The 54,168-nt window shown below is 69.2% G+C and carries 59 protein-coding genes (1 of these 59 only partly in view); 35 read left to right on the top strand and 24 right to left on the bottom strand.

Annotated features, from left to right (window positions below):
- The 4 genes from apbC to VFH59_RS15340 all read left to right on the top strand — a co-directional run.
- Positions 1-422, top strand: the final stretch of a protein-coding gene (apbC, locus tag VFH59_RS15355; protein ID WP_325165786.1) for an iron-sulfur cluster carrier protein ApbC. It extends 673 nt beyond the left edge of the window; only the last 422 of its 1,095 coding nucleotides appear in the window; its start codon lies off the left edge, out of view; it ends in the stop codon at positions 420-422.
- Positions 419-973: an NADPH-dependent FMN reductase gene (locus VFH59_RS15350; protein WP_325165785.1), complete on the top strand. Its 555-nt coding sequence runs from the start codon at positions 419-421 to the stop codon at positions 971-973. Before apbC ends, VFH59_RS15350 begins: the two co-directional genes overlap by 4 nt.
- Positions 974-1,093: 120 nt before the next feature.
- Positions 1,094-1,660, top strand: coding sequence for a dCTP deaminase (gene dcd / locus VFH59_RS15345; RefSeq protein WP_325165784.1), 567 nt, complete (start codon positions 1,094-1,096; stop codon positions 1,658-1,660).
- Positions 1,661-1,754: 94 nt separating this feature from the next.
- The gene (locus VFH59_RS15340; RefSeq protein WP_325165783.1) at positions 1,755-2,237 is read left to right on the top strand and encodes a hypothetical protein; all 483 of its coding nucleotides are present in this window, start codon (positions 1,755-1,757) and stop codon (positions 2,235-2,237) included.
- A 45-nt stretch (positions 2,238-2,282) separates the two neighbouring features.
- Here the strand turns inward: VFH59_RS15340 and VFH59_RS15335 are convergent, their stop codons facing one another.
- Positions 2,283-2,693 (bottom strand): HIT family protein, encoded by a 411-nt coding sequence (locus VFH59_RS15335; RefSeq protein WP_325165782.1) that lies wholly within the window; start codon positions 2,691-2,693, stop codon positions 2,283-2,285.
- Positions 2,690-3,358 carry a dienelactone hydrolase family protein gene (locus tag VFH59_RS15330; protein ID WP_325165781.1) on the bottom strand — a complete coding sequence of 223 codons (669 nt, stop codon included), beginning with the start codon at positions 3,356-3,358 and terminating at the stop codon, positions 2,690-2,692. The genes VFH59_RS15335 and VFH59_RS15330 overlap by 4 nt, the downstream gene beginning before the upstream one ends.
- Positions 3,359-3,500: 142 nt before the next feature.
- On the opposite strand from VFH59_RS15330, the gene rimO reads away from it, so the two are divergent.
- From rimO to VFH59_RS15315, 3 genes are read left to right on the top strand one after another with little or no spacing between them, the layout of a single operon-like run.
- On the top strand, positions 3,501-4,838 hold the full coding sequence (rimO, locus tag VFH59_RS15325) for a 30S ribosomal protein S12 methylthiotransferase RimO (RefSeq protein ID WP_325165780.1): 1,338 nt from the start codon (positions 3,501-3,503) through the stop codon (positions 4,836-4,838).
- Positions 4,839-4,844: 6 nt separating this feature from the next.
- Entirely contained in the window at positions 4,845-5,666 is an 822-nt protein-coding gene (locus VFH59_RS15320) for a DUF3025 domain-containing protein (protein WP_325165779.1), read from the top strand.
- Between the two features lie 59 nt (positions 5,667-5,725).
- Positions 5,726-6,130: a DUF202 domain-containing protein gene (locus VFH59_RS15315; protein ID WP_325165778.1), complete on the top strand. Its 405-nt coding sequence runs from the start codon at positions 5,726-5,728 to the stop codon at positions 6,128-6,130.
- On the opposite strand, the gene greB is transcribed toward VFH59_RS15315, so the two are convergent.
- Together greB and VFH59_RS15305 are read right to left on the bottom strand one after the other, a co-directional pair.
- Positions 6,115-6,621, bottom strand: a complete 507-nt coding sequence (gene greB, locus VFH59_RS15310; protein ID WP_325165777.1) for a transcription elongation factor GreB — start codon at positions 6,619-6,621, stop codon at positions 6,115-6,117. The two genes, VFH59_RS15315 and greB, sit on opposite strands and share 16 nt — an antisense overlap.
- Positions 6,622-6,734: 113 nt before the next feature.
- On the bottom strand, positions 6,735-8,231 hold the full coding sequence (locus VFH59_RS15305; RefSeq protein WP_325165776.1) for a helicase HerA-like domain-containing protein: 1,497 nt from the start codon (positions 8,229-8,231) through the stop codon (positions 6,735-6,737).
- Between the two features lie 140 nt (positions 8,232-8,371).
- Between VFH59_RS15305 and VFH59_RS15300 the strand changes: the two genes are divergently transcribed.
- A complete protein-coding gene (locus tag VFH59_RS15300; protein ID WP_325165775.1) occupies positions 8,372-9,853 on the top strand; it encodes a transglycosylase SLT domain-containing protein in 1,482 nt (493 codons plus the stop codon).
- 94 nt (positions 9,854-9,947) lie between these two features.
- On the opposite strand, the gene VFH59_RS15295 is transcribed toward VFH59_RS15300, so the two are convergent.
- The gene (locus tag VFH59_RS15295) at positions 9,948-10,400 is read right to left on the bottom strand and encodes a hypothetical protein (RefSeq protein ID WP_325165774.1); all 453 of its coding nucleotides are present in this window, start codon (positions 10,398-10,400) and stop codon (positions 9,948-9,950) included.
- A gap of 89 nt (positions 10,401-10,489) precedes the next feature.
- Positions 10,490-11,341: an archaetidylserine decarboxylase gene (gene asd, locus VFH59_RS15290; RefSeq protein ID WP_325165773.1), complete on the bottom strand. Its 852-nt coding sequence runs from the start codon at positions 11,339-11,341 to the stop codon at positions 10,490-10,492.
- A 93-nt stretch (positions 11,342-11,434) separates the two neighbouring features.
- On the opposite strand from asd, the gene prmB reads away from it, so the two are divergent.
- The 9 genes from prmB (at position 11,435) to VFH59_RS15245 (ending at position 20,494) form a co-directional block, all read left to right on the top strand.
- On the top strand, positions 11,435-12,355 hold the full coding sequence (gene prmB / locus VFH59_RS15285) for a 50S ribosomal protein L3 N(5)-glutamine methyltransferase (RefSeq protein ID WP_325165772.1): 921 nt from the start codon (positions 11,435-11,437) through the stop codon (positions 12,353-12,355).
- A gap of 20 nt (positions 12,356-12,375) precedes the next feature.
- The gene (locus VFH59_RS15280) at positions 12,376-12,918 is read left to right on the top strand and encodes a GNAT family protein (RefSeq protein WP_325165771.1); all 543 of its coding nucleotides are present in this window, start codon (positions 12,376-12,378) and stop codon (positions 12,916-12,918) included.
- A gap of 127 nt (positions 12,919-13,045) precedes the next feature.
- Positions 13,046-14,134, top strand: a complete 1,089-nt coding sequence (gene aroC / locus VFH59_RS15275) for a chorismate synthase (RefSeq protein WP_325165770.1) — start codon at positions 13,046-13,048, stop codon at positions 14,132-14,134.
- A gap of 22 nt (positions 14,135-14,156) precedes the next feature.
- Positions 14,157-15,164: a D-glycerate dehydrogenase gene (locus tag VFH59_RS15270; protein WP_325165769.1), complete on the top strand. Its 1,008-nt coding sequence runs from the start codon at positions 14,157-14,159 to the stop codon at positions 15,162-15,164.
- Positions 15,165-15,194: 30 nt separating this feature from the next.
- Positions 15,195-16,226 carry an aspartate-semialdehyde dehydrogenase gene (locus VFH59_RS15265; RefSeq protein ID WP_325165768.1) on the top strand — a complete coding sequence of 344 codons (1,032 nt, stop codon included), beginning with the start codon at positions 15,195-15,197 and terminating at the stop codon, positions 16,224-16,226.
- Positions 16,226-16,528 carry a hypothetical protein gene (locus tag VFH59_RS15260; RefSeq protein WP_325165767.1) on the top strand — a complete coding sequence of 101 codons (303 nt, stop codon included), beginning with the start codon at positions 16,226-16,228 and terminating at the stop codon, positions 16,526-16,528. The genes VFH59_RS15265 and VFH59_RS15260 overlap by 1 nt, the downstream gene beginning before the upstream one ends.
- A gap of 158 nt (positions 16,529-16,686) precedes the next feature.
- Positions 16,687-18,996, top strand: a complete 2,310-nt coding sequence (locus VFH59_RS15255; RefSeq protein WP_325165766.1) for a FimV/HubP family polar landmark protein — start codon at positions 16,687-16,689, stop codon at positions 18,994-18,996.
- A gap of 119 nt (positions 18,997-19,115) precedes the next feature.
- Complete coding sequence (truA, locus tag VFH59_RS15250) at positions 19,116-19,883, top strand: tRNA pseudouridine(38-40) synthase TruA (protein ID WP_325165765.1); 768 nt, start codon at positions 19,116-19,118, stop codon at positions 19,881-19,883.
- A complete protein-coding gene (locus tag VFH59_RS15245) occupies positions 19,880-20,494 on the top strand; it encodes a phosphoribosylanthranilate isomerase (protein WP_325165764.1) in 615 nt (204 codons plus the stop codon). Before truA ends, VFH59_RS15245 begins: the two co-directional genes overlap by 4 nt.
- A 21-nt stretch (positions 20,495-20,515) precedes the next feature.
- On the opposite strand, the gene VFH59_RS15240 is transcribed toward VFH59_RS15245, so the two are convergent.
- The gene (locus tag VFH59_RS15240) at positions 20,516-21,412 is read right to left on the bottom strand and encodes a LysR family transcriptional regulator (protein ID WP_325165763.1); all 897 of its coding nucleotides are present in this window, start codon (positions 21,410-21,412) and stop codon (positions 20,516-20,518) included.
- 126 nt (positions 21,413-21,538) lie between these two features.
- On the opposite strand from VFH59_RS15240, the gene trpB reads away from it, so the two are divergent.
- From trpB to VFH59_RS15185, 11 genes are all read left to right on the top strand, one after another.
- The gene (gene trpB, locus VFH59_RS15235; RefSeq protein WP_325165762.1) at positions 21,539-22,750 is read left to right on the top strand and encodes a tryptophan synthase subunit beta; all 1,212 of its coding nucleotides are present in this window, start codon (positions 21,539-21,541) and stop codon (positions 22,748-22,750) included.
- On the top strand, positions 22,747-23,547 hold the full coding sequence (gene trpA, locus VFH59_RS15230) for a tryptophan synthase subunit alpha (protein WP_325165761.1): 801 nt from the start codon (positions 22,747-22,749) through the stop codon (positions 23,545-23,547). Before trpB ends, trpA begins: the two co-directional genes overlap by 4 nt.
- 100 nt (positions 23,548-23,647) lie before the next feature.
- Positions 23,648-24,517: an acetyl-CoA carboxylase, carboxyltransferase subunit beta gene (gene accD / locus VFH59_RS15225; RefSeq protein WP_325165760.1), complete on the top strand. Its 870-nt coding sequence runs from the start codon at positions 23,648-23,650 to the stop codon at positions 24,515-24,517.
- A 403-nt stretch (positions 24,518-24,920) separates the two neighbouring features.
- A complete protein-coding gene (gltX, locus tag VFH59_RS15220) occupies positions 24,921-26,321 on the top strand; it encodes a glutamate--tRNA ligase (RefSeq protein WP_325165759.1) in 1,401 nt (466 codons plus the stop codon).
- 14 nt (positions 26,322-26,335) lie between these two features.
- On the top strand, positions 26,336-26,605 hold the full coding sequence (locus VFH59_RS15215; protein WP_325165758.1) for a hypothetical protein: 270 nt from the start codon (positions 26,336-26,338) through the stop codon (positions 26,603-26,605).
- A gap of 75 nt (positions 26,606-26,680) precedes the next feature.
- On the top strand, positions 26,681-27,148 hold the full coding sequence (locus VFH59_RS15210; protein ID WP_325165757.1) for a transcriptional repressor: 468 nt from the start codon (positions 26,681-26,683) through the stop codon (positions 27,146-27,148).
- Positions 27,149-27,388: 240 nt separating this feature from the next.
- Entirely contained in the window at positions 27,389-27,811 is a 423-nt protein-coding gene (locus VFH59_RS15205) for a MerC domain-containing protein (RefSeq protein ID WP_325165756.1), read from the top strand.
- A 43-nt stretch (positions 27,812-27,854) separates the two neighbouring features.
- Positions 27,855-28,802 (top strand): cation diffusion facilitator family transporter, encoded by a 948-nt coding sequence (locus VFH59_RS15200; RefSeq protein ID WP_325165755.1) that lies wholly within the window; start codon positions 27,855-27,857, stop codon positions 28,800-28,802.
- Positions 28,803-28,901: 99 nt separating this feature from the next.
- On the top strand, positions 28,902-29,063 hold the full coding sequence (locus VFH59_RS15195) for a 30S ribosomal protein THX (RefSeq protein ID WP_231351339.1): 162 nt from the start codon (positions 28,902-28,904) through the stop codon (positions 29,061-29,063).
- Positions 29,064-29,205: 142 nt separating this feature from the next.
- Complete coding sequence (locus tag VFH59_RS15190) at positions 29,206-29,673, top strand: hemerythrin domain-containing protein (protein WP_325165754.1); 468 nt, start codon at positions 29,206-29,208, stop codon at positions 29,671-29,673.
- 16 nt (positions 29,674-29,689) lie between these two features.
- Entirely contained in the window at positions 29,690-30,490 is an 801-nt protein-coding gene (locus tag VFH59_RS15185; RefSeq protein WP_325165753.1) for an isochorismatase family cysteine hydrolase, read from the top strand.
- A gap of 87 nt (positions 30,491-30,577) precedes the next feature.
- On the opposite strand, the gene hutI is transcribed toward VFH59_RS15185, so the two are convergent.
- The 3 genes from hutI to VFH59_RS15170 all read right to left on the bottom strand — a co-directional run bounded on the left by hutI (position 30,578) and on the right by VFH59_RS15170 (position 34,896).
- Positions 30,578-31,810, bottom strand: coding sequence for an imidazolonepropionase (hutI, locus tag VFH59_RS15180; RefSeq protein WP_325165752.1), 1,233 nt, complete (start codon positions 31,808-31,810; stop codon positions 30,578-30,580).
- Positions 31,807-33,234: a chloride channel protein gene (locus tag VFH59_RS15175; RefSeq protein WP_325165751.1), complete on the bottom strand. Its 1,428-nt coding sequence runs from the start codon at positions 33,232-33,234 to the stop codon at positions 31,807-31,809. The genes hutI and VFH59_RS15175 overlap by 4 nt, the downstream gene beginning before the upstream one ends.
- Positions 33,235-33,330: 96 nt before the next feature.
- Complete coding sequence (locus VFH59_RS15170) at positions 33,331-34,896, bottom strand: bifunctional GNAT family N-acetyltransferase/carbon-nitrogen hydrolase family protein (protein WP_325165750.1); 1,566 nt, start codon at positions 34,894-34,896, stop codon at positions 33,331-33,333.
- A 104-nt stretch (positions 34,897-35,000) separates the two neighbouring features.
- Between VFH59_RS15170 and VFH59_RS15165 the strand changes: the two genes are divergently transcribed.
- Both VFH59_RS15165 and VFH59_RS15160 read left to right on the top strand, forming a co-directional pair.
- Complete coding sequence (locus tag VFH59_RS15165) at positions 35,001-36,380, top strand: formimidoylglutamate deiminase (protein WP_325165749.1); 1,380 nt, start codon at positions 35,001-35,003, stop codon at positions 36,378-36,380.
- Between the two features lie 103 nt (positions 36,381-36,483).
- The gene (locus VFH59_RS15160) at positions 36,484-37,746 is read left to right on the top strand and encodes an MFS transporter (protein WP_325165748.1); all 1,263 of its coding nucleotides are present in this window, start codon (positions 36,484-36,486) and stop codon (positions 37,744-37,746) included.
- Between the two features lie 102 nt (positions 37,747-37,848).
- On the opposite strand, the gene VFH59_RS15155 is transcribed toward VFH59_RS15160, so the two are convergent.
- Positions 37,849-39,093 carry an ectonucleotide pyrophosphatase/phosphodiesterase gene (locus VFH59_RS15155; RefSeq protein WP_325165747.1) on the bottom strand — a complete coding sequence of 415 codons (1,245 nt, stop codon included), beginning with the start codon at positions 39,091-39,093 and terminating at the stop codon, positions 37,849-37,851.
- 46 nt (positions 39,094-39,139) lie between these two features.
- Here VFH59_RS15155 and VFH59_RS15150 point away from each other — a divergent pair, with 46 nt between their 5' ends.
- A complete protein-coding gene (locus VFH59_RS15150; protein ID WP_325165746.1) occupies positions 39,140-39,559 on the top strand; it encodes a hypothetical protein in 420 nt (139 codons plus the stop codon).
- A gap of 71 nt (positions 39,560-39,630) precedes the next feature.
- Here the strand turns inward: VFH59_RS15150 and VFH59_RS15145 are convergent, their stop codons facing one another.
- From VFH59_RS15145 to VFH59_RS15095, 11 genes are all read right to left on the bottom strand, one after another.
- A complete protein-coding gene (locus VFH59_RS15145) occupies positions 39,631-40,140 on the bottom strand; it encodes a methylated-DNA--[protein]-cysteine S-methyltransferase (protein WP_325165745.1) in 510 nt (169 codons plus the stop codon).
- Positions 40,141-40,219: 79 nt separating this feature from the next.
- Entirely contained in the window at positions 40,220-41,722 is a 1,503-nt protein-coding gene (locus VFH59_RS15140; RefSeq protein WP_325165744.1) for a DNA-3-methyladenine glycosylase 2 family protein, read from the bottom strand.
- A gap of 69 nt (positions 41,723-41,791) precedes the next feature.
- Complete coding sequence (locus VFH59_RS15135; RefSeq protein ID WP_325165743.1) at positions 41,792-42,211, bottom strand: DUF6326 family protein; 420 nt, start codon at positions 42,209-42,211, stop codon at positions 41,792-41,794.
- 9 nt (positions 42,212-42,220) lie between these two features.
- Positions 42,221-42,928 (bottom strand): DUF4386 domain-containing protein, encoded by a 708-nt coding sequence (locus tag VFH59_RS15130; RefSeq protein WP_325165742.1) that lies wholly within the window; start codon positions 42,926-42,928, stop codon positions 42,221-42,223.
- A gap of 42 nt (positions 42,929-42,970) precedes the next feature.
- The gene (locus VFH59_RS15125) at positions 42,971-43,510 is read right to left on the bottom strand and encodes a DUF2884 family protein (RefSeq protein WP_325165741.1); all 540 of its coding nucleotides are present in this window, start codon (positions 43,508-43,510) and stop codon (positions 42,971-42,973) included.
- Positions 43,511-43,530: 20 nt separating this feature from the next.
- Entirely contained in the window at positions 43,531-44,499 is a 969-nt protein-coding gene (locus tag VFH59_RS15120) for an ABC-2 transporter permease (RefSeq protein ID WP_325165740.1), read from the bottom strand.
- On the bottom strand, positions 44,496-45,353 hold the full coding sequence (locus VFH59_RS15115; protein WP_325165739.1) for an ABC transporter ATP-binding protein: 858 nt from the start codon (positions 45,351-45,353) through the stop codon (positions 44,496-44,498). Before VFH59_RS15115 ends, VFH59_RS15120 begins: the two co-directional genes overlap by 4 nt.
- Positions 45,350-45,724, bottom strand: coding sequence for a GntR family transcriptional regulator (locus VFH59_RS15110; RefSeq protein ID WP_325165738.1), 375 nt, complete (start codon positions 45,722-45,724; stop codon positions 45,350-45,352). The genes VFH59_RS15115 and VFH59_RS15110 overlap by 4 nt, the downstream gene beginning before the upstream one ends.
- A 3-nt stretch (positions 45,725-45,727) precedes the next feature.
- On the bottom strand, positions 45,728-46,051 hold the full coding sequence (locus VFH59_RS15105; protein WP_325165737.1) for a hypothetical protein: 324 nt from the start codon (positions 46,049-46,051) through the stop codon (positions 45,728-45,730).
- Between the two features lie 290 nt (positions 46,052-46,341).
- Entirely contained in the window at positions 46,342-48,009 is a 1,668-nt protein-coding gene (locus VFH59_RS15100) for an amidohydrolase (protein WP_325165736.1), read from the bottom strand.
- A gap of 204 nt (positions 48,010-48,213) precedes the next feature.
- Positions 48,214-48,798, bottom strand: a complete 585-nt coding sequence (locus VFH59_RS15095) for an FMN-dependent NADH-azoreductase (RefSeq protein ID WP_325165735.1) — start codon at positions 48,796-48,798, stop codon at positions 48,214-48,216.
- Positions 48,799-48,916: 118 nt separating this feature from the next.
- Between VFH59_RS15095 and VFH59_RS15090 the strand changes: the two genes are divergently transcribed.
- From VFH59_RS15090 to VFH59_RS15075, 4 genes are all read left to right on the top strand, one after another.
- The gene (locus VFH59_RS15090) at positions 48,917-49,894 is read left to right on the top strand and encodes a LysR substrate-binding domain-containing protein (protein ID WP_325165734.1); all 978 of its coding nucleotides are present in this window, start codon (positions 48,917-48,919) and stop codon (positions 49,892-49,894) included.
- 43 nt (positions 49,895-49,937) lie between these two features.
- Positions 49,938-51,083, top strand: coding sequence for a pyridoxal phosphate-dependent aminotransferase (locus VFH59_RS15085; protein ID WP_325165733.1), 1,146 nt, complete (start codon positions 49,938-49,940; stop codon positions 51,081-51,083).
- Positions 51,071-51,883: an amidohydrolase gene (locus VFH59_RS15080; RefSeq protein ID WP_325165732.1), complete on the top strand. Its 813-nt coding sequence runs from the start codon at positions 51,071-51,073 to the stop codon at positions 51,881-51,883. Before VFH59_RS15085 ends, VFH59_RS15080 begins: the two co-directional genes overlap by 13 nt.
- Positions 51,884-52,545: 662 nt before the next feature.
- Entirely contained in the window at positions 52,546-53,475 is a 930-nt protein-coding gene (locus VFH59_RS15075) for a peptidoglycan-binding protein (RefSeq protein ID WP_325165731.1), read from the top strand.
- A gap of 123 nt (positions 53,476-53,598) precedes the next feature.
- Here VFH59_RS15075 and arsC read toward each other — a convergent pair whose 3' ends face one another.
- Both arsC and VFH59_RS15065 read right to left on the bottom strand, forming a co-directional pair.
- The gene (arsC, locus tag VFH59_RS15070) at positions 53,599-53,949 is read right to left on the bottom strand and encodes an arsenate reductase (glutaredoxin) (protein ID WP_325165730.1); all 351 of its coding nucleotides are present in this window, start codon (positions 53,947-53,949) and stop codon (positions 53,599-53,601) included.
- Between the two features lie 9 nt (positions 53,950-53,958).
- Positions 53,959-54,168 (bottom strand): hypothetical protein (locus VFH59_RS15065; protein ID WP_325165729.1); only part of this gene is annotated, 210 nt, incomplete at its 5' end.

The raw sequence follows: 54,168 nt of genomic DNA, 5'->3' as shown, positions 1-54,168 counted from the left end.
AGAAGGTGCCGGTGGCCGGTGCGGTCATCGTCACCACGCCGCAGGACATCGCGCTGCTCGATGCGATCAAGGCACTGAAGATGTTCGAGAAGGTCGAGGTGCCGGTGCTTGGCCTGGTCGAGAACATGGCCACCCACGTGTGCTCGAACTGCGGCCACGAGGAACACGTATTCGGCAGTGGTGGGGGCGCACGCATGGCCGAGCAGTACGCGGTGCCCTATCTGGGCTCGCTGCCGCTGGACATCCGTATCCGCGAACAGGCCGACGGCGGCACGCCGACCGTCGCGGCGATGCCCGATTCGGACCTGGCCGCCCGCTACCGCGAGATCGCGCGCAACGCTGCCGGCCGGCTCTCGCGCCAGCCACGCAACAAGTCGCTCGGGCTGGGCAAGATCGTGGTGCAGAACGCGCCGCCGGCATGAGGACGGGGCGCAAGCGGGTCCTGTGCCTGTCGGGGAGTCTGCGTCGGCGATCGGCCAATACCGCGGCGCTGCAGGCGGCTCAGGCGCTCGCGCCTGCCGGGCTGGAGCTGGTGCTCTACGGCGGCCTCGACGCGCTGCCGCTATTCAATCCGGACGTGGAAGTCGAGGCGCTGCCGCCCGTGGCGACGGCCTTGCGCGAGGCGGTGGGGCAGGCCGACGCGCTGCTGATCGCCTGCCCCGAATACGCCCATGGCGTGCCGGGCGCCTTCAAGAACCTGCTCGACTGGCTGGTCGGCAGCCTGGAGTTCCCCGGCAAGCCGGTGGCGCTGCTCAATGCCTCCGGGCGCGGTTCGCACCATGCGCAGGACGCGCTGGTGGAGATTCTCCGGACCATGTCCGCACGTGTGCTGGGCGGGGCTTGCGGCACCGTGGCACTGCCGGGGGCCGGCTGCAGCCGCGAGGACATATTGGCCAGTCCCGAGCGCTGCGCCGAGCTGCGTGCGTTGCTGGCTGCGCTGGAGCGCGCGCTCGTCGCCGGAGTTTCCCTGTAGGGAGGAGCACTTTCGTGCGGCCGGTGCATGGCGGTCGCGCACCCGGCTGGCGCCGGCAGCGCCCGACCGTGTATTTTCCCCGCTTTGCGCCCGGCGACCGGGCCATCGATGGAGTGCCGCGTGAGCATCAAGTCCGACAAGTGGATCCGCCGCATGGCCGAAGGGCACGGCATGATCGAGCCGTTCGAGCCGGGCCAGGTGAAGGTGCGCGAAGGCAGCAAGCTGGTCTCCTACGGCACCTCCAGCTACGGCTACGACGTGCGCTGCGCGCGCGAGTTCAAGATCTTCACCAACATCAACTCCACCATCGTCGACCCCAAGGCGTTCGATCCGGAGAGCTTCGTCGACGTGCAGGCGGACGTGTGCATCATCCCGCCCAACTCGTTCGCGCTGGCGCGCACCGTCGAATACTTCCGCATCCCACGCAACGTGCTGACCATCTGCCTGGGCAAGAGCACCTACGCGCGCTGCGGCATCATCGTCAACGTGACGCCGCTGGAGCCCGAATGGGAAGGCCATGTGACGCTCGAGTTCTCCAACACCACGCCGCTGCCGGCCAAGATCTACGCCAACGAGGGCGTGGCGCAGATGCTGTTCCTGGAGTCGGACGAAGAGTGCGAGACCAGCTACAAGGACCGCGGCGGCAAGTACCAGGGCCAGCAGGGCGTGACCCTGCCGCGCACCTGATCGGCCGCCTGAATCGCGCCGCCCGCGAGCGGTCGTTGTACACCCCCCCGGCGCTACACTGCGCCTGTTCCCAGGTTCGACCCAGGAGATCCCCATGACCCGCTTCACGACCCTGTTCCACCGCGCAGGCGCCGCGCTCCTGCTGGGCAGCCTGCTGGCCCTCGGTGGCTGCCACCACGAGAGCGTCAAGGAGCAGGCCGCCATCGCCAAGGTGCAGAACGAATTCGACGCCACCATCAAGGCATACAAGAGCGGCCAGTTCCTGGTCGACGGCGCCGTGCTCTCGGCCCTGGATACCGGCAGCCACTTCGCCTACCTGAAGGATGTCGGCAAGCTGCCCAAGACCGTGCTGCTGCTGCCGAGCGACGAGTCCAGCGTCCGCAAGACCCACCTGCAGTTCATGGCGCGCATGCAGCTGGACTACGGCTTTACCGTCTACTACGACGACGACGGCACGCTCAAGAAGATCAACCCGGTGCAGACCAAGGCACGCGCGCTGGAGGACTACCACGCGCCGGTCAAGACGGACAATGAACTCGACGGCAAGGACGCCGTCGGTCGTACCCACCAGTACTGACCTCGAACCCGGCCGGCGCCTCCCTTTGGGGCGCCGGCGGGGCGATCACAATCTTTCGCGGAGGCGCTCGATCAACGCGTGCCGGGCGGCTTCGCCGTAGGGCGTCGCCCGACCGCTGCCCCACACCGGGCCGGGCCACGCGGCATCGCCCTCCTGCCGCGCCACCACGTGCACGTGCAGCTGGCGCACGATATTGCCCAGCGCGCCCAGGTTGAGCTTGTCGCACGGCGCCACTGCGCGCAGCGCGGCCCCGGCGCGGTCGACTTCGTGCCACAGCAGCGTGCGCTCCGAGGGCGTCAGGTCCGCGATCTCGACCAGCCCGGCGCGCTGCGGTACCAGCACCAGCCAGGCAAAGCGCGCGTCGTCCATCAGTCGCGCCTCGCAGAGGTCAAGCCGGGCCACCGGGAGGCTGTCGGCCGCCAGCCGCGGGTCGAGCATGAATCCCACGCTGCTCATGCGCCTGCCAGCTCCCTGTCGAAGAAGGCCAGCGTGCGCTGCCAGGCCAACCTGGCGCTGGCTTCGTCGTAGTGCGGGTCGTGGTCGCGGTTGAACGCATGCCCGGCCGGGTAGGTGAAGACGTCCATCTGCGGCAGCCGCTCGCGGTGTTTGGCCACGGCTTCGGGCGGAATGCTGCTGTCGTGTTCGCCGAAGTGGAACATCACCGGCGCCTTGGGCGTTTCGCCCAGGAAGGGGACGTTGCGCGCCCCGTAATAGCTCACCGAGGGCAGCCCCAGCCGGAGCGCGGCAAGCAGCGCGACCGTGCCACCCCAGCAGTAGCCGACCGCGCCGATCCGGCCCGCCGAGGCGATCGTCTCGGCGGCGCTGGCGACATCTTCCACCGCGCGTTCCAGCCCGAGTTCGGTGACCAGCTCCTTGCCGCGCGCCATGCCGTGCTCGTCGTAGGGAAGCTCCAGGCCGCTTTCCAGATGGTCGAAGAACGCCGGGGCGATCGCGGTATAGCCGGCCGCCGCGAAGCGGTCGGCCACGCTGCGGATGTGCGCGGTGACGCCGAAGATCTCCTGGATCACCACCACGCCGCCCTTGGGCCTGCCCTCTGCCCTGGCGAGGTAGCCGCCGATGCACTGCGTGCCGCTGGTGGGGATGTTGATCGACTGGCCCATGGCCTCCTCCTGCGTGTGTCCTGCGATTGTAAGTGGGGCAGGGAACAAGGAGCGGGGAACAGGGAGCGTGAAGGGGCGGCCGCGGGCGCCCGCATTCCCCGTATAATTGCCCGTTTATCCAGCACTTCCCCGGTATCCACCCATGTCGCAGGCTTCCCCCAAGATCGGTTTCGTCAGCCTCGGCTGCCCCAAGGCGATGGTCGACTCCGAGCGCATCCTCACCCAGCTCAAGGTCGAGGGCTACCAGATCGTCCCCAGCTACCAGGCGGCCGATGCGGTGGTGGTCAACACCTGCGGTTTCATCGACGCGGCCGTGCAGGAATCGCTGGACGCGATCGGCGAGGCGCTGCACGAGAACGGCAAGGTAATCGTCACCGGCTGCCTGGGCAAACGCTCCGAGCTGATCCGCGAGGCCTATCCGGAAGTGCTCTCCATCAGCGGCCCGCAGGACTACGCCAGCGTGATGAGCGCGGTGCACACGGCCCTGCCACCTCAGCGCAACCCGCTGCTGGACATCATCCCCGACACCGGCATCAAGCTGACGCCCAAGCACTACGCCTACCTGAAGATCTCCGAAGGCTGCAATCACCGTTGCAGCTTCTGCATCATTCCCTCGATGCGCGGCGACCTGGTCTCGCGCCCGGTCGACCAGGTGCTGGTCGAGGCCGAGAAGCTGGTCAAGGGCGGCGTCAAGGAACTGCTGGTGATCTCGCAGGACACCAGCGCCTACGGCGTGGACCTCAAGTACGCCGAGCGCGAGTGGCGCGGCAAGGCGTACCGCACGCGCATGACCGAGCTGTGCCAGGGGCTATCGGAACTGGGGGTGTGGACCCGCCTGCATTACGTCTACCCGTACCCGCACGTGGACGAGGTGATGCCATTGATGGCCGAGGGGAAGATCCTTCCCTATCTGGACATCCCGTTCCAGCACGCCAGCCCGCGCATCCTCAAGCTGATGAAGCGGCCGGGCAACATCGACCGGACGCTCGAGCGCATCCGCAACTGGCGCGCGGCGGTGCCGGACATCACGTTGCGCAGCACCTTCATCGTCGGCTTCCCCGGTGAAACTGACGCCGAGTTCGAGGAGCTGCTCGACTTCCTGCGCGAGGCGGAACTGGACCGCGTCGGGGCCTTCGCCTACTCGCCGGTGGAGGGCGCCAAGGCGAACGGGCTGCCCGATCCGGTGTCCGAGGAGCTCAAGGAGGACCGCCTGGAACGCTTCATGGCGGTGCAGGCGGAGATTTCCGCGGCCAAGCTGCAGCGCAAGCTCGGGCGTACGCTCACCGTGCTGGTCGACGAGGCCGGGGCCGGAGGAGCGGTGGCACGTTCGGCCGCCGATGCGCCGGAGATCGACGGCGTCGTGCACATCGCCGATGGCCAGGCCCTCAAGCCGGGCCAGTTCGTGCAGGTGGTGGTCGAGGGCGCCGATGAGCACGACCTGCACGCACGCCTGGCGCAACCGCTGCTGAAGGTCGTCTAGGCCTCCATGCGCTACGTCGCGCCGGCGCGCGAGGCGGTCGATCCGGCCGTGTTCGGGCGACCGCCGCTGGCTGGCTGGGGCGAGTTCGCCGACTTGCTGCAAGGGCCTGAATGGCCCTCGCTCGATGCGCTCAATGCGCGCTGGCCCGCCGGAGCCCGCGAGCGCTTCGTGGCACAGACGCCCGAGCTGCTGGCCGATGGCCGCCACTACGAACAACGCATTGCCCACAGCGGCGCCATCGCCACCCGCGAGCGCAACTGGCACGACCTGTTCAATGCGCTGGTGTGGCTGCGCCATGCGCCCCTCAAGCATGCACTCAACGCGCAGCAGGTACTGGAAGTGGCCCGGGTCGGCCCCCGGCAACGCTCACGCCCGCAGTGTGCGCTGACCCATTTTGACGAAGGCGGTGTCATCCTCCGGGTGTGCGATGAGCGCCTGCTCGCCTTGTGGGATGCGCACGACTGGCACGGTCTTTTCTGGCGCGAGCGCGCCGCCTGGACCGATGGCCGGCTGGCGCTGGTGGTCTTCGGCCATGCCTTGCTGGAACATGGGCTCACGCCGGACAAGCTGCTGGTCGGCAAGGCGCTGGCCCTGCTGGGCGACGACGAAACCCCGGCCTGCGGGCTGGTCGCCCGGGCCATCGAGGACGGTCGCGTGCTGCGCGATCCGCAGGAACTGCGCCCGCTGCCGCTCTCGGGTGTGCCGGGCTGGCACCCGGATGGCGACCGCGAGGCCTTTCATCATCACGCCCCGTGCTATCGCCCGTTGCGTCCGGGTCGCCGCTACCCTGCGCCCCTGGCGCTGCCTCGTGCGCGGGGGCGAGGCTGACGGCGCCTTGACGCAGCGGGCGCAACGCTGGGCACCCGCCTAGAGACGAGCAACGCAGCGTGATCCCGCGTTTCAACGACCACGCGGCCAACGAACGCACCTACCTGGCCTGGGTGCGCACCGCGATCGCGGTGATGGCATTCGGCTTCCTGGTCGAACGCTTCGACCTGTTCCTCACCTATGCCTCGTCGAGCGCCTCGCACGCGGCGCGCAAGCTGCACCTGCACCTGCGTTTGACTGAATGGGTCGGTCTGCTGCTGATCGTGTTCGGCGCGCTGATCATCCTGCTCGCGTCGGCACGCTTCCTGCGCAACCGCCGCGACATCGCGCAGGAGCGCATGGAGGCCTACGCCGGACCGGTCGGCGAGAAGCTGCTGGCGGCGATTTTGGTGCTGCTGGGTCTGTTTTTGGTGGTGTATGTGGGCCAGGAACTGGCGGCGCTGGGCAGTCAGCCGGACGTGTAGTCGACCGCGACGATGGCGAAGCGGGTCGGGCCGCCCGGCAGTTCCACCTCGAACTCGTCGTCCAGCCGTTTCTTGAGCAGCGCGCGTGCCATCGGCGAGTCGATGCTGATCCAGCCGCGCCGCGCGTCGGTCTCGTCCGGCCCGACGATGCGGTAGCGCACCGTTTCGCCGCTGTGGGCGTTCTCCAGCTCCACGCTGGCGCCGAAGAACACCGTCCCGCGGTCGGCCGGCATGCCCTCGGCCACCTTGAGCAGGGGGATGCGCTTGCTGAGGTAGCGCACGCGGCGGTCGATTTCCCCCAGCTGTTTCTTGCGGTAGGTGTACTCGGCGTTCTCCGAGCGGTCGCCCTCGGCGGCGGCCGCGGCGAGCGCCTTGACCACCTCCGGGCGCAACGTGTGCCAGAGATGGTCGAGTTCGGCCTTCAGTTTCTCGAAGCCCTCCCGCGTCACGATCGCGGTCGAGGAAGGGGCGGGCGGGCGCCAGCGGCTCATGCGGTGCCCGCCGGTCGGCACGGCGGCGCGGCCGCCACTTCGGCAAGCGCCGATGCCTCATCCGGCGGGCCCAGGGCAGCGGGCAGCCCCGTGTCGGTGGTGACCGGGGCCATTCAACGCCTCCCGCCGAAGATGCCACCCAGCACGCCGCGCAGGACCTGCCGGCCCAGCTGGCTGCCCATGGTGCGCACGGCCTGCTTGCCCATGGTTTCGAGCAGACCCTGGCGACGCCTGGTGCCGAACAGCGCGTCGTGCACGGCGCCGCTCCAGGCGCCGGTGTCCGATGCGGGCGCGGGCGGCTCGGCGGCGGTCGTCGCCGAGGCCGTCCGGGCGTCGGTGCGACGGGCAAGCATCTCGGCCGCCGAGTCGCGGTTGAGCGGCGTGTCGTACTTGCCGCCGACCGGCGAGCGCTGGCGCACCGTCGTGCGCTCGGCCTCGCTGATGGCGCCGATGCGGCAGCGTGGCGTGGCCACCATCACGCGCTCGACCGGACTGGGCACGCCGCCCTCGCGCAGGGTCGAGGCGAGCGCCTCGCCGACGCCGAGCTGGCCGATCGCCTCGGCCACGTCGAGCTTCGGGTTGGGGGCGAAGGTCTCGGCGGCCGCGCGCACCGCCTTCTGGTCGCGCGGGGTGAACGCACGCAGGGCGTGCTGGATGCGGTTGCCGAGCTGGCCCAGGATCTCTTCGGGCACGTCGTCCGGGTTCTGCGAGCAGAAGTACACGCCCACGCCCTTGGAGCGGATCAGCCGCACCACCTGCTCCACGCGCTGGCGCAATGCGGGCGGGCAGTCGTCGAACAGCAGGTGCGCCTCGTCGAAGAAGAACACCAGCTTGGGCCGGTCCAGGTCGCCCACTTCCGGCAACTGCTCGAACAGCTCGGACAGCAGCCACAGCAGGAAGGTCGCGTAGAGGCGCGGCTTGAGGATCAGCTGATCGGCGGCGAGCACGTTGACCACGCCGCGGCCGCTCATGTCCTGGCGCATCAGGTCGGAGAGTTCGAGCGCAGGCTCGCCGAAGAAGTTCTCTCCGCCGGCCTGTTCGAGCGCCAGCAGCGCGCGCTGGATGGCGGCGATGCTGGTCTTGCCGATCAGGCCGTACTGGGCGGAGATGTCCTTGGCGTTTTCCGCGGCGAAGGCGAGCAGGGCGCGCAGGTCGGCCAGGTCCAGCAGCAGCCAGCCCTGGTCGTCGGCCAGCTTGAACACGATTTCCAGCACGCCCTGCTGGATGTCGTTGAGTTCCAGCACGCGGCCGAGCAGGGTGGGGCCCATTTCGCTGACGGTGGTGCGCAGCGGATGGCCGTGCTTGCCGTAGAGGTCCCAGAAGATCACCGGGTTGGCCTGCGGCTGCCAGTCGGCGAGGCGGAGTTTCGACAGGCGCGCCTGGATCCTGTCGTCGGGCTCGCTTGCCGGCACGGCCAGGCCGGCCAGGTCCCCCTTCACGTCGGCCAGCACGCAGGGCACGCCCAGGCGGGAGAAGCCTTCGGCCAGCACCATCAGCGAGACCGATTTGCCGGTGCCGGTGGCGCCGGCCACCATGCCGTGGCGGTTGCCGTAGCGCGGTTCCAGCATCACCTCGGCGGTGTCATTGCGGCCAACCAGGATCTCGGACATGCAGGCGCTCCGTGCGTGGGATGGGCGATTGTAGCCAGGCGGATGCAGGTCGCAGTTCAGAGATTCTGGCGGGCGCCGCGGTTTTGGCATCGGGGGTGCATGCGCTAAGGTGAATGTATTCCTGCCGTCAAGCTTTCGTCATGCCGCTGTCTACCCTTGCCCACCGTTTCCGCCTGGCGCCGCTGGCTGCCGGGCTCGTCCTGCTTACCGCCTGTGCCAGCGGAGGCGGCAGTCGCGCGCCTGATGGCGTGAACGCGCTGTATACGCAGCTCGACCAGGCCAGCAAGGGCTACGAGACCGCACTGCAACAGGCGCGCGAAGGCGACGACCAGGCGTCGGAGCAGAGCCTCGAGGACTCGCTCGACAGCCTCAAGCAGGCCGCGGCGCGCTGCGGTGACACGCCCGGTTGCGACTCGCAGCGCTTCTTCTCCGTGTTCGACCGCCTGCTGCGCCTGAAGGACGGCAGCTTCTTCGGCGCTGACGACCTGGAAACCGTGGGCGAGCAATCGCCGGAGGAAGCCGTCGCCAGCGAGCCCGGTGGCGCCGCGGCGCTGCCGCAGGCACAGCGTGCGGTCACCCTGCTGCGCGGGCACAAGCTCTCCGAGCTGATCGCCATGAACGGGCCGGTCAAGGCCGCGCTGGAAATGTGGCTGACCCAGTGGCGCTCGAACCTGGTCGATACCTGGGTCAACTACCAGTACATGCGCTACGAGATGTGGCCGCAGTACGAGAAAGCGGACCTGCCGGAGGCGCTGCTCTTCGGCATCATGGCCAAGGAGTCCGGCGGCAAGGTCCACGCGGTCTCGCGCTCGGGCGCCGCCGGCCCGCTGCAGTTCATGTACGCCACCGGACTGCGCTTCGGCCTGAACAGCCAGAACGGCTTCGATACCCGGTTCGATCCGTCCGAATCGGCGCGCGCCAACGCCGCCTACATGGACGAGCAACTGAAGGCGTTCAACGACAACCTCGAGCTCTCGCTGGCCGCCTACAACGGCGGCGAAGGCCGAATGCGCCGGATGGTGAACGGCAATACCGATGTCAGCTTCTACGACCCGGCGATCTACAACCAGCTGTCGGAGGAAACCCGCGAGTACGTGCCGGCGGTCCTGGCGGCGGCGTGGCTTTTCCTGCACCCGGACAGCTACAACCTGCATTTCCCCAAGATCGACGGCGCGCCGGGCCACGTCACCCTCAAGCGCCCGGCCTCGCTGTCCGAACTGACCATCTGCCTGGGCTCGGCCCAGGGCATGGACAACGGCTGGTTCCGCACCCTGCGCAACCTCAATCCGCGGCTCAACCCGCAGGACCAGCAGCCGGCCGGCACCCAGTTGCAGGTGCCCAAGGAACTGGAGAGCGTCTATGCCTCCCGCTGTATCGACGGGCCGTGGCCAATCCTGGCGAGCGACCTGCACTCGGCGGTGGTGCCGGAGGTGGTCAGGCCCGAGCCGCGCCGGACCGTGCATCCGCACTCGCGCTACGTCGTGCGCCGCGGCGACACGTTGATCGGCATCGTGCACCGGCTGGGTTGCTCGGACGTGCGCGAGCTGTCCGACCTCAATGACCTCAAGCACCACCGTATCCGCGCGGGGCAGGTGTTGCGGTTGCCCGCGTGTCGGCGCTGATACGGGCCTCCATGCCGGGCCCGCCTGGCGGGCCCCAGGCGCCAGTGGGACCGGGGGCATCTTCGCTGGCGGGTTTCCCGCCAGGAAGGGTTTTTCAGGCGGCAGCGCTTGGTTGCATCCAGTTCTCCGCCCCGTCTTCGCGCTCGCCGGCGCCGCCGCGGTGCAGTTCCTTCAGCTCTCGCACCACGCGCAGCAACTGCCGGTGGCGCGAACGCACGGCCGGGTGGGGTGAATCCTTGGTCTCGTGGTAAGCCACCGCAAGCCACAGCGCGATGCCGCGCAGGGCGATTTCCGAGTTGTCCGAGCTGGCGCGAGCCAGGCCGGTGTCGGTGCCACGGCCCCAGGGCAGGTAACGGTCCTGCGGCGACGTACCGTAGAGATGCGGGAAGTCGCTGCGCGCCGCCTGGCCGATTTCGCGCAGCGTGAGCAGGCTCAACCTCGCACGGGCGGAGGCGGACAGCGCGTCGAGATGCTTACTGATGCGGCGGAACTGCCGTTCCAGCTGCTGGCCTCGCACGAAGGCGATGAGCGGGACGATCGATCGCATGGGTTTTCCCCCGGAGCCGGTAGACGGCCGGAGCATAGCCAAGCGGCATGGCGAGGTACGCCCAAAACGTCACAGAATGACGTTTTGCGTCAATCCGAGGGCAGCGGGCGCCGCCCCAGCCGCTGACCCAGCTTCACCGTCTGCTGCGACGCGAGCGCGTCCAGCTCGATCATCCCCGGCGGCAACAGCAGGATGACCGTCGAGCCCATGTTGAAGCGCGCCATCTCGGCAAACCTCGCCAGCGTGATCCCCTGGCCGGCGAACGACTTGCGGCGGACATGCGAGGCGTAGGGCGGAATCACCAGCCCGTCCCAGACGGTTGCTACCGACGACACCAGCACCGCGCCGACCATCACCGCCACGAACGGACCGTTCGGACTGTCGAAATGACACACCAGCCGCTCGTTGCGGGCGAACAGGCGGGGGATCGCCTCCACCGCGAACGGTGCCACGCTGAAGATCCGCCCGGGGATATGCACCGTCTCGCGCAGCGTGCCGCCGAGCGGCATGTGTACGCGGTGGTAGTCGCGCGGGGACAGGTAGATCGTGACGAAATCGCCGTCCTTGTAAGGCTCCGCCGCAGCCGCGTCGCCAAGCAGTTCGGCCGCCGTGTAATCCTGGCCCTTGGCCTGGAAGATGCGTCCGTCGACGATGCGGCCGGCCTGGCTGATGCGCCCGTCCGCCGGCGAGACCAGTGCGGTCGGGTCGCCGTCCTCGTGCCGCGCGTTGGGCTTCAGCTTGCGGGTGAAGAACGCATTGAAGTGCTGGTAGGCAAGCGGATCGGGCTGCGCCGCCTCGGTCATGTCGACCTTGTAGCGATGCACGATCTGGCCGATCAGGAAGTTCTTCCATGGCCGCCAGGTCCAGCGTGTGGCCCAGTAGACCACTCGCGAGAGGGCGCGGTGGGGGAGGAGGTATTGGACGAGGACGGCGAAAGTCATCCGGCCAGTATAAGCCGCCAGCGGTTCGCCCTGGGCCCGGCGGTGAGGGATAATCGCCGATCCTCCACGCCGCGCCCCCGACAGGAAAGGCCAGTGACCGCCGAACTTGCCAGCATCATCGACTTCATCCGTTACGGCGCCAGCCGCTTCTCCGCCGCCGGGCTGACCTTCGGGCACAGCCACGACAACCCCATCGACGAGGCGACCCACCTGGTGCTGGCCAGCCTCCACCTGCCGCCGGACATCCCGCCGGCCTATGGCGCCGGCAGGCTCACCGCCGAGGAGCGCAAGCGCGTGCTGGAGCTGATCGAGCGGCGCGTCAACGAGCGGTTGCCGGTGGCCTACCTGGTCGGCGAGACCTGGTTCGCGGGGCTCAAGTTCAAGAGCGACCGCCGCGCGCTGGTGCCGCGCTCGCCGATCGCCGAACTGATCGAATCTGGCTTTGCGCCGTGGCTCGACGGTCGCCACGTGGAGCGTGCACTGGACCTTTGCACGGGCTCCGGCTGCATCGGCATCGCCATGGCCGAGTACCACCCGGACTGGCAGGTGGACATCGTGGACATCAGCGACGACGCACTGTCGCTGGCGCGCGAGAACATGGCCTTCCAGCACGTCGAGGGCCGCGTCGAGGCGATCAGGTCCGACCTGTTCGATGGCGTCAAAGGGCGTCGCTACGACCTGATTGTCTCCAATCCGCCGTACGTGACCGAGGGCGAATACGCTGCGCTGCCCGGTGAATACAGCCACGAGCCCAAGCTCGGCCTGACCTCCGGCGAGGACGGCCTCGACATCTGCCTGCGCATTCTCGACCAGGCTGCCGACCACCTGAGCGACGACGGCCTGCTGATCGTCGAGGTCGGCGAAAGCGAACACGCGCTGGCGGCGCTGCTGCCGCAAGTGCCGTTCGTGTGGATCGAGTTCAAGGTCGGCCCGATGGGCGTGTTCGCACTGGAGCGGCGCGACCTGCTCGAACACGCCGACGCGATCCGTGCCGCGGCCGACGCGCGTCGCTGACGCGCAGCCGGAGGAAGGGCGTGGAACTGGTGACCGCCCGCCTGCTGCTCGATCGTCTGTGCCCGGAAGACGCCGAGGCCCTGTTCGCCTGCCGCGCCGACCCGGCCGTGGCGCGCTTCCAGGGCTGGCGGCCGGCGAGCGTCGCGGAGGCGCGCGCCTTCATCGAGGCGCAGGCCGAGCCGGCGCCAGGGCTGTGGTTCCAGCGCGCGATCCGCCGGCGTGACGACCACGCGCTGATCGGCGACCTCGGCGTGTGCCTGCCGGCGACGCGTGGCGATTCGGTCGAGTTCGGGATCAGCCTGGCTCCCCTGCACCAGGGCCGTGGCCATGCTCGCGAGGTGCTGCAGGCGGTGTTCCAGCAGGGCTTCGATGTGCTCGGCTGGCGCCGCATCCACGCGTCGGTGGACCCGCGCAACACCGCCTGCATCGCCCTGTTGCGTGCGCTGGGCATGCGCCAGGAAGCGCATTTCCGCGAGAGCCTGTGGCTGCATGGCGAGTGGGTGGACGATGCGGTATTCGCGATCCTCGCCCGCGAATGGCAGGCGACAGCGGCACCCCGGTAGGAGCGCGCCGGTGCGGGACCGCCATCCCTGCCCGGGGGCGGGTGCGGTGCACGGTCGCGCGGGAGTCCGCTCCTCCGTGCAGGCCGGCGAGCGGCTATGCTTGGACATTCGGTTCCGGACGCGCGGCATGTCCAGCAATTCCTTCGGCAAGCTCTTCACCGTCACCACCTTCGGCGAAAGCCATGGGCCGGCGATCGGCTGCGTGATCGACGGCTGTCCACCGGGGCTGGCCATCGCGCCGGAGGAGTTCCGCCACGACCTCGACCGCCGCGCCACCGGACGCAGCCGGCACACCTCCCAGCGCCACGAGGCCGACGAGGTGGAGATTCTCTCCGGCGTCTACGAAGGCCACACCACCGGCACCCCGATCGCGCTGCTGATTCGCAATACCGACCCGCGCAGCAAGGACTATCGCGAGATCGCGCAGACCTTCCGGCCCGGTCACGCCGACTACACCTACTGGCAGAAATACGGCATCCGCGACCCCCGGGGCGGCGGTCGCGCCTCGGCGCGCGAGACCACCATGCGCGTGGCGGCGGCGGTGATCGCCAAGAAGTGGCTCGCGCAGCGCCACGGCGTGCGCGTGCGAGGCCACCTGGCGCAATTGGGCGAGGTCGTGCCGCGCGGCTTCGACTGGGAGGCGGTGGAGGCCAACCCGTTCTTCTGGCCGGATGCGGGGCAGGTCCTGGAGCTGGAGGCGACGATGGACGCGCTGCGCAAGTCCGGCGACTCGGTCGGCGCGCGCGTCAACGCCGTGGCCGAGGGCGTGCCGCCGGGCTGGGGCGAGCCGGTCTACGGCAAGCTCGATGGCGACCTGGCGGCAGCCATGATGTCGATCAACGCGGTCAAGGGCGTGGAGATCGGCGCCGGCTTCGCGGCCGTCGCCCAGCGCGGAACCCAGCACCGCGATCAGATGCATTTGGACGGCTTTACGTCCAATCACGCCGGTGGCATCCTTGGCGGGATCAGCACCGGGCAACCGGTCACGGTGTCGGTCGCGTTCAAGCCCACCTCCAGCATCCTGGTGCCGGGGCAAAGCGTGAACCTGGCAGGGGAGCCGGTCGACGTCGTGACCAAGGGGCGGCACGATCCCTGCGTGGGCATCCGCGCCACGCCCATCGTCGAGGCGATGCTGGCCCTGGTGCTGATGGATCACGCACTGCGCCACCGTGCCCAGTGTGGCGACGTGGGGCCGGTCGCCCCGCGAATCGCCTGAGTTTTCGAACTACGGAACGCGCATGACCGGCAAGCCGCGGGTGTGGATCTCGCGTCCCACCTTTCCCGACATCATCGCTCGCCTGGAGCCCCACTTCGAGGTGGCGGCGGAGGCGGCGGAAACCGTGTTCGCGCCTGCCGAACTGGCTGGGAGGCTCGCGTCCAGCGATGCCGCGATCGTCGGTCTGGACGTGCGTGTCGGCGCCGCGGAGGTGGCGAGCGCGCCGCGTTTGCGGATCGTCGCCAACCTTGCCGTCGGGTACGACAACCTGGACGTTCCCGCGCTCACCGCCGCAGGGGTCGCCGCTGCCAATACACCGGGCGTGCTCAGCGAAAGCGTGGCCGACTACACCTGGGCGCTGCTGCTCGGTGCGGCGCGCCATATGGGCGCCGCAGAGCGCTGGCTCCGTGCAGGGCACTGGCGTGCCAACGGGTTCAGGGACTGGCTGGGCCTGGACACCCGTGGCCGCACGCTGGGCATCCTGGGCATGGGCCGCATCGGCCAGGCCATCGCGCGGCGCGCGGCGGGTTTCGGCATGCAGGTGGCGTACCACAACCGCTCCCGGCTGCCGGCGACGATCGAGGCTGCATGCGCCGCACGCTACGTGGACAAGCCCACGCTGCTGGCCGAGTCCGACTTCCTGGTGGTGGCCGTGCCGCTCACCGCCGAGAGTCGCCACGCGATCGGCGCGGCAGAGTTGGCAGCGATGAAAACCACCGCCATGCTGGTGAACATCGCCCGCGGCGGCGTGGTCGATGACGCGGCGCTCGCGGTCGCCCTGGGCGAGAAGCGGCTTGCCGCCGCAGCGCTGGACGTGTTCGAGGGGGAGCCGGCCGTCGATCCGGCCCTGCTTGCGCTCGACAACGTCATCCTGAGTCCGCACATCGCCAGCGCCACCTGGGACACTCGCCGCGCGATGACCGCGATGGCGGTCGACAACGTGCTGGCGCTGTTCGGCCACGGCCCGTACGCCGGGCACCCACCCTCCCTCGTCAACCCCGAGGCCCTGGCCATCCGGCCGGCGCCCTGATCCCCCCTCACACAGGCAACAAGGCATCCCATGAGCAAGAAGAGCAGCTACAAGGTGGCGATGGTCGGCGCCACCGGCGCGGTCGGCGAGACCCTGCTGGGGATCCTGGCCGAGCGCGACTTCCCCGTCGGCGAACTGGTGCCGCTGGCCAGCGAGCGTTCGGCCGGCGAGAAGATCTCCTTCGGCGGCAGGCAGGTCACGGTGCGCAACCTTGCCGATTACGACTTCGACGGCGTGGACATCGCCTTCTTCTCCGCCGGCGGCGCGGTCAGTCGCGAACACGCTCCGCGCGCGGCAGCTGCGGGCGCCGTGGTGATCGACAATACCTCCGAGTTCCGCTACCAGGACGACGTTCCGCTGGTGGTGGCCGAGGTCAACCCGCATGCCATCGCGGACTACACCGCCCGCGGCATCATCGCCAATCCCAACTGCTCGACCATGCAGATGCTGGTGGCGTTGGCGCCGATCCACCGCGCGGTCGGCATCGAGCGCATCAACGTGGCCACCTACCAGTCCGTGTCGGGGGCCGGCCGCAGCGGAATGGAGGAGCTCGGGCGCGAAACGGCGGCCCTGCTCAACTTCCAGGATGTGGAACCGGGCAAGAAATTTCCCAAGCAGATCGCTTTCAATGTGATCCCGCACATCGACGAGTTCCAGCCCAACGGCTACACCAAAGAAGAAATGAAGATGGTGTGGGAGACGCGCAAGATCCTGGAGGACGACTCCATCGCGGTGAACCCCACCGCCGTACGGGTGCCGGTGTTCTACGGCCACGCCGAGGCGGTGCACGTGGAGACCCGCGACAGGATCGGTGCCGACGAGGCCCGCGCGTTGCTGGAGCAGGCCGAGGGTGTGGTGGTCATGGACGAGCGCAAGCCGGGCGGCTATCCGACCCCGGTGGGCGATGCGGCCGGCAAGGATCCGGTGTTCGTGGGCCGCATCCGCGAGGACATCTCGCACGAGCGCGGCCTGGACCTGTGGATCGTGGCCGACAACATCCGCAAGGGCGCCGCACTCAACGCGGTGCAGATCGCCGAGCGGCTGATCGAGGACTATCTCTGATGCGAAAACCCGGATTGCTGCTGCCGCTGCTGATGCTCGCCACGCTGCCGGCGTTTGCCGACGGTGGGCCGGAACAGGCCGCGGTGGCGGGTCAGCGGGTACCCGCGCAGGTGCGACTCCAGCAACAGTTGCGCGCACGCGGCGCGGAGGTCACGCAGCTTGAGCGCAAGCTTGCCGAGCAGGAATCGCACACCCGCCAAGCCAGCGACCGCCTGGCGGAGCAGGACCGGGAAATCGCCCGCCTGCAGCGCCAGCTCAAGGCCCTGGGCGGTCATGGCCAGGGGGGCAATGCGGGTCGCTGACCCGCCACTGCCACGAGAACACGCCGCAGCAATATGCGCTAAGCGGTCGCCGCAGCTATTGTTGATTGGCCTGCATATAACTAAAGTGACGCGCGTTCCGTGTCGCCGCAGCCCGCGGCGAGCATGAAGCGTCTCGGGCGTTTGGGGGAATCGAAGCGATGAATCGTTCGTTGAAACTGTCGATGCTGCTGGCGTTGGCCCTGGGCAGCACCCAGGCGGCGGCGCTCGAACTGGGGCAGATCCAGGTCAAGTCGGCTCTCGGCCAGCCGCTGCTCGCGGAGATTCCGCTGACGCCGGACAGCCCGGCAGAGCTGCACAACATCACTGCCCGCCTGGCCTCGCCGGAGGATTTCGCCCGCGCCGGCCTGACCGGTGTGCGGCCCGACGTCCCGTTGCAGTTCAACATCGTGGACGTGGGCGGGCGCAAGGTGATCCGCATCACCAGCGCGGTGGCGGTCAACGATCCCTACCTCGACCTGTTGGTGGAAGTGGACAACGCCTCGGGCCGCAGCCTGCGCGAGTTCCCGGTCCTGCTCGATCCGCCGGGGACGGCGCCGGCGGTGCCAGGCATGCATGCGCCGCGCGCCGGTGCGGCTCGTAGCGCGGCCCGTCCGGCCCCGGCGGGTTCCGCACCCGCCAGGCCGGCCGCGGGACGCGTGGCGGCCGGCGGGCAGTACCAGGTCGAGCGCGGCCAGACGCTGTCCGGTATCGCCCGCCGGCTCGCGCCGGCAGGCGTGGACGCCGGGCAGATGATGCTGGCCCTCAAGCAGGCCAACCCGGATGCCTTCTACCAGGACAACATCAACGCGCTGAAGAGCGGCGCGGTCTTGCGCGTGCCGACCGGCCAGGAAGCACAGGCGACGAGCGTGGCAGCGGCGATCGCCGAAATCCGCCGGCAGAACAGCGACTGGCGCGCCCAGGCCGCTCCGACCACCACCGTGGCCGATGCGGCCACCCGCACGGAAGCCGCCGGCGCGCCCGCCGGCGCGTCCGCCGACCGGCTCGCGCTGGTGCCGGCCAAGCAGGGCGGCAGGGGGGCTGGCGCCCAGGGGGCCGGCAAGGGCGACGCCGCCTTGCGCCAGGACCTGATGCGCACCCAGGAGACCCTGACCACCCTGCAGCAGCAGAGCGCGGACCTGAAGTCGCGCCTGAAGGACCTGCAGGACATCAACGACAAGAACACCCGCCTGCTCGCCCTCAAGGACAACGAGATCGCCGAGCTGCAGCAAAAGCTCGCCGATGCCCGCAAGAAGGCCGGACTGCCGGCCGCTGCGGCCCCCGCCCCGGCCACCGCCCCGGCCACCGCGGCTCCGGTCGCTGCGGCGACGAAGCCTGCCGCCGCAAAATCCGGGCCGGCCAAGCCTGGCAGTGCCGGTGCGATCGCCGCGAGCACCTCCGTCTCGCCGTCGCACAGCGCTGCGGCGGCACCGGCCGTCACCCGGCCGGCAGCGAAGCCGGCCAGCAAGCCGAGCAAGCCGGTGGCCCGCAAGCCGGCCACGCCGGCGCCGGTCGAGCAGCCCTGGTTCATGCAGCCGTGGGCGTGGGCAGCGGCCGGCGGTGCCGTCCTGCTGCTGATCCTGCTCGCCCTGCTGGGGCGCCGGCGCAAGTCGGCCCCCGCCCGCGCCGTGTCGACGGCTCCCTCGCTGGCCGACCGCTTCGGTGCGGCGCCGGACGTGTCCGCGCCCACCAGCGCGGACCCGGACCAGGACGAACTGCTGGACCAGCTGGCCGAGCACCCGGACGACATCGGCCTGCACCTGGAGCTGGTGAGCCTGTATTACTCCCGCCGCGACGTGGAGCACTTCGAGGCCGCCGCCGAGGCGATGCATGCCCATATCGCCGACCCGCAACAGGACGAGTGGCAGGACGTGGTCGCCATGGGCGAGGATCTCGTGCCCGGCCACCCGCTGTTTGCCGGCCAGGGCGCGCAGGACGCGTTCGACTCGCGCGAGGAAGAGCGCCAGCGCGCCGGCGAGGCGATCGAATCGTTCGACCTGGACAGCTACGCCAGCCAGACCGAGGACATCGCCGGCCACGACGAGGAACCGGCCATGGCCGAGCGTCCCAAGGTCAGCGAATATCATTTCGACTTCGACCTCACTCCGCCGCGTCCCGGCCACGCCGACACCCCGGCCATGGATGTCCCCCTCGCCGACGAGGATGAGGACGAGGACGAGGACCGCACGGTGATGCGGGACGTCGAGCCGACGACGGTCGACGACGCGGGTCCCGCGACCTGGAACTTCGAGGAGCCGGTGCGCGAATCGACCGGCTCCACCGCCGCGACCGAGCCGCAGGAGCTGGGCCAGTTCAGCGACGACCCGATCGACACCAAGCTCGACCTTGCCCGCGCCTACATGGACATGGGCGATGCCGACGGCGCCCGCGCCATGCTCGAGGAAGTGATGAACGAGGGCACCCAGATCCAGAAGGACGCGGCGCAGCGCCTGCTCGATTCGCTGGCCTGAGCCATCCTCCATCGCTTGCGCGAAGGGCCGGCCATGCCGGCCCTTCGCATGTCCGGGGCCAGCAGGCGGGTCCCGCGGCAGCTGCTAAGCTTCCCGGCTGTTCCGCAGGACCTTCCCGCATGCGCATCGCCCTGGGCGTCGAATACGACGGCACCGATTTCCTCGGCTGGCAGCGCCTGACCCACGGCGCCACCGTGCAGGGCGCGCTGGAGCAGGCGCTTGCGCGCGTCGCCGCGCAGCCGGTCGCGGTGACCTGTGCCGGGCGTACGGACGCCGGCGTGCACGGTCGTTGCCAGGTGGTGCACTTCGATACCGGTGTCGAGCGCGACATGCGTGGCTGGGTGCTGGGCGCGTGTTCCAACCTGCCTGGCAGCGTGGCGGTGCTATGGGCGCAACCGGTGGCCGAGGCCTTCCACGCCCGCTTCTCCGCGCGCAGCCGGCGCTACCGCTACACCATCCTCAACCGCCCGGTGCGGCCCGCGCTGGATGCGCGCTACGTCACCTGGGAGCGGCTGCCGCTGGACGCGGCGGCCATGCATGAAGCCGGCCAGGCGCTGCTCGGCGAACACGATTTCTCCGCCTTCCGCGCAGTGTCCTGCCAGGCCGCGCATGCGCGACGCTGCGTGCTGGGCCTGGGCGTGCGGCGCGAGGGCGAGCAGGTGATCGTGGAGATCGAGGCCAACGCCTTCCTGCACCACATGGTGCGCAACATCGTCGGCTCGCTGCTGCCGGTGGGGCGCGGGCAGCAGCCGACCGGATGGCTTGCCGGGCTGCTCGCCGGGCGCGACCGGGACGTGGCCGGACCGACCGCACCGGCCTCCGGGCTGACCTTCCTCGGCCCGCGTTACGAGGCACACTGGGGGCTCCCGGTGGAGGTGAGCGCATGATCCGCATCAAATGCTGCGGCATGACCCGCGTGGAAGACGCCGTGCGTGCCGCCGAACTCGGCGCCGACGCGATCGGACTGATCTTCACCGCGCGAAGCCGCCGGCGCGTGGCGATCGACCAGGCCCGGGCGATCGCCCGCGCGCTGCCGCCGATGGTCACCACCGTGGCGTTGTTCATGGACGAGGACGCGGCCTTCGTCGACGAGGTGATCGCCTCCGTGCAGCCGGCGCTGCTGCAGTTCCACGGCGCCGAGCGCGACGACTGGTGCGCGCAGTTCGGCCGCCCCTACCTCAAGGCGATCGGGATGGGCGGTGGCGCCGGGGCGCTGCCGCGGTTGCACGATTTCCCGGGCGCCGCGGGGCTGGTGCTCGACGGGCACGGCTTGGGCGAGACCGGTGGCAGCGGCAAGCCGTTCGACTGGTCGCTGATGCCGCGCGACCTGGCGCAACCGCTCATTCTTGCCGGCGGCCTGCATCCCGGGAACGTGGCCGCGGCGATCCGCATGGCGCGCCCCTGGGGCGTGGACGTCTCCAGCGGTATCGAGTCCTCGCCCGGCATCAAGGATCTGCAGAGGATGCGTGCCTTCATCGAGGCCGCGCGCGCCGCGTGAGCGGAAGCCGCACGCGTCGGCTCAATCCGCCGCGCCGAGTGCCTCACGCAGCCACCCGGCCAGCGCCTCGGTGCGGCCGTCCTGCACACGCCGCGGCGCCGCGAGGATCCACCAAGCGGGCGTGGGCTGGAATCCCCAGGGTGCGAGCAGGCGCCCGGCCGCCAGGTCGTCGGCCACCAGCTGTGCGGGTGCGATGGCCACGCCCAGCCCGGCGAGGGCGGCTTCCAGCAGGTAGTACAGATGCTCGAAACCCTGGCCGTATCGTAGCGTCCCTGGTGCGAGGCCGGCCGCCTGCGCCCACTGCGGCCAGGCTTGCGGGCGCGAGGCGGTGTGCAGCAACGGCTCGCTCGCGAGCGCAGCGGCCGGGCGGCCGACCAGCCGCGCAGCGGCAGGAGCATGCGGACTGAGTACCGGCCCGATCCGTTCGGGCGCCAGCTCATGCACGCGCCAGCTGCCCGGCCAGGGCGGCTCGACCGCCAGCAATGCCGCATCCAGGCCCGGCAAGGCCGGATCGAACGCCGATTCCTGCGCGCTCAGGTGCAGCCGCAGTGCGGGCAGGTCGTGCCGAAGACGTTCCAGGCGCGGGATCATCCAGCGGGCCAGCAGGCTCCCCGGGCAACCCAGCACCAGCGCCCGGTCGGTGTCGTGGCCCAGCCGCGCCCAGGTATCGCGCAATTGCTCGAAGGCGGTGCCGGTGCCCTCGTGCAGTTGGCGGCCAGCCGCCGTCAGGACCAGCCCGCGGCCATGCCGGGCGAACAGCGGCTGGCCGAGGGCTTCCTCCAGCACCCGGAGCTGCCGGCTGACGGCGCCGTGAGTCACGTGCAGCTCGGCCGCCGCGGCGCTGACGCTGGACAGCCGCGCGGTCGCCTCGAAGGCACGCAGGGCGTTGAGCGATGGCAGGTCACGGCCAGGCGTCATGTGAGTTTTACTGACAGATAGAAGGCGATCTTATCGCTTTTCCCGTCATCCGCCCTGCGCTAGCGTTCCGGGCCTGCTGCGCCCCAAGCCCGGGTGCCGCTCCACCTCGCTGCACGGGAACCTCACATGTCATCCACCCAGGACTTCCACCGCTGGCCGGACGAAAACGGCCGCTTCGGCGCCTACGGCGGCAGTTACGTCGCCGAAACGCTGATGGCGCCGCTGGCCGAACTTACCGAGGCGTACCAGCGCCTGCGGCAGGATCCCGCGTTCATCGCCGAACTGGACCGGGACCTCAAGGACTATGTGGGCCGCCCGAGTCCGGTCTATCACGCCGAGCGCCTGTCGCGGCATGTCGGCGGGGCCAGGATCCTGCTCAAGCGCGAGGACCTGAACCACACCGGTGCGCACAAGATCAACAACACGGTCGGCCAGGCGCTGGTCGCCCGCCACATGGGCAAGCAGCGCGTGATCGCCGAGACCGGCGCCGGCCAGCACGGCGTGGCCAGCGCCACGGTGGCCGCCCGCTTCGGCATGAAGTGCGTGGTCTACATGGGCGCAGTCGACATCGAGCGGCAGAAGATCAACGTCTATCGCATGAAGCTGCTGGGCGCCGAGGTGGTGCCGGTGACGTCCGGGTCGAAGACGCTCAAGGACGCGCTCAACGAGGCCATGCGCGATTGGGTCACCAACGTGGCCGACACCTTCTACATCATCGGCACGGTCGCCGGTCCCCACCCGTATCCGCAGATGGTGCGCGACTTCAACGCGATCGTCGGCCGTGAGGCGCGCGCGCAGATGCTGGAGCGCTACGGCCGCCTGCCCGACGCCATTACCGCCTGCGTGGGCGGCGGCTCCAACGCGATCGGCCTGTTCCACGCCTTCCTCAACGATGCCGGCGTGCGCATCGTCGGCGCCGAGGCCGCGGGGGAGGGCATCGCCACGGGCCACCATGCCGCCTCGCTGGCGGCCGGCCGGCCGGGCGTGCTGCACGGCAACCGTACCTACGTGCTGTGCGACGACAATGGCCAGATCACCGAGACGCATTCGGTGTCCGCCGGCCTGGACTACCCGGGCGTGGGTCCCGAGCATGCCTTCCTCAAGGATGCCGGGCGGGCCGAGTACGTCGGTGTCACCGACGACGAGGCGCTGGAAGCCTTCCACCTGCTCGCCCGCACCGAAGGCATTCTGGCCGCGCTCGAATCGAGCCATGCGGTGGCGCAGGCGATGAAGCTGGCACGCGAGTACCCGAAGGACGCGCTGGTGCTGTGCAATCTCTCCGGCCGCGGCGACAAGGACGTACATACCATCGCCGCGCGCGAAGGGGTGCAGGTATGAGCCGCCTCGACGATCGCTTCGCCGCGCTGAAGGCGGCCGGGCGTACCGGGCTGATTCCGTTCGTCACCGCGGGGGACCCTTCGCCCGGGAACACGGTCGCGCTCATGCACGCGCTGGTCGCGGCCGGTGCGGATGTGATCGAACTGGGGGTTCCCTTCTCGGACCCGATGGCGGACGGCCCGGTGATCCAGCATGCCAGCGAGCGCGCCATCGCGCGGGGCGTCGGTCTGGGTGACGTACTGCGCTGGGTCGGCGAGTTCCGCGAGCGCGATGCGGACACGCCAGTGGTGCTGATGGGTTACCTCAACCCGATCGAGGCGCACGGCTTCGGGCGCTTCGCGCGTGACGCCGTGCAGGCGGGTGTCGACGGCGTGCTGGTGGTGGACTGCCCGCTGGAGGAGTCCGCCGTACTGGAGCCCCTGCGCGCCGCCGGCCTGCAGCAGATCCTGCTGGCTGCGCCGACGACCGCACCCGCCCGTATGGTGCGGTTGTGCGAGGCGGCCCGGGGCTTCCTGTACTATGTGTCGTTCGCCGGCATCACCGGCGCGGCACGGCTGAGCACGGCGGACATCGCCGCGCGGGTGGCCGACGCGCGCGCCAGGGCGAAGGCGCCGGTGGCGGTCGGCTTCGGCGTGCGCGATGCGGCGAGCGCGAAAGCCATCGCCGGCTTCGCCGACGCCGTGGTCATCGGCAGTGCGCTGGTCGAGCGCCTGGCCGGCGCCATGGCGGTCGACGAGATGGCCGCGCGGGCACGCGAGTTTCTCGCACCGATACGCGCAGCACTGGACGCGCCCTGAGCTGCTCCTTCTTAGGGGAGGGCGGGGGTGAAGAGCCGGGGCTCGCGAAGATGTACAGATGGCGCCGTCGCAAGCGGCACACAGCTCCAACGAGGCTCCCATGAACTGGCTCCAGAAAATCATGACCCCGCGTGCACGCACGCACAGCACCCCGGTGAACAAGGGCAAGGTGCCCGAGGGCGTGTGGGACAAGTGCGCCGGCTGCGGCACCGTGCTGTACCGGCCGGAGCTGGAGCGCAACCTGATGGTCTGCCCCAAGTGCGGCCACCATCACCCGATCGGCGCGCGCGAGCGGTTGCACGCGCTGTTCGACGCGGGTTCGACGCAGGAGCTGTGGGCGAGCCTGGAGCCCACCGATCCGTTGAAGTTCCGCGACTCCAAGAAATACCGCGACCGCATCGTCGCCTCCCAGAAGAACACCGGCGAGAAGGATGCGCTGATCACCATGAGCGGCCAGCTCAAGGGCCGCCCGCTGGTCGCCGCCGCGTTCGAGTTCTCCTACATGGGCGGCTCGATGGGCTCGGTGGTGGGTGAGAAATTCACCCGCGCGGCCGAGCGCGCGCTGGCCGAGCGCAGCGCGCTGGTGTGCTTCTCCGCCACGGGCGGCGCACGCATGCAGGAAGCGCTGTTCTCGCTGATGCAGATGGCCAAGACGTCCGCCGCGCTGGCGCGCATGCGCGATGCCGGCGTGCCCTACATCAGCGTGATGACCAACCCGACCACCGGCGGCGTTTCCGCCAGCCTGGCGATGCTCGGCGACATCAACATCGGCGAGCCGAAGGCGCTGATCGGCTTCGCCGGCCCGCGCGTGATCGAGCAGACCGTGCGCGAGACGCTGCCGGAAGGCTTCCAGCGTTCGGAGTTCTTGCTCGAACATGGTGCGATCGACCTGATCGTCGATCGCCGCGAGATGCGCGACAAGCTTGCCGAACTGTTCGGCCTGCTGATGAAGGCGCCGCGCGCAGCCTGACCGGGCTCGCCGTCGATGAAATCCGATGCCGCCCGAGGGCGGCATCGTCGTTCATGGCGGCGGGTTTTCCACAGCGGATGTGGATGCCCTTCGGTAAACCCTGTGGACAAACCGCGCCGGCCGCTTTGTGGTCAGGCACTTGGCACGCGCTGGTCAGTTTTTACGCATCGCGAACATCGCCTTCGCAGGTTGTCCACAGTACTTGTGGAGGCCGCTGGGGTAAGCCTGTGGATAGGTGATCTATCTGCTTGATGGGAAAGCACGCCGCGACACGGTGGGCAGGAAGTGACCAGCACCGCCGCGGGTGGTGACGAACCGGCGGCGCGGGCCGCGGGCAGCCCGCGCATCGGCCTTCGCGCTGGTATCGGCTAAAATCCCCGGTTTGACCTCGCCCGCAGATCCCATGACCGTTCGCACCCGTTTCGCTCCCAGCCCCACCGGTTTCCTCCACATCGGCGGCGCGCGCACTGCGCTTTACTGCTGGCTGGAAGCGCGCCGCCGCGGCGGCGAGTTCCTGCTGCGCATCGAGGACACCGACCGTGAGCGCTCCACCGACGAAGCGGTGCAGGCGATCCTCGACGCGATGGCCTGGCTGGACCTGTCGGCCGACCGCCCGGCGATCTACCAGACGCACCGCCTGGCCCGCTACAAGGAGGTCGCCGACCGGCTACTGGCCGAAGGCAAGGCCTATTACGCCTACGAGAGCAAGGACGAGATCGAGGCGATGCGCGAGGCGGCCATGGCCAAGGGCGAGAAGCCCCGATACAACGGCTACTACCGCGAGCGCAACGAGCCTTATCGCGAGGATCCCAACCGCGTCATCCGCTTCAAGAACCCGGCCGAGGGCTCGGTGGTGTTCGAAGACAAGGTCAAGGGACGGGTGGAGTGGTCCAACGCCGAGCTGGACGACCTGGTGATCTTCCGCTCCGACGGCTGGCCGACCTACAACTTCGCGGTGGTCGTGGACGACATCGACATGGGCATCACCGAGGTCATTCGCGGCGACGACCACGTCAACAACACCCCGCGCCAGATCAACATCTACCAGGCGCTCGGTGCGCCGGTGCCGGAGTTCGCGCACTTGCCGATGATCCTGGACAAGGAGGGCAAGAAGCTCTCCAAGCGCACCAACTCGGTCAGCGTGATGGAGTACCGCGACGCCGGCTACCTGCCGCACGCGATCCTCAACTACCTGGTGCGGCTGGGCTGGTCGCACGGCGACCAGGAAATCTTCTCGCGCGAGGAGATGATCCGCTTGTTCGACATCAGCGACGTCAACAAGGCGGCCTCGCGTTTCGATACCGAGAAACTCGCGTGGCTCAACCAGCACTACCTCAAGAGCGACGACCCGCAGGCGCTTGCGCCGGAGTTCGAATGGCACCTCGAGCGTGCGGGCGTGGACGTGTCCAGGGGGCCGGCGCCGGCCGACGTCATCGTGGCGCTGCGCGACCGCGTGCACACCCTGAAGGAAATGGCCGAGCGCGCAAGGATCTGGTATGCGCCGATCACCGAATGGGACGACAAGGCCGTTGCCAAGCACCTGAAGAACGACAGCGCCGTGGCTGTGCTCGGCGAAGCGAGGACGCTGCTTGCCGACGTCGAGTGGCAGCCCGTGTCGATCCACCAGGCGATCGAGCAGATCGCGGCCAGGCTGGAGCTGGGCATGGGCAAGATCGCCCAGCCGTTGCGCGTGGCGATGACCGGCACCCAGGTCTCGCCCTCGATCGACCACACGATCTACCTGGCCGGCCGCGGCGAAGCACTCAAGCGCATCGACGACGCGATCGCGCGCGCGCAGGGCTGATCCTGGGGCGCGGCATGGACGAGCTCCTTGCCCGCGCCATGCACGGCGTCGACCCCGACGCCCCCGGTGCGTTCCTGCGCGTCTTCCTCAACCTGATGGCGCTGGTTCCGTGGACGGCGCTGCTGTGGTGGAACCTCCTTTTCCTCGCCGTCGGCGCACTGCTGGGCTGGTGGCGCGGCCGTACCGCCGAAGGCGTTGCCTGGGCGTTCGTGCTGGGTCCGATCGGCTGGCTGGTCATCCTGCGCCGCCCGCGGCGCAGGATGCCGCCGCCCCTGCCGAAGTAGTCCCGGCGCCGCCGCCTGCAAGCAGGGGGTGTCCGGCAGGCTGTATCATCGACGCCACACCGGGAAGGACCGCACGTGTCAGCCAAGCTCCACTCACATCACGTCGAAGGCGCCGAAGGTTTCGTCGCGGCCGTCGAACAGGCCAGCGAGGAGCGTGGCCTGCGGCTCACCCCGTTGCGCAGGGAAGTGCTGGAGCTGGTCGCAGCGGCGGGGAAGCCGGTCAAGGCCTATGACCTGCTGGACCGTCTGCGCGAGCACCACGGCAACGCGGCCCCGCCGACGGTCTATCGCGCGCTGGATTTCCTGCTCGAGCAGGGCTTCATCCACAAGCTCGAATCGATCAATGCCTACGTTTCCTGCCACCATCCGGCGGAGGCGCACCAGGTACCGTTCCTGATCTGCGACAGCTGTGCCAGTGCGCAGGAAGTATGCGACGCGCGCGTGGCCGAGCTCATCGAGGCGCAGGCGCGCACCTTCGGTTTCCGGCCGCAGGCGCAGACGCTGGAGGTCCACGGCCTCTGCAGGCACTGCCGGAAGGGCTGACCGCCGGCCAAAAGTGCGGGGCGCGATACATCCCGTATCGCGCCCCGCTTTTTCCGGTGTTGGCGGGGAGGGAACATTGCCGCACCGGAAAACCGTTGACCTGGTTGCGAGCCCGTATGGCCAGCGTTCAGCCATTGTAGAACGTGGTCGCGACGGCCTCGTTGACGCGCGGTTGCAGAATCGTGGCAACGTGGGGCGTTATAATGTAACATCGGGGTCCGAACCCGACCGACCCCGCCGATGGCCCGATCGCCCACATCACGCGCATGGCAGACCGCCGACCGGTTCGGTGCGGGGGCGTCGTTCCTGTGCGCGATCCACTGTGCGGCCCTGCCGTTCGTGTTGGCGCTGCTGCCGGTGGCCGGGCTGGAGTTCCTTGCCGATCATCGTTTCGAGCGGGCGTTCGTCATATTCGCCTGTGCGCTCGCGCTGTTGACCCTGGTCAATGGCTACCGCCGGCATCGCCGGCCGCTGTCGCTGTTGCTGGCGTTCCCCGGAGTGTCGCTGCTGCTGCTGGGCGTGACCGTCGCAGAGCAGTACCCGATCGTGCTGCACAGCGTGCTGGTCACCTGTGGCGGCGTGCTGCTCGCGAGCGCGCACTTCGTGAACCTGCGACTCGACCGCCGGCCACCGCACGTGCACGACGCCGGCTGCGTGCATTGAGCGGTGATTGTGTAACGCGCCGGCGCGTTCCTACGATGGCGCGATGACTTCGTCGTACGACTCCCCGCCACATCGCCACGATCATGATCACGACCATGACCACGGGCATCCGGACGCGCGCGGGCGCAAGCTGCTGGCGGCGTTCCTGCTGACCCTGCTGATGCTGCTGGCCGAGGCGGTCGGAGGCCTCTGGTCCGGTTCGCTCGCCCTGCTGGCCGATGCCGGCCACATGATGGTCGATGCGCTGGCACTGGCGCTGGCCTTCGTCGGCGCGCGCCTGGCGTTGCGCCCGGCCGACGCACGCCGGAGCTACGGATACGGCCGGCTAGAAGTCCTGGCCGGGTTCGTCAATGCGCTGACCCAGTTCGTGCTGGTCGGGTTCATCGCCTGGGAGGCGGTGACCCGGCTGCTGCATCCGGGCGCGATCCTGTCCGGCGTGATGCTGACGGTGGCGATCCTGGGCCTGCTGGTCAACCTGCTGGTGTTGCGCGTGCTGCACGGCCACGCCCACGACGACGTGAACATGGCCGGCGCCAGCCTGCATGTACTCGGCGACCTGCTCGGCTCGCTGGGCGCCGTGCTGGCCGCGCTGGCGGTGCGCTACATGGGCTGGAACTGGGCCGATCCGGTGCTCTCGCTGCTGGTTTCGTTGCTGATCCTGGGGGGGGCCTGGCGGTTGCTGCGCAAATCGGCGCACATCCTGCTCGAGGGGGTGCCTGAGGACCTGGACGTGGGTGAGGTCGAACAGGCCCTGCGCCAGGCCGACGCTTCCATCCGCGACGTCCACCACCTGCACGTATGGCAGCTGGCTTCCGGTTCCCGCATGGCGACGCTGCATGCGCAAGTGGAGGAGGGTGACGGCGCCGGGGCGGTGGCGGCGATCCACCGCCTGCTCCGCGAGCGCTTCGGCATCCTTCACGTGACGGTCCAGGTGGATGCCGGCCCGTGTACCGACCACGCATCGGACTGCCTCGGGCACGGCCATCGCTGAGTACCGGGTGGCCCCGACAGGCTTGCCCGCGCTCTTGCGCTTTACCTCTTCGCTGCTACGATGGCTGGCCGTTCACGCATTACGAATCAAGGAGTTCCCATGGGTAAGGGCGATCGCAAGACCCGTCGCGGCAAGACCTACCGCGGAAGCTATGGCAACAGCCGTGCGCATGATGCGCAGCCGGCCGTGGTCGGCGCCAAGGCCACCGTGACCAAGCCCGCCGCCGCCAAGAAGGCTGCGCCGAGGAAGAAGTCCGCCTGAGCCTTCCGCTCGCGGATCGAAGGAAACCCCCGCCACGAGCGGGGGTTTTTTTTCGGCGTTCCGCAGCGATTAACCGGGGAAGACACGCGCTTCACCGCACGCATGGAAACGTGCGGCAGGCAGGGGTTGCAGCGGAGCCGGCATGAACGCGATCGAGCTTTTGACGCAGGACCACAAGAACATGAGGGCGCTGCTGGACGAGCTGGCGGGCACCACCGCGCGTGCCGTGAAGAAGCGCAAGGAACTGCTCGGGAAGATCGAAACAAGCCTCAAGGCGCACAACACCATCGAGGAAGAAATCTTCTACCCCGCCTTCAAGAAGGCGGGGGACGGCAAGGATGACGCCAGGATGTATTTCGAGGCGCTGGAGGAGCACCGTGCCGCCGGCGACCTGGTGTTGCCGGACCTGCTCAAGACCGACGTCGAGAGCGAAAAATTCTCCGGCCGTGCCAAGGTGCTCAAGGAACTGTTCGAGCACCACGCCAACGAGGAAGAAAAGGAGATGTTCAAACGCGCGAAGGCGCTGATGAGCAGGAAGGCGCTCGAGGAACTGGGCGAGCAGTTGGCGCAGCGCAAGGTCGAGCTGAAGAAGCGGCCGGAAGCGGCCTGACATGGTGGCAGGAACCATGGCAAACACGGGCCAGCGCAGTGGCGACGCGCCTTTCGATCCCCGGCGCAGCGCGCTGCTGATCATCGACATGCTCAACGACCTCGAGTTCGATGGCGGTGAGGAACTGCTGGAGCAGGCCAAGCCGGTTGCCAGCGCCATCGGAACCCTGCGCGGCTGGTATCACGCCCGCGGCCTGCCGGTGATCTACGCCAACGACAACTTCGGGCGGTGGCATGCCGACTTCGCCAAGGTCATCGAGCACTGCCGGCGCGTCGGATCCCGCGGCGCCGTGCTGAGCGATGGCCTGCTGCCGGGCATCGACGACTACTTCATCCTCAAGCCGCGCCACTCGGCGTTTTACGAGACGCCGTTGTGCACGTTGCTGGAAAGGCTCGGCGTCGAGGCGCTCGCGCTGGTCGGCATCGCCGGGGACGACTGCGTGCTCCGCACCGCGATGGATGCGCAGATGCGGCAGTTCCCCCTGTGGGTGCCCGCCGACGGCGTCGCCTCGCAGACAACCTTGCGCAACCAGCGTGCGTTGGCGTGCATGCAGGAGGTGGCCAAGGCCGACATCAGCCGCATCGACGCGCGCCTTCCGGAATGGGACAACACTCAGCGGAGCCAGAACATGAGCAGCCACGACCGCAAAGACATCCAGCACCCCGATTGCAACAAGCCCCAGCGCCCGGAAACGGAGAACGAGCGGGAAGGTCGCAAGGCACACGAAAGCGACCTCACCGACGAAGCGGTGGAGGAAACGTTTCCGGCCAGCGATCCGGTATCCCCGTTCATTCCGGCCAAGACGCCGGAGGAATAAGGCCGCGCACGACCTGTCGGCGGGGGCTCCCTCGCCGGCAGCAAGGACCGTGATCTGCGCCGGAGCCCCCGGTGTGCGGAAGTCGTCCTACGCGAGCGACAGCCTGCGCCCGCCGACCCACACGTCGCGCACCAGGTCGCCGCCGATCCAGTAGCACAGCTGCGCCGGCTGGACTGCGTGCCAGGCGACCAGGTCCGCGCGCTGCCCGACCGCAAGCGTGCCCCGGTCGGCCAGGCCCAGTGCCCGGGCCGCGTTCACGGTCGCCCCGCGCAGCGCCTCCTCGGGCGTGAGCCTGAACAGCGTGCAGGCCATGTTCGCCGCCAGCCGCAACGACAGCAGCGGCGAGGTCCCCGGATTGCAGTCGGTGGCGATCGCGATCGGCACGCCGTGGGCGCGCAGCGCGTCGATCGGCGGCAGCCGCGTCTCGCGCAGGGCATAGAAGGCGCCGGGCAGCAGTACCGCCACGGTGCCGGCCGCGGCCATCGCGCGGATACCCGCTTCGCCGAGGTGTTCGAGGTGATCGGCGGACAGCCCGCGGTAGCTGGCCACCAGCGCGGCCCCGTCGAGATCGGAAAGCTGTTCGGCGTGCAGCTTGACCGGCACGCCCCGTTCCCTCGCACGCTCGAACACGCGCGCGGTTTCGGCGCGGGTGAAACCGATGCCCTCGCAGAAGGCGTCGACCGCGTCGACCAGGCCTTCGTCAACGAGCGCCGGCAGCATGACCTCGGAAACCTGCGCCACATAGTCCGCGCGGCGCTCGCGGTACTCCGGCGGCAATGCATGCAGCCCGAGGAAGCTGGTGCGAACGCCGACACCCAGCGTCTCGCCGATACGCCGCGCCACCCGAAGCATGCGGCGTTCGGTGTCCAGGTCGAGTCCGTAACCGGATTTGATTTCCAGTGTCGTCACGCCATCGCGAAGCAGCTCCCGCGCGCGCGGCAGGCTCTGGCGGAGCAGTTCGTCCTCGTCCGCCGCCCGGGTGGCGCGGACCGTCGAGGCGATGCCGCCACCGGCGCGCGCGACTGCCTCGTAGCTGGCGCCGTTCAGGCGCTGGTCGAACTCGTCCGCGCGATCGCCGCCGAACACCAGGTGGGTGTGGCAATCGATCAAGCCGGGTGTGACCAGGACGCCGTCGAGCGTTTCGACGGTGCTGGCGAGTGCGTCGGCGGGACCGGGAAGGTCGGTTGCCGGGCCGATCCAGGCGATGCGGCCGTCCTTGAGCGCGAGCGCGCCGCGTTCGACCAGTCCGAACGGGCGCTCGCCAGCGAAGGTGGCCAGCGTGGCGCCCATCAACAGATGGTCCCAGCGCGGCGTGGTCACGGCTTCTCGGAGGGAGCGGGAGTGTCGGCGGGGGCTGCCGGCTCGTCGAACGCGCTGCTGCGCCCGACATGTTCCACCGGCTCGGGAGCTTCATGGCGGGCGGCCTGCTGCCGCTCGTAGTCCTGCACCAGCCGTTCGGCGAAATCCTTGTAGACCGGCGTGGGGCTCAGCAGCGACGAGGCGGCGCGGGCCAGCAGGCAGGCGGCCATCACCGGGATGACCATCGACTGGTTGTCGGTCAGTTCCATCGCGATCACCGCCGAGGTCAGCGGCGCCCCGGTAACCCCCGACAGATACGCGCTCATCCCCAGCAGCACCACCGCGGCGGCCGGCACGTCGGGCAGGAAGTGGGCGATGTTCTGCCCGAGCCCGGCGCCCACCGCCAGCGCGGGCGAGAAAATGCCGCCCGGGATACCGGCCCAGTACGACACCACGTTCGCGCCCAGCTTGGCCAGGCCGAAGCTCTCGCCCGGTGTCACCGCGGCCTGCTGCACGATGGCGCGTGCCTGGTCATAGCCGGTGCCGTACACCGAGCCGTGGAACAGCACGCCGAGCACCGCCAGCACCAGTCCGCAACCGGTGGCGAAGGCGACCGGCCAGCGCGCGCGCAGTGCGCCGATGTGGGCCAGCGGGCCGCGCTTGCTGAGCAGGATCAGCCGCGCGAACAGGCCGCCGAGCAGCCCGCAGACGATCCCGCACAACAGCACTGCCAGCCAGGCGTGACCCAGCGGAAGGTTGGCATCCACTTCGCCGAAGTAGGCATAGTTGCCCATGACGCCCAGGGACACGACGCCGCCGACGATCACGGCGGTAAGCAGCAGGCCGCTGAAGCGGTGCTCGAAGGTGCCGGCAAGTTCCTCGATCGCGAACACCACGCCGGCGAGCGGCGTGTTGAACGCCGCGGCGATGCCTGCCGCGCCGCCGGCCAGGATGAAGCGCGAGGCGGCTTTCGGGTCGCTGAACCCGAAGCGTCGGGCAAAGGTATAGAACAGACCCGCGCCCACGTGCACCGTCGGTCCCTCGCGCCCGATCGAGGCTCCCGCCGCGAGTGCGATCAGCGTGAGCAGCATCTTGCCCGCCGCGATCGGCAAAGAAAGCATGGCCTTGCGGAACGATTCGTCTTCCACGTGCAGCGTCCCGATCACCTGCGGGATACCGCTGCCCCGGGTGGCGCGAAAGCGGCCAGCGGTGACCCACGACACCAGGCCGAACACGACGGGCGTGAGGATCAGCGGGATCCATGACCCGTACGCCACGATGCGCAGGAACAGCTGATAGGCCCAGTTGCTGGCCCAGGCGAACAGGATGGCGGCCAACGCGACCAGTACCGCACCACTCCACAGCGCGATGCGCCGCTTCCATTGGTGGGGGGCGAAGAACTCGTGGCCGAGCAGGGTTTGCAGGCGGGGATTGGAGGCGGGCATCACACCATTATCGCAAACGTGGACGGTTCCTGTCGGAACTGCGCCGAAGCAGGGGGTTGGCAGGCAGGCCGGCAGCCCCGCCCGCACGCGGTCGAACTACAGCGGCTGCGGCCGCCAGCGCATCTCGTAGAGGTCGAAGCGCCGGTCCTTGAGGTTGGTCACCGCACCGGCGTTGCGCGCGCGGGCCAGGCTCTCCAGGCGCAGGTCGGCGAACAGCACCGTCTCGATGTTGGGCGTCGAATCCGCCGCGACGCCGTCGCGCGCGAACGGGAAGTCACTCGGCGTCAGGATGCAGCTCTGCCCGTACTGGATGTCGAAGTTGTTCACGCCCGGCAGGTTGCCCACGTTGCCCGAAAGGACGACGTAGCACTGGTTCTCGATCGCCCGTGCCTGCGAGCAGTAGCGCACGCGCAGGTAGCCTTCGCGCACGTCGGTGCAGAACGGCACGAACAGGATCAGCGCACCCTGGTCGACCAGGTGCCGGGCGACCTCGGGGAACTCCGAGTCGTAGCAGATCATCACGCCGATCGGGCCGCAGTCGGTCAGGATGGTCGCCGCGCTTTCGCCGCCGGTGATGTTCCACACATTGCGCTCGCTGGGCGTGGGATGCAGCTTCTCGCGCTCGTGCAGCGAGCCGTCGCGCAGGCACACGTAGCAGACGTTGTGGATGTCGCCGTTGGGCTGCTCGGTGGGATGCGAGCCGGCGATGATGTTGATGTTGTAGCGCACCGCCAGCCGGCTGAAGAGCTCCTTCACCTGCGGGGTGTACTGGCTGAGCTTGCGGATCGCCTCGACCGGCGAGAGTTCCTCGTTCTCGATCGACAGCAGCTGCAGCGTGATCAGCTCCGGGAAGGTCACGAAATCGGCGTTGTAGTCGGCGGCGATGTCGGTGAAGTATTCGACCTGCGTGGCGAACTCCTCGAACGAGCGGATCCGCCGCTGCAGGTACTGCACCGAGGCCACGCGGACCGAGTCGGGCAGGTGCTTGGGCGAGGGAATCGAGGGGATGTCCGGGTGGTCGAGCAGGCTGGGATTGCGCCATACCAGGTGCACCGCCCAGCCCAGCGATTCGTGGTCCGAGGGCACGTACGCGCGAAGCAGGCCGATCACCTCGAAGCCATTGGCGAGCTGGAAGCTCAGTGTCGCGTCGCGCCGCTCGCCGGCGACCACCGCCTGCACGTAGGCTTCGGCGCTGCCGTAGCGGCCGATGTTCCTGGCAAGTCCCGGAATGCGCCCGCCGAACACGATGCCGCGCAGCTTCAGCTCCGTGCACAGCCGCTTGCGCGCGTGGTAGAGCCGCTGGCCGATGCGCATGCCGCGGTAGTCCGGGTGGACCACCACTTCCATGCCGTACAGCCAGTCGCCGTCGGCCTTGTGGCGAGAGGCCATGCCGCCGCCCGTGATCTGCGTCCAGGTATGGGGCTTGAGCGCGGTGGCCTGGTCGATGCGGAAGGTGGCGCAGTAGCCGACCACCTTGCCGCCGTACTCGACGACGAACTGGCCCTCCGGGAAGTGGGTCTGCTGGGAACGCAGCATCTCGGCCGAGTGGCCCCATTCGGGCGAGTAGACGCGTCCGGTCAGATCGACCAGGGCCGGCACGTCTTCGGGCCTGGCCTGGCGCAGCAGCAGCTTGGCCGTTTGCTCTGGGGGCTTCTTGGGCATGAAGCCAGTATCCGAAACGGTTTGTGGTGGAACCGTTGCGTCCAGCCCGGCCGATCCGGTGATGCGGCGGACGCTACACTTGGCGTCTGGCCCAGGAGCTGTCCATGACCCTTTCGCACCGCACCCGCCGTTGCCATGCCGGCCACCTCTGGCAGGGCGATGGCTGGACACGCGACGGCATTTTCGGCATCGACCCTGGCGGCATGCTGCAGGCGGTGGACGATGGCCCTGCCGAGACCCTGGGCGCCTGGGTGCTGCCGGGCATGCCCAACCTGCATTCGCACGCATTCCAGCGCGCCATGGCCGGCCTGGCCGAGCGGCGGGGGAAGGTCGATGACAGCTTCTGGAGCTGGCGCGAGACCATGTACCGGTTCGCCGCGACCGTCGGGCCGGACGAGCTGAAGGCGATCGCCGCGCAGCTGTACGTCGAGATGCTCAAGGCCGGCTACACGCAGGTCTGCGAGTTCCACTACCTGCACCACCGTCCCGATGGAGGGCCCTATGCGCCGGCCGAGGCGATGTCGCTGGCGCTGGTCGAGGCGGCGCGGGAGGCCGGCATCGCATTGACCCTGCTGCCGGTGCTGTACATGCGGGGGGGCTTCGATGGCCGGCCGCTGGGCGTACGGCAGCGGCGCTTCGGCCACGAGATCGACGCCTACCTGCGCCTGCTGGAGACGCTGCGCGCGCACCAGGCTGACGACCTGCGCGTGGGCATCGCCCTGCACTCGCTGCGCGCGGTGCCGGAAGAGGCGCTGCAGGCCGTGCTGGCAAGCGGCCTGGCCAGGGACGCGCCTGTCCACATCCACATCGCCGAGCAGATTGGCGAGGTGCAGGACTGCCTGGCGATCCGCGGCGCCCGCCCGGTGGAATGGCTGCTCGATCACGCCGACGTCGACGCCCGCTGGTGTCTGGTGCATGCCACGCACCTGGACGGGCAGGAGACCGTGCGCCTGGCCCGCAGCGGTGCGGTCGCCGGGCTTTGCCCGACCACCGAGGCCAACCTGGGCGATGGCCTCTTCCCCCTGGCCGACTATCTGGACGCAGGCGGCGCGCTGGGCATCGGCTCGGACTCGCACATTTCGGTATCACCGGTGGAGGAACTGCGCTGGCTCGAGTACGGCCAGCGCCTGGCCACGCGCCACCGCAACATCGCCGCGCGCCGGGAAGGCGCGAGCGTCGGCCAGACGCTGTGGCGTGCCGCGCTCGAGGGCGGCGCGCAGGCCTCGGGCCTGCCGGTCGGCGCGCTGCAGCCGGGACACCGTGCGGACCTGCTGGTGCTCGACGACGGCTCGCCCTTGCTCGCGGCACGCGACGAGCCCGCGTTGCTGGACAGCTTCGTCTTCGCCGGCAACACCCCGCTGGTGCGCGACGTGATGAGCAGCGGTCGTTGGGTGGTGCGCGACTTCCGGCACCACGACGAGGGGCGCATCGCACAGCGTTACCGCGACACGGTGCGGCGGCTCAGGCAAGTGCCGGCAGGCTGATCGACAGGCTGGCGCGGCAGGAGGGTCGCACGCGCCGGCGTTGCGCCGATCCTGCAGAGGAGGACAATGGCGCTCCCCCCGCCACGGCCCGCCAAGGCTGCCGATGAACGACCACCCCGTGCCGGCCGCCGGCACCGACGACGGATTGCTGATCCGCCATGGCACCCCGCTGTTTCGCCGCGCGAACATGGCACTGTTCGCCGCCGGCATCGCCACCTTCGGACTGCTCTATTGCGTGCAGCCGCTGATGCCCGAGTTCAGCAAGGACTACGGGGTGAGCGCGGCGACCAGTGCGCTGTCGCTGTCGCTGACCACCGGCGTGCTGGCCTTCGCCATGCTGGTCGCCGGCGCGGTGTCCGACGCCTACGGGCGCAAGTCGGTGATGACCGTGTCGCTGATGGCCTCGGCGCTGCTGGTGCTGCTGACCGCGCTGGTGCCGGGCTGGACCAGCCTGCTGGTGTTGCGCACCTTGCTGGGGCTGAGCCTGAGCGGGTTGCCCGCGGTGGCGATGACCTGGCTTAGCGAGGAGATGCATCCGGATTCCATCGGCCTTGGCATGGGCCTGTACATCAGCGGAAACGCCATCGGCGGCATGGGCGGCCGGCTGGTCACCGGCGTGCTGGCGGACTTCTTCGACTGGCGGGTGGGCGTGATCGTGGTGGCCGGCATCGGCCTGGCTTCTGGGCTGATGTTCTGGCGGCTGCTGCCGCCCTCGCATCATTTCCAGCGCCAACCGCTGCGCCCGCGGATACTGCTGGCGCGCTTCGCTGGCGTATTCCGCGATGCCGGCCTGCCGTGGATGTTCGCCGAGGGGTTCCTGCTGCTGGGCGCCTTCGTCACCGTCTACAACTACATCGGCTACCGGTTGCTCGCGCCGCCGTACAGCCTCAGCCAGGCGGTGGTCGGCATGATCTTCAGCGTGTACCTGATTGGTACCTTCAGCTCGGCCTGGGTGGGTCACCTGGCCGGCCGGCTCGGGCGCCGGCGCGTGCTGTGGACGACCTTCGCGCTGATGCTCGCGGGCGTGGGGCTGACCGTGTTCCGCTCGCTCGCGCTGGTGGTCGCCGGGGTGGTGGCGGTCACCTTCGGGTTCTTCGGCGGGCACTCGATCGTGAGCAGCTGGGTCGGGCGGCGCGCCGGCAACGCCAAGGCGCAGGCTTCGTCGCTTTATCTGTTCGCCTATTACATGGGGTCCAGCCTGGCGGGCGCGGGCGGCGGGCTGTTCTATGTCGCGCATGGCTGGAACGGCGTCGCCGCGTTCATCGGCGCGATGGTGCTGGCCGGATTGCTGATCGCCTGGCGGCTGTACTTCCTGCAGCCGTTGCCGGGGCCGCCGTCACCGGGAACGGAACCGCCGCTGCCGTAGCGCGGCGGTCCTCGACTTCGGCGCTGCGCGCTTGCGCCCGGAACGAACGGGTATTCCACCGTTCGTCCTGAGCCTTGCCCGCAGGGCGAAGTCGAAGCGCTGCTACCGCGCCGCCGGTACCAGCATGCCCTCGACCGCCTGGTAATCGCCGTCGCTCGGCTGCGGCGGCAGGCCAAGCAGGTGCACCATCAACGGATACACGTCCACGTTGGGGAACGGCGGCGCCGCCACACCGTCGCGGAACGCCGGCCCGTGCGCCACGAACAGCGCCCGCATCTGGGGGGCGGCGTTGTCATAGCCGTGCTCCCCGACGCTGATGTGATCCTTGTGCGAGGCCAGCCAGTCGGCCGTGGTGATGCGCCAGCCGACGTCGGCCAGGCACAGCAGTTGCGGCACGCGCGGATTGTGGCCGTAGGCCAGGCGTGCCGGCACGCGGGACTTGTCCCAGCACTGCATGTGCGGGTGCGGGCGCTCCAGCCGGGCCTCGATGGCCGCGAAGTCGTGCCCGGGCCTGGGATTGAAGCCGGCGAGCACGCCCAGGCTCACCACCTGCACGTCGTCCAGGTCCAGCTGGCGCTCGATCAGCACGCTATGGTCCAGCGGGGTGGAAGCCATGCCGTGGTCGGCCAGCACAATGATGTTGATGCGATCGAACAGGCCGCGCGCCTTCAGGCCCTGGACCAGCCGCGCCAGCGCCTCGTCGGTCTCGCGCAAAGCCTGGTTCACCTGCGGCGAGTCGGGGCCGTGGTAGTGCCCGGCGTGGTCGACCCCATCGAAGTAGAGGGTGAGGAAGTCCGGCCGCCGGGCCGGCGGCAGGTCCAGCCAGGCCAGCACCTGGTCGACGCGCTGGACCGGCGTCACGGTGCCGTCGTAGGTCTTCCAGTGATCGGGGTGATGGCCATGGATGTCCGCCTCGGACCCGGGCCAGAACATCGTCGCCGTGTGCAGGCCATGGCGGTCGGCGGTTTCCCACAAGGGCGTGCCCTCGGCCCACCAGCGCCCATCGCTCACCGCCTTGCGGTTGCCCAGCGAGAACTTGCCCAGCTGTGCGTCGTACATGGTGTTGTTGACGATGCCATGGTGGTCGGGGCGCAGCCCGGTGACGATGGTGTAGTGGTTGGGGAAGGTCAGCGAGGGGAAGGACGGCTGCATCGCCGAGTGCACGCCATCGCGCGCGAGCATCGCGACGGTCGGGGTCAGGCCGCGATCGAGGTAGTCGGCGCGGTAACCGTCGATGGAAACCAGCAGCAGGGGCGCCGGCTTGTCGGCCGGGACTGGCGGCGTCGTGGCGCAACCGGCGCTGAATGCAAGCACCAGGCAACACAACAGGCGAAACAGGTTTTTCATAGGCGTGCTCGTACGATGGATCAACTCCCCATCATCGCACCGCGCCATGTCGTTCGAAACCCGGACCTTCCTTCGCCTGTGGCCCGTCGCCGGCGCGCTGGCACTGCCGGCGATGGCATGGGGCTGGCAATCGCAACCATCGCCACCGCCACCTGCGCGTCCCGTGATCATCGTGCAGCCACCATCGAACGCGCGCTTCCAGCAGACCGTGCGCGAGCAGCAGGTGCGTGACCAGTTGCAGAAGAACCAGGTGGAGGAGCAACTGCGGCAATCCCGGGTGGATGCCACGCGGCGCCCGTACGCGGCCGATGCCACCCACGCCGCGCGGCTGGACCAGGCCGACCAGGCCCAGCGCGAGCTCTACCGCGCACGCCAGCAGGATCTGCTCGATCGCTACCAGAGCGCGGTCGCCCCGCCGGTGGTGCACTCGGACCAGGCGCCTTCATCCTCGCGCAGCGGCGAGTAAGACGGGGGCGCGGTGGCGGTCGTCGCGGAGTCGGGTCCGGCCACGTGCCCGGTGGGTAGCGCGAACGCCCGTCAGGTCGGCAGGCCGAAGAGGTCGCCGCGCGCCACGTTTTCTTCCATTGCCAGCAGGAACCGCTTCGTCGGCAGGCCGCCGCCGAAGCCGGTGAGGCTCCCGTTCGCACCGATCACGCGATGGCAGGGAAGCACGATCGGCAGCGGATTGCGCCCGTTCGCCGCGCCCACTGCACGCACCGCCGTGGGCTGGCCGATGCGTCGCGCCAGCTCGCCGTAACTGACGGTCGCGCCGTAGGGGATCCGCGCCAGCTCCCGCCAGACCGCCAACTGGAATGGCGTGCCGCGCGGATGCAGCGGTAGCTCGAATACCTGCCGCGTGCCGGCGAAGTACTCCTCCAGCTGCACGCGGGCGAAGGCCAGCGCCGGCGGCGCATGCACCCAGGAGGCCGCCGGCTCGCGCCGGTGGCGCCCGGTCTCGAACCAGATTTCTCGCAGGCCGTGCTCGTCGGCGACCAGGCGCAACCGGCCGATGGGCGTGGGCAGGTTGTCATACCAGACGGGGCTCATCGCCGTCGTCCGCCGCGAGGGTCGACGATACCGCCGGCGCGGCGCGTCGCCTGCCCTTGGTCGATCGCGGCCTGTGGATTCATGCGCGTTTTGCCTTTGGCTGGGCCTGGTCGGCCACGCTGCGCCAGAGATGCATCACGGCGTAGGCTCGCCAGGGGCGCCACGATTCGGCGAGGGCCGAAAGGGCGCGGGTGCTCAACTCGCCACCGCCACCGCCACCGGCGGCGGCACGGCGCAGGATCAGGTCGGCCGCGGGGAATGCGTCCGGATGGCTCAACCCGCGCATCGCCATGTAGTGGGCGGTCCACTCGCCGATGCCCGGCAGGGCCGTCCAACGCGTCACGAATTGCTCCAGCGGCTGCTCGGCGCGGAAGTCCACGCGCCCGTCGAGCAGGGCCCGCGCGATGCCGCGGATCGTGTCGGCGCGCGCGCCGATTACCCCGATCTGGCGCAGGTCGGCATCGACCAGCCGCTCCGGCGTGGGAAACAGCCGCCCCAGGCCAGGCGGCCCTGGCGCCGTCAGCGGCTCGCCCCAGCGCTCGACGATACGGGCCGCCAGCGTGCGTGCCGCGGCCACGCTGACCTGCTGCCCGAGCACGGCACGCACGGCGATCTCGAAGCCGTCCCACCCACCGGGCAGGCGCAGTCCCGGGCGCCGGCGAAGCAGCGGCGCGAGGATGCCCCCGGCACCCAGTGTGGCGGCGATCGCGCCCGGCTCGGCATCAAGGTCGAACATCCGCCGTAGACGCGTCACCACCGGCAGCATCCGGGCCGGTTGCGGGCAGTGCAGCTCCAGTTTCAGGGCGTGCTCGTCGCCCGGCCACGCCGACAGGCGCAACCAGCCGGGCGCGTCGACCGGGCCGAACACGCGCGCATAATCGCGCGGGCCGACGTGTTCGATGCCGGGCAGGGCGCGCGTGCGCAGGAAGTCCAGTACGCCCTCGAAATCGTAGGGCGGCCGGTATCCCAGCCGCAGCACCAGCGCATCGCCGGTCGCCGGGCCGCGCGGCTGGCGGCGCAGCTCGCGCGGCGCGATCCGATTGGCCTGCGCGAAAGCGGCGTTGAAGCGGCGCAGGCTGCCGAAGCCGGCGGCCAGCGCGACCTCGGTCACCGGCAGGGCCGTCTCGGTCAGCAACTGCTTGGCGAACAGCAGGCGTCGCGTGGTATGCACGCTGAGCGGCGGCGCGCCCAGGTGCTCGACGAACAGGCGCCGCAGTTGTCGGGCGCCGACACCGACACGCATCGCCAGGCCGTCGAGCGAGTCCTCGGCCAGCGCGCCGGCGTCGATCAGCTTCAACGCACGCGCCACGACGTGCTCACCGCGATGCCAGGCCGCGTTGCCGGGGGCGAGTTCGGGCCGGCAGCGCAGGCACGGGCGGAAACCGGCGGCCTCGGCCGCGGCCGCGTTGGCGAAGTAGCGCACGTTCGAGGGTTTGGGTGGCGGTGCCGGGCACACCGGCCGGCAGTAGATGCGCGTGCTGGTGACAGCGGTGAAGAACAGCCCGTCGAAGCGGGCGTCACGGCTCAGGCGTGCCTGCTCGCAGACGCGGTGATCGGGGAGGGTGGCTTGTGGCGGGGACATGCGCGGCAGGCTAGCACCGCACCGGTCGCTGGACTCGCCGTTTTCGGACATCGATGCGGGGCGCCCTGATCAGGGCACTCCCCGACGGGGCCAGCGCCATGCGTACCCGACGATGGCCAGTGTCAGCAGCATCTCGATCACGCCCAGGGCGAGGTAGAACCACCAGGCGCCCGGCATGGAAACCGCCATGATCAGGGTGTAGGACAGACCCAGGAGGATGTTGGCCCAGCGGCACCACGCGGGAGCCAGCACCAGCGACAGGAACACCATGAGTCCCGGGACCGCCATCAGCAGCGAAGTCCCGACCAGGACCGCCTGGGTGGTCGGCCCCAGCGGGTCCATGCGTCCATCCAGCATGCCCTGCAGCTTGCCCGGTTGGTACAGGCCGAAATAGTCGCCGTACAGGTAGCAGAACATGACGCTCGTCCACAGCGCCGACAGCTTCAGCCTGACCGGGATCCCGGCGTCTTCCAGCGGTGTCGCGGCCATGCTTCCTCCTCACGCAATCTCAGGTCGTTGCCGCCCGGGCGCAGCGGGTAAGCGGGCACCCATCACCAGCAGCCACAGGCAGGTGCCGATCTCGCCCAGGGATGCCGGCAAGGTGGCGTAGTCCGCCACCGCGGACGCGCCGTACGAGGGCAGCAGCAGGCTGGCGGGGACATCGGCCAGGTAGCCCAGGCCGCCCAGCACCAGCAGCACGCCCAGCGGCCGGGGCAGAAACCCGCTCTTGAATACGAGATAGCCCAACGGCAGCAGCCAGGCGCCCCAGAAAACTCCCAGCACCAGCAGCCCCTGGCGGTACGCCTCCAGCTGAAGCATGACCTGGGCGTGCAACTGGTCGGCCGTGAAGGCCGCGAGGTAGTCGGCATGACCGAGCAGCGAAAGCACGTTCACGCGATGCAGGGTGTTGGCGAAGGCCACCGGTACGCCGGCGGCAGCCAACGCCACCATGAGCAGGGCGGCCGTCCGGCCGGTGGGTGCAAGCAACCGGTACAGCGCCAGGGGCAGCAGCAGGAACGCCGTGTTGCACGCAAGGTCCGCGATGATGCCGAGCCGGAACAGCGTCTGCGACTGGGCGAGGCGGAGGACCGTGGCCGCCGCGTCGCCGTGCACGATCAACTGTGAAGGCACGTAGGCCAGGCCGAAGAAGCCCGTCACGATCACCACCAGGTACAGCAGGCCGGCGGCCCTGGCGATCCTGTTCATCTTTTCCCCTCCCTGTGGCGTGCGCGGCAAATGCCGTCGTTTTCAGGAACCCTTCGGACAGTCGGAGCCGTCGTGGTCGACGATGCCGGCAAACGGCTTGAACGCCGGCAGCGAAGTGGCGAGGCGATCCTGGGCGATCCGGATCTCACTGATGTCCTGGCAGATCCGCGACGCCTCCTGGTGCACGCGTTTCGTGGCCGCGTCGAGCCCGGTGTCGGCCTTCCCGTCGTCGCCGCCGGCCACGTGCGCGGCGGCCTTCTTCAGCGACTGCACGGCGACCGCCACGCCCGCCTTGCCCGTGGCCATGCCGTGCTCGCGGACCGCCTGGGCGCTCTGGTAGTACCGCTGCAGCAGTTGCCGCTGCGTGGCATCGACCGTCACGTCACGGCCGTCGACCACCAGGCGCCCGGTGCCATCGAGGACGCCCTCGCTGCCACCTTTACCAAACAGGGTGACCTTGTCGCCCCGCACCACGATGCCGCCGTCGGCGATCGTGGTCGAGCTGAAGGAGCCGTTGCTGCAGCCGGCCAGCAGCAGGCCGGCGGCGAATGCAAGGAAGACGATCGGGTTGCGTGTGGGCATCCTGGGATCTCCGGAGCGGGTCAACCTTCGTCGCGCCAGCGACGGAACCAGATCGCCGCCGCGATGAGTGCCGCGCCGACCACCACGCCGACCCAGAGATTGACCGAGCCGAGCAGGCGATACGCGTTGCCGAGGTTCATGAAGTCGAGGTTGTTGTTCCCGGTGTGGATGAAGTCGTCGTCGGCGACCAGGCTGGCACCCGGGAATGCGCTGAACAGGGCACGGGCCACGACGTTCTGCCAGAACCAGCCGGCGGACAGGTTGAAAAGGCCCATGATGCCGAACCAGGTGACCAGCAGGCCGGTGGCGACGGGCAGGGCGATGGCCCACAGGAACGGCTTGGTGCGGGCCCAGGCCGAGCACGCCAGCAGCCAGCCGACCGAGGGCAGCGCCCACAGCAGGTAGAGCGGGATGTGGCCGAGCATGTTGAGCGTCACGCGCGCCGGATGGGCCAGCATGAGCAACTGCCACACGTTGATGCCGTGGAAGGACAGCGTGACCGCGACCATGAGCAACTGCAGGATGCCCGCGGCAATGCCGGCCAGCGTCGCGATCACCGGGGCCACGAGGGTGGCGCTGACGACCTTGGACAGCACGGTCTCCGAGTCGGACAGCGGCAACGACTTCCAGAACAGGATGCTGCGATCGCGCCGCTCGTCGTAGATCGCCCCGAGGCAGTAGAAGAACACCACGAAGCCGAGCACGACGAAGATCAGCGCCATCGAGGAATACATGGCGACGTCCAGCGCCAGCCCGACCTGGCTCATGTCGCCGGCATCCATCTGCGAGATGACCCGCTGCAGGTTGCCGCTGGCGCCGATGGTGATGCCGTGGCGGGCGCCGATCACCTCGGCGGTGATGATGCCCATCAGGTTCAGCAGCAGGAAGATGCCGCCGGTGACCAGCGGTGCCCACAGGAAGCCGCCGCGGTGTTCCCAGAACTCGCGCTTGACGAGCCAGTACATGTCTTTTCCGGCCAGCGATTTCATGCGTAGGTCCCCTTCATGGTGGCGACGAACAGATCGCTGACGGAGGGCCGGCGGGTTTCGCCCAGGCTCTCGAGCGTCGCGCGGTCGGCGCCGTCGAACAGGAAAATGCTCTTGCCGAACACCTGGCGCTCGTCCAGCGGGTGGAGCGCGCGGGCGGCGGCGGCCTTGTCGGCATTGACCATCACTTCGGCGAAGCGGTCGCCGACGGCCTCCATGTCGGTATCCAGCACGATCTTGCCGTCGCGGATGAACATGAGGTCGGTGAGGATGTGCTCGATCTCTTCCACCTGGTGGGTGGTGACGATGATGGTCTTGTTCTCGTCGAAGTAGTCCTCCAGCAGGCTCTGGTAGAACTGCTTGCGATAGAGGATGTCCAGGCCCAGCGTGGGCTCGTCCAGCACCAGCAGGCGGGCGTCGATGGCCATCACCAGGGCCAGGTGCAGCTGCACGATCATGCCCTTGGACATCTGCCGCACGCGCTGGTCCGGGGTGAGCTTGGTGCGCTTGAGGAAGGCTTCGCACTTGGCGCGGTCGAAGCGCGGGTGCACGTGGGCGACGAAGTCGACCGCCTCGCGCACGCGGATCCATCGCGGCAGCACCGCCACGTCGGCGATGAAGCAGACCTGTTCCATCAGCTTGCCGCGCTGGGTACGCGGGTCGTAGCCCAGCACCGACAGCTCGCCATCGAAGGGCGTGAGGCCGAGGATGGCCTTCAGCGCGGTGGTCTTGCCCGCCCCGTTGGGGCCGATCAGCCCCACGATGCGGCCGGACTGGATCTCGAAGTTCACGGCGTCCAGCGCTGTCGCGTTCTTGTAGCGCTTGCTCAGGTTTCGCGCGGTAACGATGGCGCTCATGGCTTGGGTTCCGTGGTGGCCGGCGCTTCGCGCATCAGCGTTTTGAGATCGAGCCCCAGGCGCTGGAGGCGCGCAAACAGGGCCGGCCATTCCTCGCGCAGGAAGCGCTCGCGCTCGGATTTCAGCAAGGCCTCGCGGGCCCCATCAGTGACGAACATGCCCAGTCCTCTCCTTTTCTCGACCAGTTGATCGTCGACCAGCTCCTGATACGCCTTGGACACGGTCAGCGGATTGATCTGGAAATCCGCCGCCACCTGGCGCACCGACGGCAGCGGGTCGCCTTCGTTCAAGGCGCCATCCAGGATCATCGCCACCACGCGTTCGCGGAGCTGGCGGTAGATCGGGACGCTGTCGTTCCAGGTGATGGTCATACGTTATTCCTTGCTGGCACGGGCGAGCGGGGTGCCAAACGAATAGTAGGGCATGGCCAGCTGCGCCCCGAGCAGGGTGGCACCCGCTTCGGCGTGCGTGCCCAGCGCCGGCGCCAGGGTGGCGCTGGTGAGGTCCGAGCCTTCCAGCAGGGCGGCAGCGCGCAGGTCGCTTGCGCTCGGCCTGACCACGACCGGGGCCAGGTTGACCACGCGGACGCCGTTGATCTCGGAAACCGGCGCGAAGCGCACGGGGCTGTTCAGGGTGGCGAGGCTCGTCGCGGTAATCAGCGTGGCGGCGGCCAGTGCGATCAGGTTCTGCGCTTTCATGGCGGGTCTCCTTTAGTGACCTCGTGGACCGGTGTTGTAGTGAACTATAACACCATCCTCGGAAGCGTCAACAGGCAACCGGCCATGACTGATGGCCTATGCGTGAAAACGTTTGTTTGTCAGTGTGTTAGGGGCTCGCCTGGCGGCTTTCCGGGGAAGCGGGCGTCTGTGACGTGCGCGACCCGGGTTCGCCCTGCGCCAGTGCACACCGGGTTGGGAGGCCGACGAGAGGGGCCCGTCGCGAGCCCCGGTTCCCGTCCCTTCGAACGCGGTGGTGGGCGCCCGGCGAGTCAGTCGCCCGCGGCGTAGACCTGTTTGCCGCCGACCCAGGTGCCGAGCACTTGGGTCTTCCACAGGTCCTGCGGATCGATCGCGAAGACATCCCGGTCGACGAGGATGAAGTCGGCATACTTGCCGGGCTCCAGCGAGCCCTGGGTCTTTTCCGCGTGACCGGCATAAGCCGCACTGAGGGTGAAGGCGCGCAGTGCTTCGACCAGGCTGAGTTTCTGCTCCGGGTACCAGCCGCCGGGCGGCTGGTTCTGGTGGTTCTGCCGCGTCACGGCCGCATGCAGGCCGAAGAACGGGTTGGGCGACTCGACCGGGAAGTCCGAGCCGAAGGCGACTACCGTGCCCTGATCGAGGAAACGCCGCCAGGCGTAGGCGCCCTCGATGCGCTCGTGGCCGAGGCGGTCCTCGGCCATGTTCATGTCGGAAGTCGCGTGGGTGGGCTGCATCGAGGCGATCAGGTGCAACGGCACGAAACGGGGGATGTCCTTCGGCGAAAGGATCTGCGCGTGCTCGACCCGATTGCGGAAAGACCTGGCCTCGGGGTGGACCTTGTAGGCGGCGGCGAAGCTGTCCAGCACCTCGCGGTTGGCCGCATCGCCGATGGCGTGGATGTTGACCTGGTAGCCCTTGGCGAAGGCCTTCTCGATCTTGGAATCCATCGTGCCCGGGCTCATGAACAGCAGGCCGTGGTTTCGCGGGTCGTCGGAGTACGGCTTGAGCATGGCCGCGCCGCGGCTGCCCAGCGCGCCGTCGGCGAACAATTTCACCGCATGCACGGTGAGGTAGCCATTGCCGTAGCCGTCCAGCGGAGCGTCGGCGGTGATCGTGTCGAAGGCGGCGCCGGTGTCGCGGATCATCGCGTAGATGCGCGCGGTGAGCTTGTGTTCGTCGGCGTAACGCTTGTAGAGGCGGTAGTTGGGGAGGTCGATGCCGGCATCGTCCACGCCGGTCAGGCCGACCCGCGCCATTGCCGCCAGCGCGGTGTCCAGCGCCAGGGCGCGCTCCCTGTCGGTCGGCTCGGGCAGCACGTTGGCGACCAGCGCGGTGGCGCCATCGACGAACACGCCGGTGGGGTTGCCGCGGGCGTCGCGTTCGATGCGACCTCCCGGTGGATCCCTGGTGTCGCGGGTGATGCCCGCCAGCTTCATGGCGGCGCTGTTGGCCCAGGCGGCGTGGCCGTCGACGCGGCTCAGCCATGCCGGGCGGTCAGGCACCACCGCGTCCAGCTCCCTGGCGGTGGGAAAGCGGCCAAGCTTCCAGATCACCTGGTTCCAGCCGCCCCCGGTGATCCAGCGGGCATCCGGGTGTGCTTTGGCATAGGCCTTGATGCGGGCAAGCGCCTCGTCGAGCGACTGCGTTCCGGTGAGGTCGGCCCGGGTCAGTGCGTAACCCAGTTCGAGCACGTGCCCGTGGGCATCGATCAGGCCCGGCAGCAGGGTCTTGCCGTGCCCATCGACCACCTTCGCGTCGCCCGCGCGCCTGGCCAGCGCGGCATCGGTGCCGGTGGCGACCACCTTGCCGCCATCCACGAGCAGGGCCTCGAACCGCTGCAGCTTGCCGTGGCTGTCGAGGGTGTAGCCCCTGACGTTGTGCACGTACAGATCAGCAGCCTGCACGAGCGGCGCGGCGGCCAGCAGGGCGAGCAGGGACAGACGCAGGGGCCGGTTCATGCGCACGAATTCCTGTCGGGAAAGCCGCAGTGTGTCGGGCTGCACCGGCTTTTTCCACTACAGGGGGCACACCGGGAGCCGCTCGCCCCGGGCGCAGGCGCAGGGCGCCGAAGCCGAAGGGCCCTCGCGCGCAAGGGGTTCCGACTTCGGCCTTCGGCCTACGCTCGAGACGAGCGGTTGTGGGGTTACCTCGGGTGCGGCGACCTACGCAGCCTTGGGCAACAGCGTCCCGATCGCTTCCTGCGCCGCCGCCAGGGCCTGACTCTTGTGCTCGGCACTGACGGCCACGCCTTCAGCGCGCACGAACTCGACGTCGGTGATGCCGAGGAACCCGAGCAGCGCACGCAGATAGCTTTCCTGGAAATCCATCGCCGCTCCGCCGGAGCCTTCGCCGTAGAAGCCGCCGCGGCTGGAGGCCACGATGACCCGCTTGCCGCCGGCCAGCCCCTCCGGACCGTTGGCGGTGTAACGGAAGGTCTTCCCGGCCACCGCGACGCGGTCGATCCATGCCTTCAGCTGGCTGGGGATGCCGAAGTTGTACATCGGCGCGCCCAGCACGATGACGTCGGCGGCGAGGAACTCGTCCATCACCTCGTTGCCCAACAGCGCGGCCGGGTCGCCGGCGTCCGCCACCGGCGCCCAGTGGGGCAGCGGCTGTGCCGCCAGGTCGCGGTAGCGGATGGAGGCATCGGGGCGGGCTCGCTTGATCCGGGCCACGATGTCGGCGGTCAGCCCGCGCGAGACCGAGTGGTTGCCCAGGGCGCTCGAATCGATGTGCAGAAGTTTCATGGCGTGACTCCGGTCCAGGGCCGGCATTGCCGGCGACAGGAGTCAAGATAGTTTCGCAACAATCGCTTGATAAGACGGCTAATATCGAACTTATCGTTTCTCATTGGAAACAACTGGTATGACCCTCGACGGTACGCTGCAGGACCTCAACGACCTCTACTTTTTCGCGATGGTGGTCGAGCACAACGGCTTTTCGGCGGCTGGGCGCGCGCTGGGCATCCCCAAGTCGCGGCTGAGCAAGCGCGTCGCGCAGCTGGAAGAGCGGCTGGGCGTGCGCCTGCTGCAGCGGACCACCCGCCGCTTCGTGGTCACCGAGGTGGGCGAACGCTTCTACGCCCACTGCCGTGCGGTGCTGGAGGAGGCGCGCGCGGCGCAGGAGGCGGTCGACGAACTGCGCGCCGAACCACGTGGCGTGGTGCGGCTGAGCTGCCCCGTGTCACTGGCGCAGACGGTGGTGGCGCACGTGCTGCCGGACTTCATGGCGCAATACCCGAAGGTGCAGGTGCGTGTGCTGTCCAGCAACCGGCGCGTGGACGTGGTGGGCGAGGGCTACGACATCGCCATCCGCGTCCGCAGCAAGCTCGACAGCGACGCCAACCTGGTGATGCGCACCTTCGGCCTGTCACGCGTGCTGGCGGTGGCCAGCCCCGCGTTGCTCGACCGCGTGGGCCGCCCCATGGCGCCGGCCGAGCTGTCCACGTTGCCGGCGCTGACCATGCTCGAGCATGAGGGCGCCCAGATATGGGAATTGATCGACGCGAGGGGCGAGCGCGTCTCCGTGGAGATGAGCGCACGCCTGGTCACCGGAGAGTTTGCGCTGCTGCTGGAGGCCGCCCGTCGTGGCATGGGCGTGGCCCTGCTGCCCGAGTTCGTGTGCGCCCCGGCGATCACCCGCGGCGAGCTCGAGGTGGTGCTTCCGAACTGGAGTGCGCCGGAGGGAACCATGCACTTCGTCTACCCCAGCCGCCGGGGCATGCTGCCGGGCGTGCGGGCGCTGGTCGACTTCCTCGCCGAGCGCCTGCCGGAGGCCACCCGGCTGAAGCACGAACAGTGCCGCCAGCGCCCGCTGGACCCGCTCGACCGGCCGCGCACCTGAGCCGTGCTAGGCTTGCCGTTTGGCCTTCCAGACATCCGCACGCATGAACATCGACACCAAGTTGCCCAAGGTCGGCACGACCGTCTTCAGCGTGATGAGCCAGCTCGCGCTCGACCACCAGGCGGTCAACCTGGGCCAGGGATTCCCCGATTTCGAGCCGCCGCAGGCACTGCGTGACGCCCTCACCCGCGCGATGGCCGAAGGCAAGAACCAGTACGCGCCGGGTATCGGCACCGCCGCATTGCGCGAGCAGATCGCGATCAAGACGCAGCGGCTCTACGGCCGGCGCGTGAATCCGGCGACCGAGATCACGGTCACCTCCGGCGCCACCGAGGCGCTGTTTTCGGCGATAGCCGCGACGGTGCGTGCCGGGGAGGAAGTGATCGTGTTCGATCCCGCCTATGACTCCTACGAGCCGGCGATCGAGCTGCAGGGCGCGCGTGCGGTGCACATCCCGCTCACCGTTCCCAGCTTCGGGATCGATTGGCAGCGCGTGCGCGACGCGATCAATCCGAAGACGCGCATGATCCTCGTCAACAGCCCCCACAACCCGTCGGGCGCGGTGCTCTCGGCCGACGACCTGGACACGCTCGCCGAGCTCACCCGCGACACCGACATCGTGGTGCTGTCCGACGAGGTCTACGAGCACATCGTCTACGACGGCGCGCGGCATGAGAGCGTGCTGCGCCACCCCGAGCTGGCCGAGCGCAGCATCGTGGTGTCCAGCTTCGGCAAGACCTATCACTGCACCGGCTGGAAGGTCGGCTACGCGGTGGCGCCGGCGGCGCTGTCGGCCGAATTCCGCAAGGTGCACCAGTACCTGACGTTCTGCACGTTCCATCCGGCCCAGGCGGCCTTTGCGGAGATCATGGCCAAGGACCCGGCGCACTACCTGGAGCTGCCGGACTTCTACCAGGCCAAGCGCGACCGCTTCCGCGCCTTGCTTGCCCCCTCGCGCTTCAAGCTGCTCGACGTGCCGGGCGGCTATTTCCAGCTGGTCGACTATTCGGCCATCAGTGACGAGGACGATCTCGCCTTCGCGCGCTGGCTGGTAGAGCAGGGCGGCGTGGCCGGCATCCCGTTGACGCCGTTCTACGAGCAGCCGCCGGGCACGCGCCTGCTGCGCCTGTGCTTTGCCAAGAGTGACGCCACCATGACTGCCGCCGCGGAGCGCCTATGTCGCCTGTAAGCCTGCAGCCGTTGACGGTCGGCCTGGTGCAGGGGAACACGCGCTGGCTCGACGCACCGGCCAACCGTGACTACTACGGCACGCTGGTGCGCCAGGCGCGCGGCAGCGACCTCATCGTCCTGCCGGAGACGTTCCTGTCCGGCTTCAGCAACGACACCCGGGCCAGCGCCGGCACGATGGACGGCGAAGGCGTTGCCTGGCTTCGCGCGCTTTCGCGCGAGGTGGACGCGGTGATCTGCGGGAGCCTGGCCATCGCCGAGGGCGGCACCGTCTACAACCGCCTGTTCTGGATGCGTCCGGACGGCAGCCATGCGCAGTACGACAAGCGCCACCTGTTCCGGATGGCGGGTGAGCACACCCGCTATGGCAGCGGGCGCGAGCGCCTGGTAGTCGAACTGAAAGGCTGGCGTATCCTGCCGCAGGTCTGCTACGACCTCCGCTTCCCGGTATGGCTGCGCAACCGCCGGCTCGCGAGCGCGGTCGGCGGCATGGAATACGACCTGGCATTGTTCGTCGCCAACTGGCCGGCACCTCGCCGGCAGCCGTGGCGCACGCTGCTGCGTGCGCGGGCCATCGAGAACCTCGCCTGCGTCGTGGGTGTCAACCGCGTGGGCGTGGACGGCAACGAGCTGCCGTATGCGGGCGACAGCGCGGTGATCGATGCAGTCGGCGAGGCGCTGATCGAACTGGGCTCGCAGGAGCAGGTCGCCATGGTGCGCCTGGATCCGGCGCCTTTGCTGGCGCACCGGGAGCGCTTCCCGGCCTGGATGGATGCGGACGAGTTCACGTTGGCCGGGTGACCGGAAGCCGTTCCGCTGGCCGCGGGTATCGTCGGCCTGGTGCCGTCGCATGGGTGCGTGCCGGCACCTGCGGATCGTGCTCCGGCTCGTAGGTATCGCTTTCCCGGATGCATAGGCAAAGCCTGATTGTCGAGCGGGCCCTTGTCTCGCGTCAGGCAGGGCCGATCTCCCGGGCCGGGGAGGTCGATCCCGGCGGCTTGCGGATTTGCCTCGGCAAAACAAGGCCTTTCTCGAGTCCCCGACAGGTGCCCTGGGCGCCACTGAAGCGTGTGCCGGTGCTCCGCCAGCGGCGCGGCCGCGGATTGACCCATCGCATTTTGCACGTAGCCTTGACGCCGCTCCCCGGGATTGGCCGTCGGTAACGCAGGCGAAGCCAGGGCGCGGCGTCTTCCCTGGAAGCGGAAGCGCCAGGAACAGGAGCCTGGTTGCCGGGCTTCACCGATTGCACGCTCGCCCGATCCGCCCTTGCCGGTGGCGTGGCGGCGTGCGCGGAAGCCGGGAATCGCGGCGTTTTCCCCCTGCAGTGAGGGCGCACTCATCCGACGGCCCACGCTGCAACCACCCGCAAACGGAATGGAATCGCAATGAGAACTGAATCGTTGAAGCGTGGCGTCCTCGCCCTCGGCGTTGGCTCGGCCATGTTGCTGAGTGGGTGCGCCAGCATGGCTGCCACCAAGAAGGATCCGGTCGGCGGATCGGCCGCAGGTTCGACCGCCGCCCATGCCGACAAGACGCTGGAGCGCTGCGCCAGACCGCTCGGTACGCTTGCGGTCGAGGAGGACACCAGCCAGAACTGGTTTGCGATCCTGACCACCCAGTACCACCTGCCGGCGACGACGCCGCTGATCCGCCTGATGATCCAGCAGAGCAACTGTTTCGTCGTGGTCGATCGTGGCCGGGCGCTGAGTTCCATGATGCAGGAGCGCGGGCTGGCCGACTCGGGCGAACTGCGTGGCCGCAGCAACATGGGCAAGGGCCAGATGGTCGCGGCGGACTACGTGGTCACGCCGACCATCCAGTTTGCCGAGAACACGGGAGGCGGTGGTGCCGCGCTTGCCGGTGTGCTGCCGTACGGGGCGCTGATCGGGGCCATCGCCGGCTCCATCAAGCATCGCGAGGCGTCCACCACCCTGATGCTCACGGACGTGCGTTCGGGCGTGCAGGTCGCCGTGGCGCAGGGCAGCGCCAGCAAGAACGACTTCGGCTTCGGCGCGCTGGGACTGGGCAATTCAGCCGGTGCGGGGGTGGGGGGCTACAGCAAGACCCCGCAGGGCCGGCTCATCGCCAGTGCGTTCCTGGATTCGTACAACGAGATGGTACGTGCGGTCCGCCACTACGCGCCGCAGAAGGTGGCGGGCGGCCTGGGCACCGGTGGCAGCCTGGGCGTCGATGGTGCTTCGCCGCCGCAGGCGGAAGCCTTCTCCCTTGCCGACGCGCAGCGGCGGCTGGCGGGCCTGGGGCTCTACACGAGCAGGGTCGACGGCCTGCCGGGGCCGGGTACCACCCGGGCGATCAGCCGGTTCCAGCAGATCCGCGGCCTGACGGTGACCGGCCAGCTGGATGACGCGACCGTCGATGCGCTGAGGAACTGACGCGCTACGCCCGGCTGCTCCCTGCGAAGAAGCCGCCCCGCGGGGCGGCTTCTGTCCGGGGACAATCGTCTGCGTTGGCATGGGCTGTCCAGCGGCGGGATGGCCGGCCGAAGGCACCTTCGGTTACGGCAGGATGGCGAGCACCGCTTCCGGCGGGCGGCCGATCGCGGCCCTGGCGTCGACCACCACGATGGGGCGCTCGATGAGTTTCGGGTGCGAGGCCATCGCCTGCAGGATGGCCTGGTCGCTCACCGCAGGGTCATCCAGGCCCAGTTCCCTGTATTCCGCCTCGCCGGTGCGCAGCAATTGGCGGGGCGTCATGCCGAGCAGGTCGAGCAGGTTCCCGAGTTCGTCGACGCTGGGCGGCGTATCCAGGTAGTTGACCACCTCCGGCTCGATGCCGCGGGACTGCAACAGTTCGAGTGTGCCGCGCGACTTGGAGCAGCGGCTGTTGTGGTAGATCCGCACGCTCATGCCGGTGCCTCAACGGTTGCCGTGGCGGTTGCCACCACCCCGGCCGCCCTGCGGCCGACCGCCACCGCCGGTCGGGCGGTTGCCGCGGCCCTGCGGTCGCCCGCCCTGACCGGTGCCACCCTGGCGGCCGCCGCGATTGCCGCCACCGCCAGCACCACCGCCGAAGCCGGCGTAGGGGCCGGCATTGCGGGCTTCGCCGCCGCGGCCGGCACCGGGCTT

The sequence above is a fragment of the Frateuria sp. genome, assembly GCF_035695185.1.
GTDB lineage: Bacteria > Pseudomonadota > Gammaproteobacteria > Xanthomonadales > Rhodanobacteraceae > Frateuria_A.
Note: the sequence above shows the minus strand (reverse complement) of the source record. Positions and strands in the feature narration are given on the sequence as shown.

What these genes read in the sequence shown, in the direction of transcription:
- VFH59_RS15195 (WP_231351339.1), top strand. Translation starts at nt 28,902, where the DNA reads ATGGGTAAGGGCGATCGCAAGACCCGTCGCGGCAAGACCTACCGCGGA.
- VFH59_RS15165 (WP_325165749.1), top strand. Translation starts at nt 35,001, where the DNA reads ATGACCCTTTCGCACCGCACCCGCCGTTGCCATGCCGGCCACCTCTGG.
- VFH59_RS15105 (WP_325165737.1), bottom strand. Translation starts at nt 46,051, where the DNA reads ATGAAAGCGCAGAACCTGATCGCACTGGCCGCCGCCACGCTGATTACC.
- VFH59_RS15155 (WP_325165747.1), bottom strand. Translation starts at nt 39,093, where the DNA reads ATGAAAAACCTGTTTCGCCTGTTGTGTTGCCTGGTGCTTGCATTCAGC.
- VFH59_RS15075 (WP_325165731.1), top strand. Translation starts at nt 52,546, where the DNA reads ATGGCTGCCACCAAGAAGGATCCGGTCGGCGGATCGGCCGCAGGTTCG.
- VFH59_RS15175 (WP_325165751.1), bottom strand. Translation starts at nt 33,234, where the DNA reads ATGCCCGCCTCCAATCCCCGCCTGCAAACCCTGCTCGGCCACGAGTTC.
- VFH59_RS15255 (WP_325165766.1), top strand. Translation starts at nt 16,687, where the DNA reads ATGAATCGTTCGTTGAAACTGTCGATGCTGCTGGCGTTGGCCCTGGGC.
- VFH59_RS15200 (WP_325165755.1), top strand. Translation starts at nt 27,855, where the DNA reads ATGACTTCGTCGTACGACTCCCCGCCACATCGCCACGATCATGATCAC.
- VFH59_RS15120 (WP_325165740.1), bottom strand. Translation starts at nt 44,499, where the DNA reads ATGAAATCGCTGGCCGGAAAAGACATGTACTGGCTCGTCAAGCGCGAG.
- VFH59_RS15110 (WP_325165738.1), bottom strand. Translation starts at nt 45,724, where the DNA reads ATGACCATCACCTGGAACGACAGCGTCCCGATCTACCGCCAGCTCCGC.
- trpA (WP_325165761.1), top strand. Translation starts at nt 22,747, where the DNA reads ATGAGCCGCCTCGACGATCGCTTCGCCGCGCTGAAGGCGGCCGGGCGT.
- truA (WP_325165765.1), top strand. Translation starts at nt 19,116, where the DNA reads ATGCGCATCGCCCTGGGCGTCGAATACGACGGCACCGATTTCCTCGGC.
- VFH59_RS15080 (WP_325165732.1), top strand. Translation starts at nt 51,071, where the DNA reads ATGTCGCCTGTAAGCCTGCAGCCGTTGACGGTCGGCCTGGTGCAGGGG.
- VFH59_RS15350 (WP_325165785.1), top strand. Translation starts at nt 419, where the DNA reads ATGAGGACGGGGCGCAAGCGGGTCCTGTGCCTGTCGGGGAGTCTGCGT.
- VFH59_RS15265 (WP_325165768.1), top strand. Translation starts at nt 15,195, where the DNA reads ATGAGCAAGAAGAGCAGCTACAAGGTGGCGATGGTCGGCGCCACCGGC.
- VFH59_RS15260 (WP_325165767.1), top strand. Translation starts at nt 16,226, where the DNA reads ATGCGAAAACCCGGATTGCTGCTGCCGCTGCTGATGCTCGCCACGCTG.
- VFH59_RS15245 (WP_325165764.1), top strand. Translation starts at nt 19,880, where the DNA reads ATGATCCGCATCAAATGCTGCGGCATGACCCGCGTGGAAGACGCCGTG.
- VFH59_RS15205 (WP_325165756.1), top strand. Translation starts at nt 27,389, where the DNA reads ATGGCCCGATCGCCCACATCACGCGCATGGCAGACCGCCGACCGGTTC.
- VFH59_RS15300 (WP_325165775.1), top strand. Translation starts at nt 8,372, where the DNA reads ATGCCGCTGTCTACCCTTGCCCACCGTTTCCGCCTGGCGCCGCTGGCT.
- aroC (WP_325165770.1), top strand. Translation starts at nt 13,046, where the DNA reads ATGTCCAGCAATTCCTTCGGCAAGCTCTTCACCGTCACCACCTTCGGC.
- VFH59_RS15085 (WP_325165733.1), top strand. Translation starts at nt 49,938, where the DNA reads ATGAACATCGACACCAAGTTGCCCAAGGTCGGCACGACCGTCTTCAGC.
- VFH59_RS15215 (WP_325165758.1), top strand. Translation starts at nt 26,336, where the DNA reads ATGGACGAGCTCCTTGCCCGCGCCATGCACGGCGTCGACCCCGACGCC.
- VFH59_RS15340 (WP_325165783.1), top strand. Translation starts at nt 1,755, where the DNA reads ATGACCCGCTTCACGACCCTGTTCCACCGCGCAGGCGCCGCGCTCCTG.
- greB (WP_325165777.1), bottom strand. Translation starts at nt 6,621, where the DNA reads ATGAGCCGCTGGCGCCCGCCCGCCCCTTCCTCGACCGCGATCGTGACG.
- VFH59_RS15115 (WP_325165739.1), bottom strand. Translation starts at nt 45,353, where the DNA reads ATGAGCGCCATCGTTACCGCGCGAAACCTGAGCAAGCGCTACAAGAAC.
- VFH59_RS15190 (WP_325165754.1), top strand. Translation starts at nt 29,206, where the DNA reads ATGAACGCGATCGAGCTTTTGACGCAGGACCACAAGAACATGAGGGCG.
- VFH59_RS15160 (WP_325165748.1), top strand. Translation starts at nt 36,484, where the DNA reads ATGAACGACCACCCCGTGCCGGCCGCCGGCACCGACGACGGATTGCTG.
- VFH59_RS15335 (WP_325165782.1), bottom strand. Translation starts at nt 2,693, where the DNA reads ATGAGCAGCGTGGGATTCATGCTCGACCCGCGGCTGGCGGCCGACAGC.
- asd (WP_325165773.1), bottom strand. Translation starts at nt 11,341, where the DNA reads ATGACTTTCGCCGTCCTCGTCCAATACCTCCTCCCCCACCGCGCCCTC.
- VFH59_RS15145 (WP_325165745.1), bottom strand. Translation starts at nt 40,140, where the DNA reads ATGAGCCCCGTCTGGTATGACAACCTGCCCACGCCCATCGGCCGGTTG.
- arsC (WP_325165730.1), bottom strand. Translation starts at nt 53,949, where the DNA reads ATGAGCGTGCGGATCTACCACAACAGCCGCTGCTCCAAGTCGCGCGGC.
- VFH59_RS15170 (WP_325165750.1), bottom strand. Translation starts at nt 34,896, where the DNA reads ATGCCCAAGAAGCCCCCAGAGCAAACGGCCAAGCTGCTGCTGCGCCAG.
- VFH59_RS15295 (WP_325165774.1), bottom strand. Translation starts at nt 10,400, where the DNA reads ATGCGATCGATCGTCCCGCTCATCGCCTTCGTGCGAGGCCAGCAGCTG.
- VFH59_RS15150 (WP_325165746.1), top strand. Translation starts at nt 39,140, where the DNA reads ATGTCGTTCGAAACCCGGACCTTCCTTCGCCTGTGGCCCGTCGCCGGC.
- VFH59_RS15100 (WP_325165736.1), bottom strand. Translation starts at nt 48,009, where the DNA reads ATGAACCGGCCCCTGCGTCTGTCCCTGCTCGCCCTGCTGGCCGCCGCG.
- rimO (WP_325165780.1), top strand. Translation starts at nt 3,501, where the DNA reads ATGTCGCAGGCTTCCCCCAAGATCGGTTTCGTCAGCCTCGGCTGCCCC.
- VFH59_RS15095 (WP_325165735.1), bottom strand. Translation starts at nt 48,798, where the DNA reads ATGAAACTTCTGCACATCGATTCGAGCGCCCTGGGCAACCACTCGGTC.
- accD (WP_325165760.1), top strand. Translation starts at nt 23,648, where the DNA reads ATGAACTGGCTCCAGAAAATCATGACCCCGCGTGCACGCACGCACAGC.
- VFH59_RS15135 (WP_325165743.1), bottom strand. Translation starts at nt 42,211, where the DNA reads ATGGCCGCGACACCGCTGGAAGACGCCGGGATCCCGGTCAGGCTGAAG.
- VFH59_RS15185 (WP_325165753.1), top strand. Translation starts at nt 29,690, where the DNA reads ATGGCAAACACGGGCCAGCGCAGTGGCGACGCGCCTTTCGATCCCCGG.
- trpB (WP_325165762.1), top strand. Translation starts at nt 21,539, where the DNA reads ATGTCATCCACCCAGGACTTCCACCGCTGGCCGGACGAAAACGGCCGC.
- VFH59_RS15125 (WP_325165741.1), bottom strand. Translation starts at nt 43,510, where the DNA reads ATGCCCACACGCAACCCGATCGTCTTCCTTGCATTCGCCGCCGGCCTG.
- gltX (WP_325165759.1), top strand. Translation starts at nt 24,921, where the DNA reads ATGACCGTTCGCACCCGTTTCGCTCCCAGCCCCACCGGTTTCCTCCAC.
- VFH59_RS15305 (WP_325165776.1), bottom strand. Translation starts at nt 8,231, where the DNA reads ATGTCCGAGATCCTGGTTGGCCGCAATGACACCGCCGAGGTGATGCTG.
- VFH59_RS15090 (WP_325165734.1), top strand. Translation starts at nt 48,917, where the DNA reads ATGACCCTCGACGGTACGCTGCAGGACCTCAACGACCTCTACTTTTTC.
- VFH59_RS15130 (WP_325165742.1), bottom strand. Translation starts at nt 42,928, where the DNA reads ATGAACAGGATCGCCAGGGCCGCCGGCCTGCTGTACCTGGTGGTGATC.
- VFH59_RS15330 (WP_325165781.1), bottom strand. Translation starts at nt 3,358, where the DNA reads ATGGGCCAGTCGATCAACATCCCCACCAGCGGCACGCAGTGCATCGGC.
- VFH59_RS15320 (WP_325165779.1), top strand. Translation starts at nt 4,845, where the DNA reads ATGCGCTACGTCGCGCCGGCGCGCGAGGCGGTCGATCCGGCCGTGTTC.
- VFH59_RS15240 (WP_325165763.1), bottom strand. Translation starts at nt 21,412, where the DNA reads ATGACGCCTGGCCGTGACCTGCCATCGCTCAACGCCCTGCGTGCCTTC.
- VFH59_RS15140 (WP_325165744.1), bottom strand. Translation starts at nt 41,722, where the DNA reads ATGTCCCCGCCACAAGCCACCCTCCCCGATCACCGCGTCTGCGAGCAG.
- VFH59_RS15270 (WP_325165769.1), top strand. Translation starts at nt 14,157, where the DNA reads ATGACCGGCAAGCCGCGGGTGTGGATCTCGCGTCCCACCTTTCCCGAC.